A 54322-nucleotide genomic window follows, 5' to 3' on the forward strand; every position below is an offset into this window, starting at 1 on the left:
CGGCAGGCCCAGCACCGTGGCCGTTCCGAGCTGGCCCACCATGAGCGGCTTTCCCGGCCGCATGGCGATGCGCCAGAAGTCGAGCGTCATGCCGCAGGCAATGAGCGTCGATTGCACCAGGTCATGGTCACCGACCGAAGCGCCGCCGAGCGTGACGATCACGTCGACATCGGCGTCCTGCGCCCGCCTGACCTCGGCACTGATCGCGTCCCGATCGTCGTAGACGATGCCGAGATCGATGACCTCGGCGCCGTTGTCGCGCGCGATCGCCGCGACGCCGAAGCTGTTGGAGGCGATGATCTGATCGTCGCCCGGCTTGTTGCCCGGAGCCACCAGCTCGTCGCCCGTGGCGAGGATTGCGATCCGCGGGCGCTTGAAGACCGGCAGGCTCGCATGGTTCATCCCCGCAGCGAGCGTCAAGCGTCCGGCGTCGAGCACGTCGCCCGCCGAAAGTGCCGCTTCGCCGGCGATAAAATCCTGGCCGGCCGTTCGAATATGCCGCCCCTTGCCGGGCACGAATTTGGTGCGGATCCGGTTGCCCGGCAACCGCTCGGTATCCTCCTGGATGATCACCGTATCGGCGCCCAATGGCACCGGCGCACCGGTGAAGATGCGCACGGCTTCGCCCGCTTTCATCTCCCCCTTGAAGCCGTGGCCCGCAGCCGATTGGCCGATCACGGTCAGTTCGGCCCCGACGGTCTCAATGTCCCCGTGGCGCACGGCGTAGCCATCCATCGCCGAATTGTCGAAGGCCGGATGGGTGACGCGCGCCGGGATATCTTGAGACAGCACGCGGGCGAGCCCGTCATGGAGGCCGACGAGCTCTGTCAATTGCGGTGGCGTGGCGCCGTGTAGGATCCGCTCGAGCGCGTCTTCGACGGACAGCAACACCATGGCCTCAGTTCCCTTCGCGTCGATAGTCGCCGGATCGCCCGCCGGACTTGCTGACCAGCTGGATGCCGCCGATTTCCATCTCGCGATCGGCCGCCTTCGCCATGTCATAGATCGTAAGGCAGGCGACGCTCACGGCCGTCAGCGCCTCCATCTCGACGCCGGTGCGTCCCGTCAGCTTGGCAAGCGCCTCGACCCGGAGGCCAGGAAGCGCCGGGTCCGGCGTGATATCGACCGTTACCTTGGTCAGCATCAACGGGTGGCAGAGGGGAATGAGGTTGGCCGTCTGCTTGGCGGCCATGATGCCGGCAAGCCGCGCCGTACCGATGACATCGCCCTTCTTGGCGTCGCCTTCGAGAATGAGTGTCAGCGTTTCAGCCTTCATGCTCACATGGCCTTCGGCGACGGCGATGCGTACCGTCTCGGCCTTGTCGCCGACATCCACCATGTTCGCTTCGCCGCTGCCACCGATATGCGTGAGCTTCGGCTTGCTCATCACTCGGCCGCCAGCGTGGTCGTAGCGCCGGTCAGGAGCGTGCGCGTTGCCGATTCGACGTCGCTCTTGCGCATCAGGCTCTCGCCGACGAGGAAGGTGGTGATGCCGCTCTTTTCCAGCCGCTGGCAATCCGCATGCGTGAAGATGCCGCTTTCGCCGACGAGCAGACGGTCGGCAGGCACCATTCCCGCAAGCTGCTCGGAAACCGAGAGATCAACCTCGAAGGTCCTGAGGTTGCGGTTGTTGATGCCGACGAGCGGCGAGGTGAGCTTCAGTGCCCGTTGCATCTCTTCGGCGTCGTGCACCTCGATCAGCACGTCCATGCCAAGCTCGAGGGATGCGTCTTCGAGGCGGCGGGCGTCGTCGTCGCTGAGCGAAGCCATGATGAGAAGGATGCAGTCGGCGCCCCAGGCGCGCGCCTCGAACACCTGGTAGGTGTCGAACATGAAGTCCTTGCGCAGCGCCGGCAGGGCGCAGGCCGCACGCGCCGCTTCGAGAAAGGCAGGCGCACCCTGAAAGCTCGGGGCGTCCGTCAGCACCGACAGACAGGCCGCTCCACCCGCTTCATAGGCCTTGGCGAGCGCCGGCGGATCGAAATCCGGGCGGATCAGTCCCTTCGACGGGCTTGCCTTCTTGATTTCGGCGATCAGTCCGAACGTGCCGGCGGCCTTGCGTGCGGCGAGCGCCGCATGAAAGCCGCGCGGGGTGGCCTGATCAGCGATACGCGCCTTGAGTTCGTCGAGCGAAACGTTCGACTTGGCAGCGGCGATCTCGTCGCGCTTGTAGGCTTCGATCTTGCGCAGGATATCCGTCATGTGCTGATCCTTCCTCAGGCCGCGTTCGATACGCTGATCAGGCGCTGCAGCGCGGTCTTGGCGCTGCCGCTTGAAAGCGACTGGCGCCCAAGCGCCATGCCTTCGGTGAGGTCCTTTGCCCGTCCGGCTATCATCAGCGATGCGGCCGCATTGGCAAGGGAAATGTCCCGGTAGGGGTTCTCGGCACCATCGAGCACTGCCTGGAGCGCGACCGCATTGTACGCGCCGTCGCCGCCCTTGAGCGCATCGATCGTCACCGTCTGAAGGCCGAAATCGGCGGGCGTCAGGGTGAAGGTGGAAATCTTGCCGTCCTTGAGTGCTGCGACCTCGGTCGTGCCGGTCGTCGTGATCTCGTCGAGGCCATCGCCGTGAACGACCCAGACATTGTCCGAGCCGAGATCACGCAGTACTTCGGCCAGCGGCTGCACCCATTGCGGCGCGTAGACGCCGACGAGCTGGCGCTTGACGCCTGCGGGGTTGGAAAGCGGGCCGAGCAGGTTGAAGATCGTGCGCGTTCCGAGCTCCACCCGCGTCGGGCCGACATGGCGCATGGCGGAATGGTGCTGCTGGGCGAACATGAAGCCGACACCGGCCTCGCGGATGCATTTCGATATGGCGTCCGGACCGATGTCGAGCTTGACGCCGAGGCAGGAGAGCGCGTCGGCGGTGCCTGACTTCGAGCTCAGCGCGCGGTTGCCGTGCTTGGCAACAGGCACGCCCGCGCCGGCGACGATCAGCGAGGCAAGAGTCGAGATGTTGTAGGTGCCGGCGCCGTCGCCACCGGTTCCAACGATATCGACCGCATCCGCTGGCGCATCGACCGGCAGCATGCGGGCGCGCATCGCGCTCACCGCGCCGACGATTTCATCGACGGTTTCGCCGCGCACCCGCAATGCCATCAGGAAGCCGCCGATCTGCGACGGCGTTGCGGCACCCGACATGATGATTTCGAAGGCGGCACGTGCGTCTTCGCGGTTCAGCGCCTCGCGGGCGGCGACCTTGGCGACGAATGGCTTCAGATCACTCATCGATGGTTTCCTTGGGCCTATCGTTGCGCAATGGCGGTTTCAGCGAGCGTCTGGTTGATCGAAACGCCGTAGGCGGCCTGCAGCGTGGCGACCATCTGGTCCAGGATGTCCTCGCCGCTGACACGGGCGAGGGCCTCGATCTGGCGGCTGTCGTCCTGCAGCACGTCTGCCGGGCCGGCGGTGTCAACCGAGGTGACCTGCAGGAGGATCTGCCCTTCGCCGCCGATTCCGGGAGCGTTGGTGACGTGGCCGTTCGCGCCGGAGAAGGCGGCAGCGACGGCTGCCGGGCTAAGGGCAGCATCAGCGGTCGCGCGCGTCAGGCCGGCCTTGGTTTCGACGACGAGGCCGAGTTCGGTCGCGACGTCGGCAAGCTTTGCGCCCTGCTCGACGCGCTGCTTCAGTTCGCCGGCCTTCGTGGCAAGTGCTGCGCGCTGCTGCTCAGCCATCCAGTCGGCGCCGATTTCGTCGCGGGCTTCGTCCAGCGTGCGATCGCGCGCCGGGATGACTTCATCGAGGTCGAACCAGACATAGCCTTCGCGGCCGACGTTCACCGGCAGGGTTTCAGCACCGACGTCGGCCTTGAAGACTTCCTGGAGAAGGGCTGCCTGTTCCGGCAGGCCGGCGACGTCATCGCCGTTCTTGTCCTTGCCGGTCGCGTCCACCGCATCGACGGTTACGAGCTTCAGCTTGAGCTGGTCGGCGACTTCCTTGATCGGCGCGCCGGAAGCGCGCTCGTCTTCGATCTTGTCGTGCAGGCGCATGACTTCTTCGCCCGCTGTGGAAAGGGCGATGTCCTTGCGCAGTTCTTCCTTCACTTCGTCAAGGCTGCGGACGGTTTCCGGGCGGATGTTCGTCACGCGCAGGATGACCGGCCCGAAGGCACCGTCGACAACCGGCGTCACGCCGTCGGCCTGAAGTGCGAATGCTGCTTCGCCGATCTTGGCGTCGGGAACGCGATCCCTCGTGAACTCGCCGAGAAGTACGTCGGCAGAAGACTTGCCTTCGGCCTTTACGAGATCGTCGAAGCTGGTGCCGGCAGAGAGCTTTGCCGACGCAGCGTCAGCCGCTTCACGCGACGTGAAGGAGAGCTGTTCGATTGTCCGCGCAGCAGCGCTGCGGAAGCTTTCCTTGCGGCGTTCGTATTCGGCGCGGATCTCGTCGTCGGTGACAACGGTCGGGTCGGCAACGTCAGTCGGCTCGAGCTTCACATAGGTGATCTTGCGATATTCCGGCGCACGGTAGTTCGCCTTGCGGCTGTCGTACCAGGGAGAAAGCACGTCGTCGCCCGGCACCTTGACCGGATCGATATTGGCGTTCGAGAGCAGCAGGTAATCGATCGTGCGCTTCTCGTGCCGGTAGGCGCCGATCGCGTCGGTGAGAACCTTCGGAGCGACATAGCCGTCAGACAGCGCGTCGACGATCTGCGAGCGGATCGCCGTCTGGCTCTGGCTGTTGATGTAATCCTGTTCGCGCAGGCCCGCATTGCGCAGCACGCTCGAGAACGTCAGTCGGTCGAACTGGCCGTTGACGCTGTGGAATGCCGGATCGTCGGCGATCAGTTTTGCGAGCCGATCCTGCGACAGGCCGAGATTCATGTCGTTGGCGAGTTGGTCGAGAGCCGCGCCGGCGACGATCTGCGAGTAGACCCGCTGCTCGATGCCGAAGGCACGTGCCTGCTGCGGCGTCAGCCGCGTGCCGAGCTGGCGGGAAGCCTGTGCCAGCATGGTCTCGTAGGCGAGCCGGAATTCCGGTGGCTTGACCTTGACGTCACCGACGACCACCACCGCATCCGACTGGTTCGTCATCGTCAACGATGAGCCGCCCCACACCATGAACGACAGAACGAGAACGATTAGCAGGCCTTTGACGACCCAGGTCTGGGCGGCGCTTCTCAGAAATTCGAGCATGGGGGCAGAAACCTCGTTGCAATGCGGTGGCCATCGGCCAAACGAATTCGTTCCTTAAAACAAACGAAACAGGAAATGAAGGGTTGTTTGCCGCAAATTGCGCCCATGCAACGGGATCGGCCGCCCGGAGCAACCGTCTGGTTTTCAATGGCTGCCGCGACAGCTGCGCGAGCTGCCTGGATGAGGCGGGCGGCGTCCGTCGATCGGACCGGCGCGGGTGACCAACTCGATGTCGGATTCGTTAGCCGGCAACCGAAAATTATCTGTCACATTGGCTCGAACATGCCGCGGTTCTGTGGTTCTGTTGCAGGGGCGGAGCGATTCTTTGGAGCTTCCGCGGGAAAGATTCCATGCAGTCGACAATCGTGATGGTAAACCTGTTTGGAGCAGTGGCACTGCTTCTCTTCGGCCTGTCCCTCGTCAAGGACGGGGTGACCCGTGCCTTCGGGGCTCGGCTGCGCGCCGGCCTTGCCCAGGGAACCGACGGCTCTCTCCGTTCCTTCGTGACCGGACTTGTCGCGACGCTTGCGCTGCAAAGTTCCACGGCCACCGCATTGATGACCGCATCCTTCGTGGAAAAGGGGCTCATCCGCTCGCGCATGGCGCAGATCGTGCTGCTTGGCGCCAATCTCGGCACGGCGATGACGGCCTGGATCGTGGCGACCGGAATAGAATGGCTGTCGCCGCTCGTCATTCTCATCGGCGTGGTCTTGCACCGCGCAAGCCGGTCGAACGCGCGCCAGGGTCTGGGTGCTGCTTTCGTTGGCATCGGCCTCATGCTCCTGTCGTTACATCTTTTGGGCGCGGCGACGGAGCCGATGCGTGACAGTCCGGCCCTTGGGGCCTTCCTCTCGATGCTCGACAGCGCCTGGCCCGTAGCGCTTCTCATTGCCGCGGGACTTGCCTTTGCGTCGTCGTCCAGTCTGGCTGTGGTGATGCTGGTGCTGTCACTCTCGACGACGGGCATCCTCAGCGTCGGGTTGACGGTGGCACTCGTGCTTGGCGCCAATCTCGGTGGCGCCGTTCCGCCTGTCATGGCAACGCTCGGTTCCGCCCCGTCGGCGCGCCGCGTCACCATAGGCAACCTTGTCGTTCGCGCCATTGGCTGCCTGATCGCGCTTCCGCTGACAGGCATGAGCGTGGAGTTTCTGCAGAGCCTGCCGCTGCCGCGCCAGAACCTGCCGGTCGACATTCATCTGGCCTTCAACCTCGCGGTCGCCATTCTTGCCTGGCCCTTTGCCGGTTTGCTGTCGCAGCTGATGGCCCGGTTCATTCCGGATGGAGAGGCCGAGGAGACCGGCCCGCGTTATCTCGATGAGACGACGCTGAATACGCCGGTCATGGCGCTTTCGGGAGCCACCCGCGAGGTCTTGCGCGTCGGCGATCTGGTCGAGGCGATGCTGATGCGTGCCGCGAACGCCTTCAACAACAATGACCTCTCGGATATTCGCGATATCGGCAAGTTCGAAAAACAGGTCGATCAGCTGCAGCAGGAGGTCAAGATCTTCCTGTCGCGCTTGGGCCGCGATGGCCTGAGCGCCGAAGACGGCCGCCGCTCGATCGTCATCATCGACTACGCCATCAATCTCGAGCATATGGGCGACATCATCGAGAAGGGGCTGTGCGAGCAGATCACCAAGAAGGTCAGTAACGGCCTGAAGTTCTCGGAGGAGGGCTATCAGGAGCTCAAGAGCCTCTTCAACCTGACGATCGACAATCTGCGAGTCGCCCAGACCATCTTCGTCACCCGCAATGCCGATCTCGCCAAGCAGCTCATCGAGGTGAAGGTCAACGTGCGTCACATGGAGAAACGCTCGGCGGAGCGCCATATCGAGCGGCTGCGCGACGGGCTGGTCCAGAGCCTGCAGACGAGCTCCCTGCATCTCGACATGCTCCGGGATCTGAAGCGCGTCAACGCGCATATCGCTTCCGTCGCCTATCCCATCCTTGAGGAAAATGGGCTGTTGAGCGAGAGCCGCTTGCGGCCGGGCGCCTAGCGTCGCGTCGATCAGCCGCCGGTGTTGGCAGCGGGCTTCAGGCTGTTTCGGACAAAGGCGTCGTAGCAGCTTGTCAGCGTGATCCGGCTGTGAGCCGTTTCAAGGCTCGGCAGATAAAGCGACAGCAGCGTCTGGTTGACATTGGTCACCGGGCAGGTCGGCACCAGCGCGACGTCGACCGCATCGAGGGCGGCGCGAACATTTTCATCCGGCGGCGGAATGGCGCGGAAGGGATCTGCGCCGATCGCGACATGCAGCGGGGCACTGCGGTCCATCAGCCACGGAAAGGGATTGGTGAAGTCGACGTTGAAGATCGTCCGGAAGCGTACGCCGCTCGAAGCCTCGTAGGCCGTCAACGCGTCGATCGCTTCGTCGACATTCATCAGCCATCCCGTCTGAAAATCGAAGTCGCTGTAGAGCAGGAACGACGGCAACTCGCCAGTTTTGGCGAAGGCGTCGAATGCGGGACGCTCGGTCGCGTAGAGGATGCGCAGACGCTCGGCGCGCAGTGCCAGGATGGGCCGTACATTGACGGCGCCCATGGTTTTGAGGTTGCGGCTTTCCAACGGCACGTTGTTGACAGCCCCGATCCATGCGCGGGTGCTTTTTTGCACGACGGCTGTGGCCGGCGGCAGGGCTGCCGCGAGGGCGAGAACAGCGACGGCAACTGCGACAGGCCGTGTTTTGGCGGCTGCGACCTCATCGATCGCGAGCTTGAGGAGCAGCGGCAGCAGGAAGATGAACGCCTGACTGCCGGTGTTCTGGCTCTCAAAGACGATACCGGCAAGAACGAAGGCTGCAAGCCAGAAAAACGGCTGGTCGAAACTTCGGCAGAGAGCCGCCATTGACGGGCCTTTTCCAAGCTGGCGCAGCGACTGGGCGAAGGGCGCAAGCTGCGTGCCGAGGAGCACCAGGCACAGCAATCCCGCCGGGATCAGCAGACCGGCATTGAGGGAGGCGGCCTGCAGCAGCCGCGGCAGCAAGCTGCCGTCATTGACGGAAAGCAGCGCCAGGATATCGGCAAGATAGGCAGAGACGCCGCCGCGGGCGAGTTCGACGCTCGCAAGGATGGCGATGACCACGAGCCCCGCCATGATAGCCGACCGGAACGGCAGGCGCCCCGCAGCAAAGGCCATGAGGCACATGAGCGTGCCGGCAACCGCGCCGGTGATCTTGACGAAGAACAGTGCCGCCATGGCGCCGGCGACCGTCGCGACGAGCAGCCGACGATCGCGTACGTGGACAAGTGCGGCTGCGAGTACATAGAGAAGCTGGCAGACCTGGCGGTTGTAGATGCCGAAACCGTCGGACCCGGGATAGGGGTAGAAGTCGCCGGTGTTGAACGGCAGCACCGAAAACACCAGGAACGGCAGCAGGATCGCATAGGCGACTGCCGTCGAACGCTTCTGGACATCGGTGACGACCAGCGCGATCAGCGGCCCACTGACGAGAAGCAGGCACCAGCTCGCCAGGAGCAGCGGCTGGCCGTTCGGAAAGATGCCCTGCAGGGCGGCGAAGAGATAGTAGCCGAGGGCGCCGACGGGGGTGAAGAAATCGACCGACGGGATCTGGCCGTCGCGGATACGATTGGCGGCATCGAGATAGAGATAGTGGTCCCAGAACATCGGACCGATCGGCTGCGGGATCGTGAAGCTGAGCAGAACCGCGAGCACACCGAGCACAAGGGCAAGCAACAGAAGCGGAGATCGCGCGAGAGGAATGACCGCGCCGGTAGACTTTGCCGGTGTGTCGATGTCGGTGCGGCTGTGCATTGCGGCTTGATCCCCCGAAGGAGCGATGCACCCGCACGGTTTTGCTGACACAGGCTCCGCGCCTTCTTATGCCATCATCCGGTTTTAAGCCGGTTAATGCGACGTGATTGTGAGAATTATGCTTCTCGCAATATGTTGCTGCTAGCACCGCGCCGAATCGAAAGGCGATTTTGTACTTGAGCCGATTCCGATCTAAGGGATTGTGCAGTGGGCGTGAGCCTGGAAGAGACCAAGGAGAGATATATGGAACGGACGTGCCTGGCCATCGTTTTGGCTGCGGGTGAAAGCACGCGGATGAAATCGTCCATGTCGAAGGTGCTGCATCCGGTGGCGGGCCGGCCGATGATCGCCCACGTCGTCGAGGCGCTCTCAAACGCTTCCATCTCGGATATCGCTCTCGTCGTCGGCCGCGACGCCGACGCGGTCTCGGCTGCCGCCGACATCGGCGGCGTGTCGGTTTCGTCCTATCTGCAGAAGGAACGGCTCGGCACCGGCCATGCGGTGCTTGCTGCCCGCGACGCCATCGCAAAGCGGTTCGACGACATTCTCGTCGTTTTCGGCGACACGCCGCTGATCCAGCCTGAACCACTTCGGGCCGCTCGCGAGGGACTTGCGGCCGGCAACGATGTGGTGGTGATCGGCTTCGAGGCGGCAGACCCGTCGGGCTACGGCCGCCTGATCGTAAAGGACGGCGCGCTGCTCGCCATTCGCGAGCACAAGGACGCAACGGAAGAAGAGCGCCGCATCACCTATTGCAACGGCGGCCTGATGGCGATCGACGGTCGCAAGGCACTCGATCTTCTCGGCCGCATCGGTAACGCCAACGTCAAGGGCGAGTATTACCTGACCGACCTCGTGGAGATCGTCCGCGAGATCGGTGGGCAGGCGATTGCCGTCGAGGCCCCCGAAGAAGAACTGACTGGCTGCAACACGCGCGCCGAGCTCGCCTTCATCGAGCGGCTTTGGCAGCAGCGCCGCCGCCACGAGCTGATGCTGTCGGGCGTATCGATGATCGCGCCGGAAACCGTGTTTCTCGCCTGGGATACCGCGCTGGAGCAGGATGTCCTGGTCGAGCCGAATGTCGTCTTCGGCCCGGGCGTGCGCGTCGAGAGCGGCGCGATCATTCATGCCTTCTCGCATGTCGAGGGTGCGACGGTGCGCGCCGGCGCGACGGTCGGTCCGTACGCACGCCTGCGCCCGGGTGCCGATCTCGGCGAAAACTCCAAGGTCGGCAATTTCTGCGAGGTCAAGAAGGCTGAGATCGGCGCCGGCGCCAAGGTCAATCACCTGACGTATATCGGCGATGCGTTCGTCGGCGCAGGCACCAACATCGGCGCCGGCACGATCACCTGCAATTACGATGGTGTGAACAAGCACGAGACGCGGATCGGCGAAAATGCCTTTATCGGCTCGAACTCGTCTCTGGTTGCGCCGGTGACGATCGGCAACGGCGCCCTGGTCGCCTCCGGCAGCGTCATCACCGAGGATGTGCCGGCCGACGCCGTCGCCTTTGGCCGCGCACGCCAGGAGATCAAGCCTGGCCGGGCACGGCTGCTGCGCGAGCGGTACGAGGCGGTGAAGGCAGCCAAGAAGTCGGCGAAGGCTGCCGGTTAGGCCCGTGGTGCCCGCGTGTCCGCGGGTTCGCCTCGGATTTGCTGCATGTCGCTTGATTCCGCTAGGATTCGCGGGAACATGCGGCGGCGTTAAACATTGAAATCGAAAGTGAAATCGGGGCGGATTGCCTCGACCTGCAAATGCTTTACCAAGACAGCGCGCCGGGCGGCATTTCCGCCCTCGTTGAACAGGGGCGCCGATCGCGGCGCGGGGACGAATTCGGAGACGACTATGTGCGGTATTGTAGGCATCGTTGGCAACCAGCCGGTATCGGAACGACTGGTCGATGCGCTGAAGCGCTTGGAATACCGCGGTTATGATTCCGCCGGTGTCGCCACCGTCATTGGCGGCAAGCTGGAGCGGCGGCGCGCCGAGGGCAAGCTCGTCAATCTGGAGATCAGGCTGCGCGAAGAGCCGCTCGCCGGCACGATCGGCATTGCCCACACGCGCTGGGCAACCCATGGCGCGCCGACCGAACGCAACGCCCACCCGCATTTCACCGACGGGGTCGCCGTCGTCCACAACGGCATCATTGAGAACTTCGCCGAGCTGAAGGACGAACTGATCGCCAGTGGCGCAAAGTTCGAGACCGACACCGACACCGAGGTTGTGGCCCATCTGCTCTCCAAGTTCCGTCGCGAAGGCCTCGGCCGGCGCGAAGCCATGCACGCGATGCTGAAGCGCGTCACCGGTGCCTATGCGCTGGCGGTGCTCTTCCAGGACGATCCTTCGACGATCATGGCGGCGCGTAACGGCCCGCCGCTTGCGATCGGTCACGGCCGCGGCGAAATGTTCCTCGGCTCCGACGCGATCGCGCTTGCGCCCTTCACCAACGAGATCACCTATCTGATCGATGGCGACTGGGCGGTGATCGGGGCGAACGGCGTGCATATCTTCGACCTCGACGGTAACGTCGTCGACCGGCCGAAGCAGCTGTCTACGGCCGCCGCCTACATGATCGACAAGGGCAACCACCGGCACTTCATGGAGAAGGAGATCTATGAGCAGCCGGAGGTGATCGCGCACGCGCTCAGCCACTACATCGATTTTGCCGGCAACCGCATCAAGGCGCTCTCAGGCACGATCGATTTCGCCAAGATTCCGAGCCTTGCGATTTCCGCCTGCGGCACCGCCTATCTCGCAGGCCTCGTCGGCAAGTACTGGTTTGAGCGTTACGCGCGCCTGCCGGTGGAAATCGACGTCGCGTCCGAGTTCCGCTACCGCGAGATCCCGCTGCCTTCCGAGGCGGCCGCGTTGTTCATCTCTCAATCCGGCGAAACCGCTGATACGCTGGCGTCGCTGCGCTATTGCAAGGAACTTGGCCTGAAGATCGGTGCCGTGGTCAACACGCGTGAATCGACCATCGCGCGTGAATCCGATGCGGTCTTTCCGATCCTTGCCGGCCCGGAAATCGGTGTCGCCTCGACCAAGGCCTTCACCTGCCAGCTCGCAGTGCTGGCGTCGCTCGCGGTCGGTGCCGGTCGCGCCCGCGGCACGGTGAGTGCTGAGGAAGAGCAGGTCTTGGTTCGCTATCTCGCGGAAATGCCGCGCATCATGGGGCAGGTGCTGAACGCCGTTCAGCCGAAGATCGAGCTTCTTTCGCGCGAGCTGTCGAAGTGCCGCGACGTTCTCTACCTCGGCCGCGGCACCAGCTTCCCGCTGGCGATGGAGGGGGCGCTCAAGCTCAAGGAGATCTCCTATATCCATGCGGAAGGTTATGCCGCCGGCGAACTGAAGCATGGACCGATCGCGCTGATTGACGAGAACATGCCGGTTATCGTCATCGCGCCGCACGACCGCTTCTACGAGAAGACCGTTTCCAACATGCAGGAAGTCGCGGCCCGCGGCGGCCGGATCATTCTCATCACCGACGAGAAGGGCGCCGCCGCCTCGAAGCTCGAGACCATGGCGACGATCGTGCTGCCTGATGTCGATGAGGTCATCGCGCCGATGATCTTCTCGCTGCCGATCCAGCTCCTTGCCTATCACACGGCGGTGTTCATGGGCACCGACGTCGACCAGCCCCGCAACCTCGCCAAATCGGTGACCGTCGAATGATCTATGTCCGGCACGAGCGCCCCGGCGACGAAGCGGTGATACATGCCGTGACCGCGGCCGCCTTCGAAGGGCATCCGCACAGCGACCAGAGCGAACCCTTCATCATCGAGCGACTGCGTGAGTCCGCTGCGCTGAGTGTGTCGCTGGTCGCCGAGATGAACGAGGAAGTCGTCGGGCACATCGCCTTTTCGCCCGTCACTCTGACGCCGGAAGAGCCCGGCTGGTTCGGGCTTGGGCCGGTCTCGGTCAAGCCGGACGTTCAGGCCCAGGGCATCGGCCGGCAGCTGATCCTCGAGGGGCTCGAATGGCTGCGGGCGGAAGGGGCCGCCGGCTGCGTTGTCGTCGGTGATCCGGCCTTGTATCAAAAGTTCGGTTTCCGTAACGAATCGGCTCTTGTATTCCCCGGTTGTGCGCCGCAATATTTCATGGCGCTGGCTCTCTCCGGCGCGATGGCGGCCGGTACGGTCGCCTATCATCCGGCCTTCGGCGTCGAGTGAGGTTGAGACGGAAGAAGCATGACGGAACATTCGAAACGCGGCTATATCGGCACCCGGCTGCGCAACTACTTCCTGACGGGTTTGATCATCTGCGCACCGGTCGCGATCACCGTCTGGCTCGTGCGCACCTTCATCGACTGGGCCGACGGTTGGGTGAAGCCCTACCTGCCGAACTTCTATAATCCGGACACCTATTCGCCCGTGGCCATTCCCGGCTTCGGTCTGCTCGTCGCCATTTTCGTGATCACCTTCGTCGGTTTCATGACCGCAAACCTCGTCGGTCGGTCGATCGTGAATTTCGCCGAGTCGCTCCTCAATCGGACGCCTCTCGTCCGCACGATCTACAAGTCCACCAAGCAGATATTCCAGACGGTGCTGCAGGAACAGTCCTCCTCCTTCAAGAAGGCCGGGCTGATCGAGTATCCGAGCCCGGGCATCTGGTCGCTGGTGTTCATCGCAACGGATGTGAAAGGCGAGATCGCCTCGAAATTCAAGGAACGCGGCATGGACATGGTCGCGGTCTTCCTGCCGCCGACCCCGATCCCGACGGCGGGGTTCCTGCTGTTCATCCCGCGCGACAAGATCATCCCGCTTGACATGAGCGCGGAGGACGCGGCGAAGCTCCTGATCTCGGGGGGCCTCGTGACGCCCGACCAGAAGCCGCTCGCCAATGCACCTTTGAAAATCGGTCAGCAGAAGACTGAGATTCCCGTATCTTGATGCCGGGCCGCCGTGATCGTCGGTTTGGCAGGGTGGTCGGTCAGCCGGCGCGCAGGAAGCGGATCGCCTCATCGCGGCGGTAGAGATAGAGCAGCGTACGGAGCGCTTCGCCGCGCTCCGAAGTGAGGTCCGGATCGCGCTCGATCACGTAGGCGGCGTCCTTCCGCGCGATTTCGAGCAGATCGCCGTGGGCCTCCAGGCTGGCGATGCGAAAACCGGGCGTGCCTGACTGGCGCGTGCCGAGCAACTCGCCTTCGCCGCGCAGCTTCAGGTCTTCCTCGGCGATCAGGAAGCCGTCCTCGCTGTCGCGCAGGATCGAGAGCCGCGCGCGGCCGGTTTCGCCGAGCGGTCCCTTGTAGAGCAGGATGCACGTCGATGCCTCGTCGCCACGGCCGACGCGGCCGCGCAACTGGTGAAGCTGGGCAAGGCCGAAGCGTTCCGCATGCTCGATCACCATGATTGTTGCGTCGGGCACGTCGACGCCGACTTCCACGACTGTTGTCGCAACCAGCAGGCGGACCTCGCCGTTCTTGAAGGCGAGCATGACGGCGTCCTTCTCCGCCCCGTTCATACGGCCGTGTACCAGGCCGACATTGTTGCCGAAGCGCTTGGCGAGGCCTTCGTATCGTTCTTCGGCCGACATGACGTCGACGGCTTCGGACTCTTCCACGAGCGGGCAGATCCAATAGGCCTTCTTGCCTTCGCGAAGGGCAGCGTCGAGCCGATCGACGATGTCGCCAACGCGCTCCGTCGGGATCGTCACCGTCTGGATCGGCTTGCGTCCGGCGGGCTTTTCCGTGAGCTTCGAAACGTCCATGTCGCCGAAGGCGGCAAGCACCAGCGTGCGCGGGATCGGCGTTGCCGTCATGACCAGCATATGCGGCGAGATGCCCTTGGCGGTCAGGCGCAGGCGCTGGTGAACGCCGAAGCGATGCTGTTCGTCCACCACCGCCAGTGTCAGCTCCTTGTAGCTCACCGTGTCCTGGAAAAGCGCATGCGTGCCGATCACCATGCGCGTTTCTCCGGACGCGATGCGCTCGAGAATGGCGCCGCGCTCCTTGCCCTTGGTGCGGCCGGTCAAAACGTCGATGGCGATGCCGGCGGATGCGGCCATCCTTGCAAGCGTCGCATGGTGCTGGCGGGCGAGAATTTCGGTCGGCGCCATCAGCACCGCCTGACCGCCGGATTCGACGGCGGCGAGCATCGCCATCAGCGCCACCATCGTCTTGCCGGAGCCGACATCGCCTTGCAGCAGCCGGAGCATACGCTCGGTGCCGGCCATGTCCTTCAGGATGTCGGCGATCGCCGTCGACTGACTGGCTGTCAAGGAAAAGGGAAGGGCGTCGATGACCGGACGGGAAAGCACACCGGTCGCGTGAACCGGTACTCCCGCGACCTTGCGCAGGCGCTGGCGAACGAGAGCCAGGGACAATTGCCCGGCGAGAAACTCGTCATAGGCGAGGCGGCGGCGGGCAGGTGCCTGCGGATCAAGGTCGGTCGCGTCGCGGGGATCATGCAGCGCGCGGAAACTTTCGGCTGCGGTGCTGAAACCTTGTCGCGTCAGCAGCGCGTCGTCCATCCATTCGGGCATGTCCGGAACGCGGGCGACGGCGGCCTCGATCGACTTGCGCAATATCCTTGGTGAAAGTCCCGCTGTCAGCCCGTAGACCGGCTCGACCAGCGGCAGGTTTTCCGCCTCGCTTGCCCGGACCGCATAGTCAGGGTGAACCATGGAGGGGCGGCCGTTGAACCAGTCGACCTTGCCGCTGACGATGACTGTCTCATCGACCGGCAGCGATTTTTCCAACCAGTTGCCCTTGACGCGGAAGTAGGTGAGCGCCAGCTCCCCGGTCTCGTCATGCAGGAAGACGCGATAGGGCAGGTTGGGCTTTCCGCGCGGGGGCGGCTGGTGGCGATCGACCCGACCGGTGATGGTGACGATAACCCCTTGAGGCGCGTGGGCGATGCCAGGCTGTTGGCGCCGGTCGATCAACGAATGCGGCGCGTGAAAAACGAGATCGACCACGCGGCAGTCTTCGATCGTCTCGCGACCGAGCAAACGGGCATAAAGTTCGCCGATCTTCGGGCCGATGCCTGGAAGCGTGTCGAGCGGGGAGAAGAGCGGATCTAGCAGGGCGGGGCGCATGGCGATGAAATTGCGATGATAATTCGGGCTTTGGCAAGGCTGACAATCGGCTATTCAGAGTTTATAGAGCCGTTGACGACAAACCGTACCCCAAAGGCCTCGCGCGTTCGTCCGAGCGTGCAGGCGTCATCGCGGGCGGCAGGAAGGAATTTCCCATGACCGGTATCTCTCGCACCAGCGCCGATCTCGATCCGCGTCGACGGCGGATCCTGTTCCGTGCCTGGCATCGCGGCATTCGCGAGATGGATTTGATCCTCGGGCAATTTGCAGAGGCTGAGCTCTCGACGCTTTCTGAAGCACAACTCGATGAACTCGAGACGATCATGGGCGAGGAAGACAACGATCTCGTCAAGTGGATCATCGGCGAACAGCCGGTGCCGGCTTGCTATCAGACGCAGATGTTTCAGCGCATCGCTGCCTATCGTCCGGATTTCGACAAGCTTCCCGAAGGGATGAAATAGACCGATGATGCTGGCTGGCCTTGATCCGAAGAAGATTGTCGAAGCACAGCGAGAGATCACGATCGGGCCGGTGCCCTCCGGGGCCGAGGCGCTGATCCTTGCTGAGCTCGCCCGCGCCGGCCAGCCGGTCGCCTACATTCTATCGGACGGCCAGCGGATCGCCGATCTTGAGCAGGTCCTCTCATTCGTCGCGCCCGACATTCCGGTGCTGACGCTTCCCGGCTGGGACTGCCTTCCCTATGACCGCGTCTCGCCGAGCGCCGACACGTCGGCACGGCGGCTGGCGGCGCTGAGCGCCTTGATTGCGCACAAGAAGAAGCCGCATGCGGCGATCGTGCTGGTGACGGTCAACGCCGCCCTCCAGAAGATCTCGCCGCAGGACGTGATCCAAAGCCTGGCGTTTTCGGCCCGTCCGGGCAATCAGGTGCGTATGGACGACATCGCGATGCGGCTGGAGCGCAACGGCTTCGAGCGTGTCGCGACCGTGCGTGAGGTTGGCGAATACGCAGTGCGCGGCGGCATCCTCGATGTCTTCGTGCCGGGGAGCGGCGAGCCGCTGCGCCTTGATTTCTTCGGCGATACGCTCGAAACAATCCGCTCGTTCGATCCTGCAAGTCAGCGCACGACCGGTCAGGTCCGCTCCCTCGATCTCAATCCGATGAGCGAGGTGTCGCTGACGCCCGAAACGATCAGCCATTTCCGTAAGCACTACCTGTCGCTGTTCGGCGCGACGACCCGCGACGACGCGCTTTACCAGGCTGTCTCCGAAGGCCGGCGCTATGCCGGCATGGAGCATTGGCTGCCGCTGTTCTATGACGGGCTGGAGACAGTCTTCGACTATCTCGACGGCTTCCGTATCGTCACCGATCATCTGGCGCGCGAAGCTGCGGCTGAGCGCTCGAAGCTCATTCTCGACTATTACGACGCCCGTTTAGCCTCGGCGTCTCCGGGCAAGGCGCAGGCCACCCAGGGTACGCCCTACAAGCCGGTTCCGCCGGAGCTGCTCTATCTCAGCTCGCAGGGCTTCAACGCCGGCCTGAGCTCACGCGACGCCATTCGCCTGTCGCCCTTCAACGAGCACGAGGGCGAAGCCCGCCAGGTCATCTCGGTCGATGCGCGCCAGGGCATGCGTTGGGCGAAGTCGGCGGGTGAGGGCGAAGCCGAAGACGAACGCGTTAACGTCTTCGATCAGGCGGTCAAGTACATCGCCGAGCGGCGCTCGAAGGGCGCCAAGGTGGTGATTTCAGGCTGGAGCGAAGGATCGCTCGATCGCCTGCTCCAGGTTCTCGCCGAACACGGTCTCGGCAACGTCAAGCCCATCAAGGCACTCGCCGAGATCAAGTCGCTGAAGCCGGGCGAGGCGGCCTCGGCCGTGCTCAGCATCGAAGCCGGTTTCGAGACGGGCGATCTCGTTATCATCGGCGAACAGGATATTCTGGGCGACCGCATGGTCCGCCGCTCGAAGCGGCGCAAGCGCGGTGCCGACTTCATCGCCGAGGTGGCTGGTCTCGACGAGGGCAGCTATGTCGTGCACGCCGAACACGGCATCGGCCGTTTCGTCGGCCTGCGCACCATCGAGGCGGTCGGTGCCCCGCATGATTGCCTCGAGCTCGTCTATGCCGACGATGCCAAGCTGTTCCTGCCGGTCGAAAACATCGAGCTTCTGTCGCGCTACGGTTCAGAAGGCACCGATGCGATCCTCGACAAGCTCGGCGGCGTCGCCTGGCAGGCGCGCAAGGCCAAGCTCAAGAAGCGGCTGCTCGATATGGCGGGCGGCCTCATTCGCATCGCCGCCGAACGCCATACGCGCCGGGCGCCGGTGCTCGCCGCACAGGACGGCGTCTATGATGAGTTTGCCGCTCGCTTCCCCTATGACGAGACCGAAGACCAGCTGAACTCGATCGAGGCGGTGCGGGAAGATCTCGGCAGCGGCCGTCCGATGGACCGCCTCGTCTGCGGCGACGTCGGCTTCGGCAAGACGGAAGTGGCGCTTCGTGCCGCCTTCATCGCTGCCATGAACGGCGTACAGGTCGCGGTCGTCGTGCCGACGACGCTGCTTGCCCGCCAGCACTTCAAGACCTTTTCCGAACGGTTCCGTGGGCTGCCGATCCGCATCCAGCAGGCGTCGCGCCTCGTCGGTTCCAAGGAACTGGCGCTGACGAAGAAGGAAGTGGCCGATGGCAAGACCGATGTCGTCGTCGGTACCCATGCGCTCCTCGGCACGTCGGTCAACTTTGCCAATCTCGGCCTCTTGATTATCGACGAGGAACAGCACTTCGGTGTCAAGCACAAGGAGCGGCTGAAGGAGCTGAAGTCCGACGTGCACGTGTTAACGCTTTCGGCGACGCCGATCCCGCGCACGCTGCAGCTTGCCCTGACCGGGGTGCGTGAACTGTCGCTGATCACGACGCCGCCGGTCGACCGCATGGCGGTGCGCACCTTCATCTCGCCCTTCGATGCGCTGGTGATCCGGGAAACGCTGATGCGCGAGCACTATCGCGGCGGCCAGAGCTTCTATGTCTGCCCGCGCCTGAGCGACCTGTCGGAAATCCATGATTTCCTGAAGTCGGACGTTCCGGAGCTGAAGGTAGCCGTCGCCCACGGCCAGATGCCGGCAACCGAGCTCGAAGACATCATGAACGCCTTCTATGACGGCCGTTACGATGTGCTGCTGTCGACGACGATCGTCGAATCCGGTCTCGACGTACCGACGGCCAACACGCTGATCGTGCATCGTGCCGACATGTTCGGTCTTGCGCAGCTCTACCAGCTTCGCGGTCGCGTCGGTCGCTCGAAGGTGCGCGCCTTTGCGCTGTTCACTCTGCCGGTCAACAAGACGCTGACGGGCATGGCCGAACGCCGGCTGAAGGTGCTGCAGTCGCTCGACACGCTCGGTGCCGGTTTCCAGCTCGCAAGTCACGACCTCGATATCCGCGGTGCTGGCAACCTGCTCGGCGAAGAGCAGTCGGGCCATATCAAGGAGGTTGGCTTCGAGCTTTACCAGCAGATGCTCGAGGAAGCGGTCGCCGAACTCAAGGGTGAGGAAGAAATCCACGACACCGGCTGGTCGCCGCAGATTTCGGTCGGAACGCCCGTCATGATCCCGGAACACTACGTTCCGGATCTGCATCTGAGGCTCGGCCTTTATCGTCGTCTCGGCGAACTGACGGACCTGAAGGAGATCGACGGCTTCGGCGCCGAGATGATCGACCGCTTCGGTCCGCTGCCGATCGAGGTCCAGCATCTCTTGAAGATCGTCTACATCAAGTCGCTCTGCCGCACGGCGAATGTCGAGAAGCTCGATGCCGGGCCGAAGGGCGTCGTCGTGCAGTTCCGCAACAAGGAATTCCCGAACCCTGCGGCACTGGTGGGTTACATCGCCAAGCAGGGCACGCTTTCGAAGATCCGGCCCGACCAGAGCATCTTCTTCCAGCGCGAACTGGCGACGCCGGAAAAGCGCCTGTCCGGTGCAGCAATGGTGATGACGCAGCTCGCCGGCCTGGCGAAGTAAGAAAAAACCGTACTGCCGCGTGGTGCGGCAGTACGGTCGAGGTCTGTCGAGCAAGTCTGTTTCAGGTCGTGTCGAGATCAGTTCGGCTTGCCGCTCGCCTTCATCTCGGCGATTTCGCGCAGCGCATTCGTCAATACGTCGACCGATTGCGCGCCCATCACGGCATATTGTCCTTCGAGGATGAAGCAGGGAACGCCGGTCACGCCCATCTCGCGGGCCATGCCAACCTCTTCCTTGACCGCATCCTTGTCGGCATCGGAGCCAAGCAGAGCCGCAACGACGGGGCGATCGAGGCCTGCTTGCTCGGCGATATCGAGCAGGACCGCGTGATCACCGACATTGCGGCCTTCTTCGAAATTGGCCTTGAACAGCAAGCCGACGACGGCCGACTGCGCCTGCTCGCCGTTGGTCGCGGCCCAGCGGACAAGCCGATGAGCGTCAAGCGTGTTCGGGCTGATCTTCACCGCATCGAAGTCGAAGGCGATGCCGTCGGCATTGCCGAGTTCGCGCAGCGTGTCGTGGGCGCGATCGACGGCCGCCTGGCCTCCGAGCTTCTCGGCAAGATGCCGCTTGTGATCGATCCCCTCGGGCGGCAGGTCGGGATTGAGCTGGTAGGGGCGCCAGTTGACCGTGACCAGCACGTCCGGAAGATTGGCAATCGCCTGGTCGAGCCGCGCCTTGCCGAGATAACACCAGGGACAAACAACGTCCGAGACAATATCGATGCTGACGGTTTGCATGGTGTGGGCGCCTTTCCTTGTTCGGTTGAAGGCGAGATAAGCCGGTTTCATCCGGCTTTCAATGCGTTACCAAAAGGGAACCAACCCTCTATTGTGCGTTTTGATCCCACCAGGTCGGAAGCTGGTAGCCGTAGAGCGGCATGGTATCGGGCCGGCCGATATGCTTGCGTCGCGCCACCCACTGTACGTCGAGGTGATAGAGCGGCACCAGATAGGAATTGTTGACGAGCAACCGGTCATGCGCACGCACCGCCGCCGTGAAGTCTTCGCTCGTGCGGGCCTGCAGGATGTTATTGACCATCCGGTCGACGTCCTTGTCGGCGACGCCGGCGAAGTTGTCGCTGCCCTGCCGGTCGCGCGCCTGTGAGGTCCAGCGCCCGGCCTGCTCGATGCCGGGTGACAGCGTCGAGGGGAAGGATTTGATGATCACGTCGTAGTCGAAGGACTGGCTGCGCTGCTGGTACTGCGAATCGTCGACAGTGCGCACGGACGCCTGGATGCCGAGAGGTGCGAGAAATCGCTGGTAGGCGAGGGCGATTTTTTCCTGGCCGGCATTCTGGCTCATGATCTCGAACGCGAGCGGTTTGCCCTGCGGGTCGACCATCTTGCCGTCCTTGATCTGATAGCCGGCCTCGCGCATCAGAGAGACGGCAACACGCAGCACGTTGCGATCGCGCCCGGACGCGTCGGTCACCGGCAGGCGATAGGTGCCGTCGAGGATCGCCGGGTTGATTCGATCGCGGGCGTCGCCGATCAGGCCGAGTTCGCGGTCGTCGGCCGGTGCGCCGAGAAAACTCAGCGCCGAGTTCTGCCAGTAGCTCTGCGTGCGCGTATAGGCGCTGTCGAAGAGGTTCTTGTTGACCCACTCGAAGTCGAAGACCAGCGCCAGGCCCTGGCGGAGCTTCAAGTTGTCGAACATTGGCCTGCGGGTATTGAAGACGATGCCGAGCATGCCGGACGGCGTCTTCGGCGTGAAGGTTTCCTTGACGACCTCGCCGGAACGAACCGCCGGGAAATCGTAGCCGCGCGCCCACTTGGTGGCGCTGCCTTCCGGATAGATGTCGATCTCGCCCTTCTTGAAGGCTTCGAACAGCGAGTTCTCCTGGAGGAAATACTCCACGGAGATCTCGTCGTAATTGTCCTGGCCGACCTTCGAGGGCAGGTCCTTGGCCCAATAGTCCGGGTTTCGCTTGTAGACGATGCGCTCGCCCGGTTTCACCTCCGCGACGCGGTAGGGGCCGGAGCCGAGCGGCGGCTTCAGCGTGGTCTGGTCGAAGGTCGCAAGGTCGATGGCATGTTTCGGCAGCACCGGCGACAGGCCGAGCAGGAGCGGCAGCTCGCGGTCGGCATCCTCGGTGAAGGTAAAGCGCACGCTGCGCTCCCCGACCTTTTCGAGCTTCGCCACCTTGGCCATGCGGTTGCTGAAGGGGACACGCCCCTTGTCACGCAGCAGCTCGAAGCTGAAGATCACGTCCTCGGCGGTAACAGGTTGCCCGTCGGCCCAGCGGGCCTTCGGGTTGAGATTGAACTGGATGAAGGTCCGGTCGTCATCCCACTCCACTGTTTCGGCGAGCAGGCCATACATGGTGAAGGCCTCGTCGCGCGAACGCTGCATCAGCGATTCGTAGACGAGGTTGCCGTATTCCGGATCCCACATGCCGCGTGCGGTGGTGCGCATGCTCTTCAGGATGAAGGGATTGAGGCTGTCGAAGCTGCCGACGACGCCATAGGAGATCTTTCCACCCTTTTTTACGTCCGGATTGACGTAGGGAAAGTTCTTGAAATCGGCAGGCAGCGCCGGCTCTCCGTGCATGGCAATCGCATGCACGGGAGCGGCTGCCGCAGCAGTGCCGAATGAAGTGGCGGTCAGGATCAGCGCCAGACCGGAAAGAATTGCACGCAAGGTCACCTCCCGTGAGGGGTATCAACAGGCCGATTCCCCGAACGTTACCAATGCCGACGGATGAATCCAACCGATCCGCGGTCCAAATTCCGCCTAGTATGAAGTCAAAAAATGACAGGAAACACTGGATAATCGAAGCGAGCCAATGTAACAGGTGTTTCCGGAAACGGGGTCATGCATTTGCCTTATTTGGCCAACAGGACAACGGCGGCTGACGATACTCACCTGCGGAACAACTGTTCCGTTACCGGATTTCAGGAGACGGAATCACAATGATCTTCAAGTCGAATATTGCAAAACGTTCGGGCATGGCAGCGCTGGCGCTCACTGTAGCTGCTGCGGGCGTTCCGAGCGTTGCGTCTGCACAGCAGGCTGGCGGCAAGCCGCCGCAGGGCTGGTTCAAGGTTTGCACCAAGCAGGAAGACAACGATGTCTGCATCGTTCAGAACCTGCTGACCGCCAACAACGGCCAGCTCGTGACCGCTGTCGGCCTCATCACCGTCTCCGGCAAGGTCAACCGCAAGATCATGCAGGTTTCCGTACCGTCCGCGCGCCTCATTCCGACCGGCGTTCAGATGCAGATCGACGGCGGCAAGCCGGTCAAGCTCGACTACGCCATCTGCATGCCCGACAAGTGCGTTGCAGAAGCGCCGCTTTCCGACCAGCTGATCGCCAGCCTGAAGAAGGGCAATGAGGTCGTCTTCACCTCGGTCAACTTCCAGCGCGCTCCGAACCCGATCAAGATGGCCCTGACGGGCTTCACCGGTGTGTTCGACGGCGAGCCGATCGAGCAGTCGCAGCTCGAAGAGCGTCAGCGCCTGCTGCAGGAAGAAATGCAGAAGAAGGCCGAGGACGCGCGCAAGAAGCTTGAAGAAGCCCAGAAGGCTGCCAAGCAGAACTAAGCGGTCCTCCGCAAACTCATAAAGAAACGCCCGGACCTCGCGGTCCGGGCGTTTTCATTTGTTCGAGAGCGCAGTGCCTTAGTGCCGGAACGTCGCCTTGGGTCTGTAGTGGCCGACGCCATCCTTGTCGAACAGGGCATCGACTTGCGCGTGGCGCATCGGCCGGTCGCTGTCGTCGAATTCCAGGTTCTGCTCGGAGACGTAGGCGACATACTCGCTGTCGTCGTTCTCGGCGAACAGGTGATAGAAGGGCTGATCCTTGCTCGGGCGGATCTCCTGCGGAATGGCGTTCCACCACTCCTCGGTGTTGGCGTATTCCGGGTCGACGTCGAAAATGACGCCGCGGAACGGGAAAACCCGATGGCGAACCACCTGTCCGATCTCGAATTTGGCGTTTCTCTGTTTCATGACGCAACACATCCTTTCAGGAGATTATCTGGGTTGGCGAACCCAAAACATCAATAGGGAATTCCCTACACCCTCCATTGATCGATCTCGCCGCGCGTGTCCCGCGGACGCGCAAAAGTTGTTGGCAACATAATATCACACAATTCGACGGTTTCGTGCCGCTCCTTGTTCAGGGCGCTCGCAATCGTGCGCGCCAAAGAAAAGGCCGGCGGCTCCGTTTGAGAAGCCGCCGGCCCTTGAGCACGGCTTGAACCGGTTGCCGATGCCGCCGGTTCCAATGGTTTTAGACCGAGTAGTACATGTCGTACTCGACCGGATGCGGGGTCATTTCGAAGCGCATGACTTCCTGCATCTTAAGTTCGATGAAGGAATCGATCTGGTCGTCGTCGAAGACGCCGCCGGCCGTCAGGTACTTGCGGTCCTTGTCGAGGCTTTCCAGCGCTTCGCGCAGCGAGCCGCAAACGGTCGGGATCTTCTTCAGTTCCTTCGGCGGCAGGTCATAAAGGTCCTTGTCCATGGCCTTGCCGGGGTGCAGCTTGTTCTTGATGCCGTCGAGGCCGGCCATCAGCATGGCTGCGAAGGCGAGGTAGGGGTTGGCGGTCGGGTCCGGGAAGCGGACTTCGACGCGCTTGGCCTTCGGGTTGGTGCCGAACGGAATGCGGCACGAAGCCGAACGGTTGCGTGCCGAATAGGCGAGCAGAACCGGTGCTTCATAGCCCGGGACGAGACGTTTGTAGGAGTTCGTCGACGGGTTGGTGAAGGCGTTCAGCGACTTGGCATGCTTGATGATGCCGCCGATGAAGTAGAGGCAGGATTCCGACAGGCCGGCATATTCATCGCCGGCGAAGGTCGGCTTGCCGTCCTTCCAGATCGACAGGTGTACGTGCATGCCCGAGCCGTTGTCGCCGAAGATCGGCTTCGGCATGAAGGTTGCCGTCTTGCCATAGGCATTGGCGACCTGGTGCACGACGTACTTGTAGATCTGCATCTTGTCGGCGTTGCGCACCAGCGCGTCGAACTTGACGCCGAGCTCGTGCTGGGCGGCCGCCACTTCGTGGTGATGCTTTTCGACGGTGACGCCCATTTCGGACAGAACCGTCAGCATTTCAGAGCGCATGTCCTGGCAGCTGTCGATCGGCGGAACCGGGAAGTAGCCGCCCTTGACGCGCGGGCGGTGGCCGAGGTTGCCGGTCTCATAATCGGTGTCGTCGTTCGACGGCAGTTCCGAGGAGTCGAGCTTGAAGCCGGTGTTGTACGGGTCGGCCTTGTACTTGACGTCGTCGAAGACGAAGAATTCTGCTTCCGGGCCAACGAAGACGGTGTCGCCGATGCCGGATGCCTTGAGGTAGGCTTCAGCCTTCTTGGCCGTGCCGCGCGGGTCGCGGTTGTAGGATTCGCCCGAAACCGGATCGAGAATGTCGCAGATGATGACCATCGTCGACTGCGCGAAGAACGGGTCCATATGCGCTGTTTCCGGATCGGGCATCAGCACCATGTCGGACTCGTTGATGGCCTTCCAGCCGCCAATCGAGGAACCGTCGAACATGACGCCATCGGCGAACATGTCTTCGTCGACGCAGACCACATCCATCGTTACGTGCTGCAGCTTGCCCTTGGGATCGGTAAAGCGCAGGTCGACGAACTTGACGTCGTTGTCCTTGATTTGCTTCAGAATATCGCTTGCAGTCGTCATTTGCCGTTATTCCCTGTGTGAGATGACGAGGATTTGAAAAGAACCGGGCCGAACGGCCCGTGATGTCAGATGGCGTCGAGGCCGGTTTCGCCCGTGCGAATTCGGATGACTTCTTCCACATTGGAAACGAAAATCTTTCCGTCACCAATGCGGCCGGTTTGCGCGGCGTTGCGGATCGCCTCGATGACGGCCTCCGCGTTTTCATCCGCCAGCACGACTTCGACCTTTACCTTCGGCAGGAAGTCCACCACGTATTCGGCGCCGCGATACAGCTCCGTGTGACCCTTCTGCCGCCCGAAGCCCTTGGCTTCCGTGACGGTGATACCCTGCAGACCGACTTCCTGAAGGGCTTCCTTCACTTCGTCGAGCTTGAAGGGCTTAATGATCGCTTCGATCTTTTTCATGAGAAAATGTCTCTCCGCTTCTCCCTTGAAAGCAGGATCATGCCCGCTCGCCCTGAATATGCACGTTGCATGCCAGTTTTTCTGCGAAAATCTGTCAGAACGACAAAAAATCTGCTGTCGGCGCGCCGATTGCGGGATTTCCATACCTTCGGCGGGCGCGATCTGCCTATTTTTTATGATTTCCGATCTAAAGATGCCCGCTTTTTGCGGCGTCTCCGCGTCATTGCTGGCGCAAAGCTTGTTATTTGAGCAACAATTATGTGCAAATGCATGATTTTAAGGCAATCGTGAAGGAGGAGCTGAGGCCTTGCTTCACGCGCGTGGGCATGGATAAGTCTGGCGCATGCGCTCCGACCTTCAGCACCTGTTGATCACGCCCGCCGAAATGACGGCAATCGACCGGGCGGCAGCCCAATCCGGCATCGATAGTTTTACGCTGATGCGCAACGCCGGACTGGCGGTGACGGCGGCGGCCCTGCGACATTTTCCGGATGCCCGCCGCTTCGTCGTGCTCTGCGGTCCAGGCAACAATGGCGGTGACGGGTACATCGCAGCCCGCGGCCTTGCCGAAAGCGGGGCGGATGCCGCGGTGTTCGTCCTCGGCGATCCCGCCAGGCTTCAAGGCGATGCAGCGCGGGCCTGGTCCGACTGGAGTGGTCCTGCTGCGCCAATCTCTGCATTCGAACCACAGGCTGGCGATGTCGTCATCGATGCGCTCTTTGGGGCGGGCTTGTCACGCGACCTCCCTGACGACGTCGCTCACCTTATAGAACGGGTCAATGCCAGCGGCGTTCCGGTCGTTGCCATCGATCTGCCGAGCGGCATCGACGGCCGGACGGGCGAGATCCGGGGCGCCGCCTTTGCCGCTCGCCACACCGTCACGTTCATGGCGCCCAAGCCCGGTCATTGGCTTCTGCCCGGGCGATCCCTCTGCGGCACACTCGAGGTGTTCGATATCGGCATTCCCGCGCGGATTGTGCGTGCCGGTGCAGGTTCGCTGCGCCTCATCGCGCCGTTCCTCTGGGCGGGCTGGGGAGGTGACCTGGCGGCCTCGACCCACAAGTTCAAGCGCGGGCATCTGGTCGTTTTCTCAGGCGACCGCCAAGCAACGGGCGCGGCGCGACTTTCGGCGGCAGCGGGCCTTGCGGCTGGCGCTGGCCTGGTTACCGTCGCCACCGGCAAGGCCGCGCTCGGCATCAATGCGTCTCATCTGACGGCGGTGATGGTGAAGGAGATAGAAGGAAGGCGGGAGCTTACCAAATGGCTACAGGACCAGCGCCTGGGAAGCTTCGTGCTTGGGCCGGGTTTTGGCATCGGCAAGAAGGCGAGGGACTTTGCGCTTGCGCTCTGCGATCGCTCTCTGGTGCTCGACGCCGATGGCATCACCTCGTTCCAGACGAACCCCGGCGAACTGTTCGCAGCGCTGGCGAAAGGCGGCGGGCAAATGGTGATGACGCCGCATGATGGCGAGTTCGCTCGCCTCTTTCCGGAGATCGCCGGAGACCATGGGCTTTCGAAGATCGAGAAAGCGCAGGCCGCGGCGCGGGCGAGCCATGCCGTGATCGTCCACAAGGGCGCCGACACCGTCGTTGCCGCGCCGGACGGGCGGGCCGTCGTCAACAACAATGCGCCGCCGTGGCTGGCAACCGCCGGATCAGGGGACGTACTTGCCGGCATCGTCGGCGCGCATCTGGCGAAAGGAATGCCGGCCTTCGAGGCGGCGGCCGCCGCGGTCTGGCGCCATGGCGCAGCGGGCGCCAAGGCAGGGCCAGGCTTGACCGCTGAAGCGCTAATCGGCGCGATACCGCCGATCAGCTGATCGAAAACGCGCGGCCCGACAAGTCACCGCTTGGAAAGGCGACGTACGCCGCATCCGGAACGTATGGGCAGTTAGCCGCGCGTGCCCTTGGCGATCGGCTCCTGGTAGGTGAAGCCCAAGTCCCAGGGGAAATAGATCCAGGTGTCCTGGCTGACTTCGGTCACGAAGGTATCGACGAGCGGCCGGCCCTTCGGCTTTGCGTAGACGGCAGCGAAATGCGCCTTCGGCAGCATTGCCCGTACTTCGGCCGCGGTCTTGCCGGTGTCCGTCAGGTCGTCGACGATCAGCACGCCTTCACCGCCGTCCTTGGTGATTTCAGGCGTGATGCCCTTCAGCACTTTCATCTGCCCCTGCGTGTCGTAGTCATGGTAGGAGGCGACGCAGACGGTTTCGATCATCCGGATATTGAGTTCGCGCGAAATGATCGCGGCCGGAACCAGGCCGCCACGGGTGATGCAAACCATGGCACGCCATTCCTGGCCGTTGTCGGCTAGCCGCCAGGCAAGCGCCCGGGCATCGCGGTGGAACTGGTCCCAGGAAACGGGAAAGGCTTTATCGGGCAGCGACATGGGTGGGCTCCGGCTTGTCTGAACGAGGGTAAGGCGAAGCGTCCGGCAGATCGGGCAGGCGGGAACGCGTCATCCTGATTTGCCGACATGCAATAACGGCATTGAGGCCTTGAGTGCAAGGGCTTCGCGCTATCCCTTTGCCCGCGCATCGGCGATTGCCTGGATCATCGCCTGGACATCAGCCTCCGCTGCAGCAAGCGCTTCCGGATCGCGGGCCCGCACGACGATATCCGTCGAGAAGGTCTTGCCGTCAAATTTCGGGTAGGAGCCGATGCTCGTCTCCGGATGGTTCTTCTGCACTTCGGTCAGCGGGCTGCCGATATCGCCCTCGCCGAAGGGCGAGCGTACGGTGCGGGAGAGGAGGGGCGAGCCGACGTTCAGGCCGGGCAGCAGCGCGTCGAGCATGGCCTGGAAGACCTGCGGCACGCCGGCCATGACATGCACGTTGCCGATGGCGAAGCCAGGCGCTGTCGATACCGGGTTGGGGATATGGCGTGCACCGAATGGCATGCGCGCCATGCGCTTGCGCGCGTCGGTAAACTCCATGTTGCGGCGTTCGTACATGGCGCCGAGCAGCGCCATCGCCTCGGACTCGTAGATGCATTCGACGCCGAAGGCGCGAGACACGGCATCGGCCGTGATGTCGTCATGCGTCGGGCCGATGCCGCCGGATGTGAAGACGTAATCGTAGCGGCTGCGCACCGCGTTGATCGCCTCGACGATCGCCGCCTCGTCGTCGGCGACGATGCGCACTTCCTTCAGGTCGATGCCGACCATGGTCATCATGTCGGCGAGGTGACCGATGTTCTTGTCCTTGGTTCGCCCCGACAGAAGTTCGTCGCCGATGGCGACCATGGCGGCAGTGACGACTTTTATGCTGCTCATCGGGTGATCCTGTTTGTTTAGTCAGTCATTTAACAGTGAATTATTATTGTTCACATTGCGAGAACAGTCTGTTTCCCGGACGGCTCCTCGCATGCGGCTGCATTTTGATAAATCTTCCGCGCAGCAGTGATCAAGTGGGATCGCTTGTATCCAAAGGAGCAATTATGGCCAAGGTTCTCGTTCTCTACTATTCGGCATACGGACACGTCGAAACCATGGCTTACGCCGTGGCCGAAGGCGCCAAGTCTGCCGGCGCCGAAGTCGACGTCAAGCGCGTTCCGGAACTGGTGCCGGACGAGATCGCCAAGGCCTCTCATTTCAAGCTCGACCAGGCCGCGCCGATCGCCCATGTCGAGGAGCTTGCCCAATACGACGCGATCATCTTCGGCGCCGGCACGCGCTTCGGCACCGTTGCTTCGCAGATGCGCAACTTCATCGATCAGACGGGTAGCCTGTGGGCGTCTGGCAAGCTGGTCGGCAAGGTCGGCTCGGTCTTCACGTCCTCGGCCACCCAGCATGGCGGTCAGGAATCCACCATCCTCGGCTTCATTCCGACGCTGATGCATCACGGCATGGTCGTCGCTGGTCTTCCCTACGCCTTCCAGGGCCAGATGGGCCTTGACGAAATCAAGGGCGGCTCGCCCTATGGCGCCTCGACGATCACCGATGCCGACGGCTCGCGCCAGCCGTCCGAGGTCGAACTCCAGGCGGCCCGCTTCCAGGGCGCGCACGTCGCCAAGATCGCTGCGAAGCTTTCGGCCTGATCATTTCGACGCAATCGTTTCAAGAGCTTAGGCGGCACCGCAAGGGGCCGCCTTTTTGTTTTGCGGCTAGCCTTTCCGGGTGATTCGCGAATGTGGCAATTCGTACCACACTTGTGCTAATATCCGCGGCGTTCGGCATTGAGTATGCCTTTGACGAGGAGGAATGCAGGGCCGTGCGGCAACGGCCCGCCGAAGACGGAAACGTCTTTCGGATTATCGGGAGGGAAGTATGGCGCGAATTACGTACACCATCGTTCCTCATGACGGCGGATGGGCCTATAAGGCCGCCGACGCCTTTTCGGAACCCTTTCCCAACCGCGAAACGGCGCTTGCCGCCGCCAAGGCCGCCGCCGCCGAACAGCAAGTCGGCGGCGACGACGAGGAGATCAGCTTCCAAGACGAAGAGGGCCACTGGCACTTCGAACACACGGATGGCGGCGATCGGCCTGAAGCGACCGTCGAAGACGGCTGAAACGGTCAAGGCGACCGGCTCATTGCGAACACATAGCGTTTAGTATTGCGTGCACACCATCTCTCCACGGAGGATATTCGATGCACTACAGCGTTCAGATCTTCACCTGGACCCCGCGGCAGGGTGTCCACCAGGTCGGATCGGCAATCGAGGTGGACGCCCCCAATTCCAAGGCGGCAGCGGTCTCGCTTCTCGGCCTCAGGCTGGAAAACCAGGGATGCGCAACGAAACTCGCCGTCCGCGTCTGGCACGACGACGCCTACCAGGCGGAATGCGATTGTTATTACTACAACAACTGAGCGGCCAGTCTCGCCGGCGCAACGTCTCGCTCTCCTGAGAGCGTCGGATGCGCCTATCCTGTTGATCCTTGAAAACCGATTGCCTGGTGCGGGCGGCGGGGATCGAACCCGCACAGCCAAGGCCGAGAGATTTTAAGTCTCTTGCGTCTACCAGTTTCGCCACGCCCGCATACAGCCTAGATCAAACACTCAGGTCAAACAGTCAAGGGTGATCGGGGGTTTCGGGGTGGACAACGCGCTTAGGCGCGCTGTTCTCTCGTCTTCATGAAGTAGAAGACGGCCGCGGCAATCAGTGCCCCAAGGCCGTAGACGATAAACGCGTCGACAAACGGCCAGCCCGAATTGAACGAGTAGATGGCGGGTGCGGGAAACAACAGAACCGCCGAAAACAAGCGCCAACATTGGTTCCCCTCATCTAAGCCACCATGGGGACGATAAGCTGACTCGTGTATCATCGATACGAATCATCTTATAGTTTCAATCGACTTGGCGCTTGCGGACGACAGTCAAGCCTTCAGTGTCAAGCGCTCAAGGACCGTGGCCAACCCGCCGAGATCCGCAATCTCGCGAAAACGCGGATGGTCCTCCGGCTTATCGTGGTGTTCGAACGACCAGGTGAGCGCGTGCGGGACATAGACACCCCAGCTTCCGGCACCGAGTGCAGGCACGATATCCGACTTCAGCGAATTGCCGACCATCATGCTTTTCAGCGCTCCGTCGCCGTGGCGTTTGAAGATGCGCTCGTAGGTGGCGACGGTCTTGTCGCTGACGATCTCGACGGCGTTGAAGTAGTCGCCAAGGCCGGAGGCGGCGAGCTTGCGCTCCTGGTCGAAGAGATCGCCCTTGGTGATCATGACAAGTCGAAAATGGCCGTGAAGCGCCTCGAGGGTTTCCTTGACATGCGGCAGCGGCTCGACCGGGTGCACGAGCATGTCGCGCCCAACGGCGAGGATTTCTGCGATGACCGAGGAGGGGACTTTGCCACCGGTAACGTCAACGGCGGTTTCGACCATGGAGAGCACGAAGCCCTTAATGCCGAAGCCGTAGAGCCCAAGGTTGCGCTTCTCTGCGGCAAGCAGCCGGTCGGAGAGATGTTCGGTGTCGGTGTGCGGTCTCAGAAGCTCGGCGAAGCGCGCTTCCGTCAGCCGGAAGAACTGCTCGTTCTGCCAGAGTGTATCGTCGGCATCGAAGCCGACGGTCGTTACAGTATGGGGCATAATATTACGGTCCGGCAATCTTGAAGGGTTGGTCGACGCTGGCACTTTTGCCGCTGTTGACGTCATTGAAGTGGAAGCGCAGCACATAGTCGCCGGCAGGCGCGCCGGAAACGTCGATGGTCAGCGTCGAATAGATTTCCTGGTTTCTGAGGTGGCCGGTGAAGGTGAAATCGCCGAACGCCTTCTGGCCGGCGAGCACGTCGCCCTTCGGATTGAGAATATCGAAATCAACGGTGAAGTGGCTTTCGAGTTGGCCTTTCGTTGCCGAATCCTTCCAGGTGAGGCCGATCGGCTCGATATAGGAGATCAGCGACTCTCCCTCCTTGAAGACTGCGCCCTCGCGCGGATCGTACATGGCGTAGCCAGTCGGCGCCTTGGTCACGAAAACCGCCTTGCCGATCGCCAGCGGCAACGTTTGCGAAAAGTCGCTCATCGCCTGGCGGAGCAGGTCATGGGCTTTCGCCGCGTCGCCGGAAGCCGCGAGCTTTTCGGCCTGCACCGCCGCGTCGGCAAGCGGGCCTGCATGGGCCGCGAGACCAGCCGAAAGCGTCACGGCGGCGGTCAGCATCGCCAGACGACGTATATGTTTCACCATGACGTTCCCCCATCGCCGGTTTCGACCGACTTTCGGCATCTGCTGCACCGAGTCAAGACGATAGGGCCGCCAGGCGAATGGTCAATGCTTCCAGAAGACCGGCGTCAGGATTACCAGCACGGTCAGCACTTCGAGACGACCGAGCAGCATCATCAGCGACAGCAGATAGAGTTCGGGATCGCCGAGCGTCGAGAAGTTGCCGGCCGGCCCGATGATCGGACCAAGGCCCGGGCCGACATTGGAAAGGCAGGTAATGACGGCCGAGGTGGCGGTGACCAGATCGTAGCCGAGCGCGCCCATGGCGAGACTGCCGAGCACCCAGAGCAGCATATAGGTGATGAAGAACAGGAAGATGGAGCGCTGCGTGTCCGCGTCGACGGTGTTGCCGCCATAGCGCACCGCATAGATCGCATTGGGGTAGACGATCTTGTTCAAACCCGACCGGATCGCATTGAAGAGCACGATGAAGCGATAGGCCTTGATGCCACCGGCGGTCGAGCCGGAGCAACCGCCCATGAAGGTGGCGATGAAGGCTGCGATGACGACGAAGGGTCCCCAGAGGCTGTAGTCCTGGCTGGCATAGCCGCTGGTCGAGAGGATAGAGGTGATGTTGAAGAAGGAGTGTGCCAGCGCCAGATGGAATTCCACGCCATTGGCGAGCCGATGATAGACGGCAACGGCAATCGAGAAGGCCGAGAGATAGCCGAGGAACACGATGATCTGCGGGTCGCGCAGCGCATCCAGCCTGCCACGGGCGACCAGCACGATCAGGATCGAGAAGGGCAGGCTGCAGAGCGCCATAAAGAAGGTGGCGGTCCAGAGCAGCGGAATGCTGCCGAAATAGGCGAAGGATGCGTCATGGGTGGAAAAGCCACCCGTCGCCACCGTCGACATCGCGTGGTTGATCGCATCGAAGCGGTTCATGCCCGTCAGGAAATAGCCGATCGTGCAGAGAAGCGTGATGACGACATAGATCGCGAGGAAAGCGCGGCTGAAGCTCGCGAGCCGGGCAAATGGTTTGTCACCGGTGTCGGAGGATTCCATCTTGAAGAACGACATGCCGCCGACCCTGAGATAGGGGATGATGAACAGGCCGAGCACGACGATGCCGATGCCGCCGAGCCAGCACAAAAGTGACCGCCAGAGGAGGAGCCCGGGCGGCGCATCGTCCAGACCGACGATCACTGTCGCACCGGTCGTCGTGATGGCCGAGACGGATTCGAACAGTGCCTGGGCAAAATCGAGCTTCATCGATGACAGCCAGAGCGGGATCGCGCCGACAACCGAGAACACGGCCCACAGCATATTGACGAGAACAAAGCCGAACTTCTTGGAGAAGGGCGGCGGGCCCATGCGCGTCGCCATGAAGGTCGCAAGCGAAAGGCCGCCGACCATGAACGCCGAAGCGGCAAAGATCTGCCAATCCGAATGGCCGTAATAGAGATCGACCATCGCCGGCACCAACATGGCGCAGGCAAGATATATGCCGAGGATCGCCGAAATGTGCACGGCATGCCGGATCAGGGTTGCGTTCAAGCGTTTATTTCCCGGAAGAACAGTGTGGCCGTGCCGGTGGAACGGTCAGTGCGTCATTTTCAACGTCGGCCCGATTCGAGTCAAAGCCATGGCTTCGGGCGTTGCGATGTGCAATAGCGACGGCCAGCGACCAACTCAACGGAAGACCGCACGTGATGAAGCAGGATGTCGAAACCGCAACCGAAGCCTTGCGGGAGATCTTCCCGCCGACGCCGCTGCAGCTCAACGAGCATTTGAGCGCACGCTACGGTGCGAATATTTATCTGAAGCGCGAGGATCTTTCGCCGGTTCGCTCCTATAAGATCAGGGGCGCCTTCAACTTCTTCCGCAAGGCGATCGGTGCCGGCGCCTCGGGTAAGACCTTCGTCTGCGCCTCGGCCGGCAACCATGCCCAGGGCTTCGCCTTCGTCTGCCGCCATTTCGGCGTTCCGGGTGTCGTGTTCATGCCGGTGACGACGCCGCAGCAGAAGATCGACAAGACCAGGATGTTCGGCGGCGAGTTCATCACGATCAAGCTGGTCGGCGATATCTTCGACCAGTGCTACAAGGCGGCCCGCGATCACGTGGACGCAATCGGCGGTGTCATGGTGCCGCCTTTCGACCACGCCGACATCATCGAGGGACAGGCAAGCGTCGCGGCGGAAATTGCCTGGCAACTGCCGGAAGAGGTGGTTCCGGATCTCGTCGTGCTGCCGGTTGGCGGTGGCGGTCTTGCCGCCGGCGTCACCGGCTACCTCAAGGATAAGGTTGCAGCCGATCACTTCATCTTCTGCGAGCCGTCGGGTGCGCCGAGCCTGCGCGAAAGCCTGGAAACCGGCAGCGTCGTGACCCTCGATCAGGTCGACAACTTCGTCGACGGTGCCGCGGTTGGGCGCATCGGCGACCTCAATTTTGCGGCACTTCGGCGTTTCTCGCCTGACCAGGTCATGTTGCTGTCGGAGAACGCGATCTGCCAGACGATCATCGACATGCTGAATGTCGAAGGCGTCGTGCTTGAGCCGGCTGGCGCTCTTTCGATCTCGGCGCTGGAAGCGCTGGGACCGGAGACGCTTGCGGGCAAGACGGTGGTCGCGGTCGTTTCCGGCGGCAACTTTGATTTCGAGCGCCTGCCTGACGTCAAGGAGCGGGCGATGCGCCACGCCGGCCTCAAGAAGTACTTCATCCTGCGCATGGCACAGCGGCCGGGCGCGCTCCGCGACTTCCTCAACCTGCTCGGCGACGAGGACGATATCTCGCGCTTCGAATATCTGAAGAAGTCAGCGCGCAACTTCGGTTCCATCCTGATCGGCATCGAGACGAAACATGCCGAGAATTTCCCGGTGCTGAAGGCTCGCTTCGACGCCGCGGGGCTGCGCTACCAGGACATTACCGAGAACGAGATCCTTTCCAACCTCATCATCTGACGGGAGTGGGCGTCGCGGTCAATTATCGGCACTTAGGCTTTGACAGTGTCGGCCGCGGCGTCTAAGTCTTGGGCATGGCATCGTTTTTCTCGAAATTGTTCGGCCGATCCGGCAACTCCGAAGACCAGGCGCAGGCAGCACCGGGGAAATCCGAGGCCTATGCGGATTGCACCATCCGTGCGACACCGATGCGCGAGGGCTCGCAGTACCGTCTGGCGGGTAACATCGAGAAGGCCTCGGCCGAAGGCGGCGCCAAGGTTCGCAGCTTCATCCGTGCCGATCTCTTCACGTCCGAGCAGGACGCGATCGACGCGGCGCTGCGCAAGGGGCGCCAGATCATCGACCAGACTGGCCCGTCGCTGTTTTCCGACGTCGCCTCGTCGCGCCAGGTCTGAGCCGGCCTGTCTCTTCAAGATAATCTAATGTAAACATAAGCTTGCCTGTCGAAGCTCATGTCTTGCGGTAGGAATGCCGTGGACTTGTGTCGGCGGTTCAGCCGGCTGGTCGACTGCGCGCCAAGTGTGTGGGCGGCCGCAAGCGGCAGCCCACACTGATCGGTTGGGGGCTCAGAGCTTAATGCGGAAGCGCGCAAAACCTTCGGCGGCGTCGCCAGCGTCCTCGATCGTCACGCCCTTCACCTGTGCCAGGAACTGCCGTGCCTTCGGTCCACTGTCAAATGTCACGCTCGTCCCGGCGAGCGGAACGAAGGTCCAGTTGGCGTCGGCCGACGGATTGATCGTGCCCTGGTCGATGATGTAGCGCACCACCACATCGCGGTTGGTGTCGGGAGCCACGAACACCACCTTGTCGGCGGTGATGTCGGGGAAGTTGCCGCCGCCGCCGGCCCGGTAGTTGTTGGTGGCGACGACGAATTTCTGCGCCGGATCAATCGCTTGTCCATTGAACTGCAGGTTCTTGATGCGGTTCGAGGCGGCGTTGATCGTGTTGCCGTCCTTGTCGAACTTCGGCGGTACGGAAAGGTCGATTTGATAGGTGACCCCATCGATGACGTCGAAATTGTAGGACGGGAAGCCACCATTGATCAGCGGCGCGTCGGAAGCCCCCGGCTTGACCTCGTTGAAGATGCCGGCCGACATTTCCAGCCAGTTGCGCACCTGTTCGCCTGTTATGACCACGGCCTGCACCGTGTTCGGATAAAGGTAGAGATCGGCGACGTTCTTGATCGCGATGTCGCCGGCCGGGACGTCTGTGTAGTAATCGGCGCCGCCGCGGCCGCCGGCCTTGAAGGGGGCCGCGGCCGAAAGCACCGGCAGGTCGCGGTGCTCGGTGTCCTTCAGCATGTCCTTGATGTACCAGGTCTGCGCCTGGCTGACGATCTGGACCGACGGGTCGTCGGCAACCAGGGCGAAGTAGGAATAGAGCGGCGCGCTGGTCTTGCCGACGGGTGTGCGCACATAGGCAAGCGTCGCCTCGTGGTCCTTTTGTGCGGCGGCCAGAACGTCTTTTCGATCGGCGACTTCAGCCACGACTTTCTTTTCAACGCGCCGATAGATCGGCCGCGCTTCGCTTGTCGAGTTGACGACGCGCCAGGCGCCACCCTCACGCTCGATCAAGAGGTCGATCAGGCCGAGATGCGAACCCCAGAAGCCGCCCATGACGCCGGGCTTGCCGGAGATCAGGCCCTTTTTGTTGTCGACGCCGCCAACGCCGTCGAACTTCGGCCCAGGAAAATCGAGATGGCTGTGACCGGTGACGATCGCATCGATGCCTTCGATCGCGGCGAGCGGAACGGATGCGTTCTCGAGGTTCTCCGCATAGGCTTCCTGGCCAATGCCGGAGTGGGAGAGCGCCACGACGATGTCGGCGCCTTCCTCGCGCATCTGCGGCACCCAGGCTTCCGCCGCCTTGACGATGTCGCGGGCATTGGCCTTGCCCTCCAGGTGCTTGGCGTCCCAGGTCATGATCTGCGGCGGTACGAAGCCGATGAGACCGATGCGGATCTGATGCTCCTGGCCGGAACCGTCCTTCACCTTGCGGTCGAGGATGACATAGGGCTTCAGGAACAGCTCATCCTCCCGCGCACTGGCGGCAAGCGCTCCCTTCGTCAGGTTGGCGCAGACGAGCGGGAACTTCGCCCCGTTCAGCACCTTGAACATGAAGTCCAGGCCATAGTTGAATTCGTGGTTGCCGAGCGTGCCACAGTCATAGCCGAGCACGTTCATGGCCGCGACGATCGGGTGGAGATCGCCGTCCTTCATGCCACGCTGATAGGCGATGTAGTCGCCCATCGGGTTGCCCTGCAGGAAGTCGCCGTTGTCCACGAGGATGGAGTTGGTCGCTTCGGCGCGGATGGCGTCGATGATGGAGGCGGTGCGCGCAAGGCCGACTGTGTCGTTCGGCTTGTCGCCGTAATAGTCGTAGGGGAAGACGTGGACGTGCAGGTCCGTCGTTTCCATGATCCTGAGATGCGCCTGGTTGGCGGCAGCGCGAACCGAGAATGGATGCAAGATGACGAGTGCCGAGGAGGCTGCGGCCCCCGCAAGAAGCGAGCGGCGCGTGAGGTTAAGCGGGGAAGTCATCGATGTCATGCGGTCCTCCATTGATCAAGAATGCGGGTCTTCATGGAAAAGGAATACAATTGGGGGTTTTGTTCGCTGGCGGGCGAACGACGGTGGGTTGGCGCTGAATATGCCGGAAAGCTGGCGTTTCCGAAAGCGGCAGATTTTCGCACTGAAAGGTCGAGCAACAGCGGACACCCGGTAAAGTTTTCTTCAAGTTTCCTGGTTAACGGTGCTTGAGGAAACGGAACCTTCTCAAGCACATGCCAAACGCCAACCTTATTCTCTTCGTCGGCGAGGCACTGGTCTACGTCACGGCGATGATCGGGCTTTTGCACCTTCGTGCCCGGTTGGGTCTCGGGGTCTTTGTCGCGGCCCTCGGCGTCATGCACTTCATCGAGACCTATCTTGCCGCGGTCTTTTATGTGCAACTGCCGTTCGGCGTGATTTCGCCCGGATCGGCCGTGCTGTTCTCCGGCAAGCTGATGATGATCCTCCTCCTCTATGTGAAGGAGGACGCAGCAACGGTGCGCCAGCCGATCTATGGTCTGCTCGCCGGCAATTTCCTGACGGTGGCGCTCAGCCTTCTGCTGCGGCAGCACGATACGGTGTCGATCGTGGCGGAGCGCTCCGCCGACCTCGCCTTCATCGACGAGATGGGGTGGCTGATGGTCTGGGGAACGACGATCCTCTACTTCGATGCGCTGATGATCATCCTGCTCTATGAGCGCCTCGGGCGGTGGTTGCGTCACTTCGTGACCGTCCGTTTCCTCATCTGCGGTTTCGTGGTGCTCACCTTCGATCAGGCCGCCTTCTATGCGGCGCTGCGCTGGTGGAACGGCGCGCCGGCCGAGGTCTTCTGGGGCGGCTGGATGGCGAAAATGCTGGCAGCACCCTTCTATGCCATTGCCGTCGGGCTTTATCTCAACCTCTCGCGCCACCCGTCGCTTGCCATGTCGGACCGGCCGCTTGGCGACATCTTCAACACGCTGACCTTCCGTGAGCGCTACGAGGACCTCTTGTCGCGCTCCGGGCAGGACACGCTGACGGGCTCGCTCGACCGTAGCCGGTTCGAGGCCGAGGCACCGGCAATGCTGCGCGCCGCGAGCGCCGAAAACGCAGCCGTGACGCTGATGATCATCGACGTCGACCACTTCAAGGGTGTGAACGATCGATTTGGCCACCTGGAAGGGGACCGTGTGTTGCAGCGTCTGGTGGAAACGGTGAAGTCGAAATTGCGCCCGGTCGACCGGCTGTTTCGCTATGGCGGCGAGGAATTCGTGATCCTGTGTCCGGCAATGATGCATGCCGATGCGCTGCGCCGCGCCGAGGAGATCCGGATTGCGATCTCAGATCAGATTGCGACGCCGGACGGTCGCTCGGTTACGGCGAGTATCGGGCTTTCTTCGACGCCTACCGATGGGGTCTCTGTCGAGGATTTACTGGCGCAGGCCGATCTGAGGCTCTACGCCGCCAAGGGACGCGGCCGCAATTGCGTCGTCGGCCGATAGGTTTTCGGCCGCTTTCAGATGCCGACATTGGGCCGATCGATGATTTCGCGCAGCGAGAAGCTGGAATTGATCTTCACCACATGGGGCAAGGCCGAAAGCCAGTCACGGTGAATGCGTTCGTAGTCTTGCAGATCCTTGGCCGCGACCCGCAGGATGTAGTCATATTCTCCCGACATCAGGTAGCAGACAAGCACGTTCGGACAGAGCTTTACCGCTGCCTCGAATTCGGCGAGCGTCTTTGCGAACTGCCCCGAGAGCGAAATATGCACGATGACCATGATCTGGTAGTCGAGCGCCTTGTGGGCGATCCGCGCATGATAGCCGGCGATCGTTCCCGATTTTTCCAGGATGTCGACGCGCCGAGAACAGGCGGACGGAGAGAGTCCGACCTTCGCTGCGAGGTCGGCATTCGAGATCCGGCCGTTCTGCTGAAGAATGCGCAGAATCGCATGATCGATGGCATCAAGTTCGCTCATTCGTGATTTCCCTCAATCCTGCGCCCATTGTCGCAACATTCTTCGAAATCAATGCGCGCTGGCTTTCGTCTTTGCAAGGACATTCGATTGTCGGCGTGTTTTGCTGATTGCCTCATCAAAAGCGGCGCAAAGCCCAACAGGAGAGGAACGCAAGGATGCGTGTCGGTTGCCCGAAGGAAATCAAAAACCATGAATATCGTGTCGGCTTGACGCCCGGCTCGGTGCGTGAATATGTTGCCCATGGCCACGAGGTAATCGTGGAGACCAAGGCCGGGGCAGGGATCGGCGCGGACGACGATGCGTACCGTGCCGCTGGCGCGAAAATCGTCGCGACGGCGAAGGACGTGTTCGAAAAGTCGGACATGATCGTCAAGGTCAAGGAGCCGCAGCCCTCCGAATGGGCGCAACTGCGCGAAGGCCAAATTCTCTATACCTATCTGCATCTTGCGCCCGATCCGGAACAGACCAAGGGCCTGTTGAATTCCGGCGTCACGGCGATTGCCTATGAAACCGTCACCGACGATCGCGGCGGCCTTCCGCTGCTTGCGCCGATGTCGGAAGTTGCCGGGCGCTTGGCGATCCAGGCCGGTGCGACCTCGCTGCAAAAGGCCAATGGCGGCCGCGGCATCCTGCTCGGCGGCGTGCCGGGCGTGCTGCCGGCCAAGGTGACCGTCATCGGCGGCGGTGTCGTCGGCCTGCATGCCGCCCGCATGGCGGCGGGTCTTGGCGCTGACGTCAGCATCATCGATCGCTCGATCCCGCGTCTGCGCCAGCTCGACGATCTCTTTGCCGGCCGCGTGCACACGCGCTATTCGACCATTGACGCGCTGGAAGAGGAAGTGTTTTCAGCCGATCTTGTCATCGGCGCCGTGCTCATCCCGGGGGCGGCAGCACCAAAGCTTGTGACCCGCGAAATGCTGACCGGCATGAAGAAGGGGGCTGTCATCGTCGATGTCGCCATCGACCAGGGCGGCTGCTTCGAAACCTCGCATGCCACGACCCATTCCGATCCGACCTATGAAGTCGACGGCATCGTGCATTACTGCGTTGCGAACATGCCGGGTGCCGTGCCGGTGACCTCGGCGCATGCGCTCAACAACGCGACACTGCATTATGGTCTGCAACTCGCCGACAAGGGCCTGAAAGCGATTGCCGAAGACCGGCATCTGCGCGCCGGCCTCAACGTGCACCGCGGTCGCGTCACAAACGCACCCGTCGCTGAAGCACTCGGCTATGATGCCTATGCGCCGGAAGCGGTGCTGAACGTCGCCTGACGGAATTGATCCAGCGGCCCGGCAGCGATGCCGGGCCGGTTGCCACGAAGGCGTCAGGCGGTGACGATCCGGCACTGGTAGCAGCTGTACTTGGTCGAGCGCACATGGACGGCTGAAATGTCGGATTGTGCCAGCAGTTCATTCGCTCGAGTTTCAAGCTGTTCCCTGGCGATTACGTCACCGGTCCCATAGACGATCCGTTCGTCGGGGCCGTAGCCGCGCAGGAGATAGCTGTCACGCGAGCTCAGGATCGGCGGCAGGGTTTCGCCATCATGCGCCGGGCACGCCTCGGCGTGCATGAACACCGGGCCGGTTTCCGCATAAGGCTGCAATGAGGAAAACGGTCGAAGCGCGAAAACCAAATAGGGCGCGCCGGCTTCGACATAATCCAGGCAATGACGGCACGGTACGCCGTCGCCATCGGAGATCTGTCGCTCCGGCGCATTGCCATACGCGTCCAGCCCGCCCTCTCTCATCCGGCGGGCTTCCGCGTCAGACATCGGAATATAGCGCAGCGACATCGTGTATCTCCTTGATCGGCTTGAATTGTTCGATCAGGAGAGTGCACCGGCCGCAGCCACCGGGACACCCGGAACTTGCCGGATGGTGTTCGTCAGAGGTTTTTCACCAGGCTCAGAAGCTCGGCATCGGTCAAAGGCTCGACCGTGGCCTCGCGGGTCGCGACTGGCGAGAAGCCGAATTGCTGATAGAGCTGCAGCGCGCGGGGATGGTCGAGGTTGTTGGTGGTCACCTTCAGCTTGCTCGGATTCAGCGCCCAGGCGGCAAACAGCGTCTGCAGCAGGAACCATTTGCCGAGCCCGAGGCCGAGTGCGTGTTCCATCAGCCCGAAATGCACAAGTTCGACCACATCGTCGTCGCCCTGATGCAGTTCGAAGAATCCGGCCGGCGCGCCGTTGACGTAAAGAACCGTCACGCTCCTCCGCTTGTCGCCAAGCAGTGCTGCCAGATCCTCGTCGCTCATCCGCAGCCGTTCGGTCCAGTGCCAGCGACGTCCGACGCGCAGATAGAGAAACCGATAGTAGCCGAGCGGAATGTCGGAGACGCGCAGGATCGCCGTCTGGATATTGACCGGCATCGGCAGGCTCTGCTTCGGCGGAGCGGTCATTTCGAGTTCGGTGACGTGCGCCGTCAGTGAGGCGAGCTTCGGAGGGCGCATGGCGTCACTCGCGACCTGTGACGACGGCGGTGTCGGTGCGGCCACCCCATTCCGACCAGGATCCGTCATAGAGCGTGTTGTCGGTGTGGCCGAGCGACTGTAGCGCCAGGGTGATGATGGCGGCAGTTACGCCCGATCCGCAGGTCGTGACCACGGGCTTCGAAAGATCGACGCCGGCCGCTGCGAAGGTCTGGCGGAGGCTCTCAAGATCCTTGAGCTTCCCGTTTTCCGAAAAGACGCCGGAAGGAAGGCTGTGGGCGCCGGGCATGTGACCGGAACGAAGGCCGGCACGCGGCTCGGCTTCCTCGCCATAAAAACGCGGGGCGCCACGGGCATCGGCGATCTGGATCGCGCCGTCGGCGACGATCTGCTTCATTCCGGCCAAGGAGGTAACGGCGGTGGGCGTAAAGCTCGGCTTGAACGTGGCCGGCTTGGGCGAGGGGACATCCGTGCTGACGGGTCGGCCTTCCCGGTTCCAGCCGTCCATGCCGCCATCCAGCACATAGACATTCTTGGCACCCATGATGCGCAGTTCCCACCAGACGCGCGGCGCCGTCATGATGCCCGGGCCGTCATAGACGACGATCGTATCCGTCTCGCTGACGCCAAGCGTGCCGACGGCTTCAGCAAAGGCTTCCGGCGAAGGCAGCGTATGCGGCAGGCCGCTCGTATGGTCGGCAATGGCGTCCTGGTCGAAGAAGACAGCACCGGGAATGTGGCCGGCGTCGTATTCCGCCTTCGGGTTGCGCTTCTGTGCCGGCAGGTACCACGAGGCGTCCAGGATCCGGATCGAGGGATCGCCGAGGCGCTCCTGCAGCCAATCGGCGGAAACGACAAAGGCGCTCTTGTTGTTGGTCACGATCGCAACTCCTTACTCAAACTGATGCGCGGTCTTCGGCGCTGCCGAAGCGGATACGGAACCGGCGGTTCTCCTTACCCTTTTTCTCGATCTTGGCGATGTGGATGGCGCCGACTTCCTGCGTCTCCGACACATGCGTACCGCCGCAGGGCTGGCTGTCGACCGCCGAGTTCTCGCCGATGCAGACAAGGCTGACGCGCCCAAGGCCGATCGGCGGGCGAACATTCTTCGACTTGACGATGCCGGGGTTGGCGGCCAGCTCGTCATCGGTGATCCACTGGACGTAAACGGGGTGGTTTTCGTCGACGAGCTTCATCAGTGCTGTTGTGACCTCGTCCCGGTCGATCGTCTCGTTCATGTCGAAATCGACACGGCTCTCGTCCTCGCCGACCGACGCTCCGGTGATCGGGAAGGGGCAGACGACCGAAAGCAGATGGCAGGCCGTGTGCATGCGCATCAGCCGGTAGCGGCGCGGCCAGTCGATGTGCAGAACCAGCTTCTCGCCGATCTCGGGCGCCGGCTGGCCCTCGGCTGGCACATGGATGATGATATCCTTGGTCTCCCCATGGCGGGCGACCGCGATGTCGATGCGGCTGCCATCGGCGCGCTCCAGAAAGCCCGCATCGCCAGGCTGGCCGCCGGAGGTGGCATAGAAGCAGGTCTGATCAAGCTCGATCCCGCCATCTTCGAGGATTCCGGTGACGCTGGCCTCACATGTCGAGAGGTAGAAGTCGTCACGGAAGAGGGCAGTCACGGTCCTGGTCATCGCATTCCTATCCAACTGATTCGTATGGCACTGCAATGTTGGAAGCCGTCTTCAACCACGTCGGCACCGGCAGCCCCTTGGAGGCGAGGAAGTCCGGGTTGAAGAGCTTCGACTGATAGCGGTTACCATAGTCGCACAGGATCGTCACGATCGTATGTCCCGGCCCGAGGTCCTTGGCGAGCCGCACGGCCCCGGCGATGTTGATGCCCGTCGAGCCACCCACGCAAATGCCTTCCCGTTCGATCAGGTCGAAGACGTAAGGCACGGCTTCCGAATCGGGAATCTGGTACGAGAAGTCGGGTGTGAAGCCTTCCAGATTGGCGGTGATTCGGCCCTGGCCGATGCCCTCGGTGATCGAGCTTCCTTCGGATTTCAGTTCGCCATTGGCGTAGAAATTGTAGAGGGCCGCACCTTGCGGGTCCGCCAGGCCGATCTTGACCGCGGGGTTTTTGGCTCTGAGGCCCTGGGCGACGCCGGCCAGCGTGCCGCCGGAGCCGACGGCGCAGATGAAGCCGTCGACCTTGCCGTCCGTGTCGCGCCAGATCTCGGGCGCCGTGGACTCCACATGGGCGTCACGGTTGGCGACGTTGTCGAACTGGTTGGCCCAGATCGCCCCGTTTGGCTCGGTCTTGGCCAGTTGCTCGGCGAGGCGGCCGGAGATCTTCACGTAGTTGTTGGGGTTCTTGTAGGGAACGGCCGGTACTTCGACCAGCTCGGCGCCGAGCAGCCGCAGGGCGTCCTTCTTTTCCTGGCTCTGGGTTTCCGGAATGACGATGACGGTGCGGTAGCCGAGCGCCTGGCCGACCAGCGCCAGGCCGATGCCGGTATTGCCGGCCGTACCTTCGACGATGACACCGCCCGGCCGCAACTGGCCGGTGCGCTCCGCATGGCGAATGATCCAGAGCGCCGCGCGGTCCTTCACCGATTGTCCGGGGTTCAGAAACTCGGCCTTGCCGAGGATCGTGCAGCCTGTCGCGTCGGATACGGATTTCAGCCGGATCAGAGGCGTGTTTCCGATTGCTTCGAGCACGGACGGGAGAATGGCCATTTTCAGAACCTCGTGTTTGAGGACAGGCACCGCGGTAAGGCGGCACGTACCAGGTAAAAGCGAACGGCGGCCAGCGAATATCGACAACGTTCCGGGACCGCCGAAATGTTGGCGTGTTTTCGGCTCAGCCTGCACTTCAGGCAAGAAATAGCGTTTCGCCGTCGCTCTGTCCCGAACAAAAATCGTCTCCAGGGACTGCGAGAGCCGGCGGCAAGGAGCGCTGCCGCGAAGAAGGGTCGGGCAAGGGCGTACGTGTTTCCCGGCGCGTGCCGAGGAGTGAGTGATGAGTATTCAATCTACGAAATCGGAACAGAAACTGGCTTGGGTGACGGGCGCAAGCTCGGGAACCGGGCGGGCACTGGCGCTCGCGCTGGTGCGGGAAGGCTATTCCGTCGTCGTGACGGCGAGAAACCACGACAGGCTCGTGGACCTGCAGCATGAAGCAGCAAGCGAAGGGCGGATCACCGTGCTCGACGGCGATGTCACCGACCCTGCCGACATGGAGCGGGTGATGGCGGCGATCGAATATGATCACGGGCACCTTTCACTCGTGGTGCTGAACGCCGGGGTCGCGCTGCCGGTGCGCGGAGACGAGCTTCACCGCGAGGCCTTCGAGAAGAGCTTTGCCGTCAACCTCAACGGCGTCGTCAACTGTCTCTTGCCGGCGGTGGACCACATGAAGACGCAGGGGTACGGACACATCGCCATCGTCTCGTCGGTGGCCGGCTACGGCGGACTGCCGACCAGTGCCGCCTATGGCGCCACCAAGGCCGCGCTGATCAATATGGCGGAAAGCCTGAAGTTCGATCTCGACCGGCTCGGCGTCCGGCTGCAGATCATCAGCCCCGGCTTCGTCGATACGCCCGGGACCGCGCGCATTCGCTTTCTGCGACCGGCGCCGGTGAACAGTGAAGAGGCGGCAAGGCGCATCGTTGCCGGCCTGAAGTCGCGAAGGTTCGAAATTGCCTTCCCACGCCGGTTTGCCTACGCGGTGAAGCTCATGGACCTGCTGCCCTACAGCCTCTATTTCCGCCTGCTGAACTGGCTGACCCGCGGCAAGACGGAGGCCATGGAAGGACAGAAGCGCGCCGGACCCGGCGGGCGCCCGCGTCAGGCGGTGTGAAGCACCAGCACCGCGCCGAAGATGAGCGCCAGTCCGACCCAGCCGATCGGCTTCAGCTTCTGACCGAACAGGAAGCGGCCGCAGATGGCCGTCCCGAAGATCCCGGTTGCGCCAAGTACGGCATAGGCGATGGCGAGCTCCATGCCCTTGATGGCTTCCGCCAGGAAGGCAAAGGCGGCGAGCACTAGCAGAATCGAAAGGATGCCCCAGCCGCGGCGGGCGAACCCTTCCGATTTCGTCGAGGCGAGGTTGGCCGCAATATCGAGGATGCCGGCCACGACCGCGAGAACGAAGTAGATGCTAGGCGCGCTCATCGGCGGCTCCTTCACGCGCTGCCTCGTCCTCGTCATGATACTCGCCGGCATTGACGAGCAGGATGCCGACGATCGCCATCGAAAGCCCGAGCATTTCGCGTCCGGTCAGCACATGGCCGAAGACGAAAACCGAAACCAGGGTGATGATGGCGACGCCCGAACCTTCCCAGATCGCATAGGCGACGCCGACCGATATCGTCTTCACCGCCTTTGCCAGGAAGACGTAGGAGAGTGCGATCGAGACATACATGACGATGTGGCCGAGATAGGAGCCGCTTTCGGAAGCGGCCTTCATCACCGTCAGGCCCACCACTTCGGTCGCGATGGCGAGCGCGAGGAAAAACCATGCAAGACGCATGCTGTACCTTTGAACAGAAACTTGGATCGACCGCCTCTTAAGCGCTACGGGTGACGCGGTAAAGACGCGCCGTGCGCTTCACTCGAAGACGATCTGCCGGACGTCGATGTTGCGGGCACGGAACCCGGCCTCGCAGTAGTAGAAGTAGAACTCCCACAGCCGCTTGAAGCGCAGGTCGAAGCCGAGCGGCTCGATCCTGTTCCAGACCGCCCAGAACCGCTCCCGCCATTCGCCGAGTGTGCGGGCATAGTCGACGCCAAAGCCGAAGTCGTTGATCATCTGCAGGCCGACATTGCGGCCAAGCTCGACCAGATGCTCGCGCGTTGGCAGCATGCCGCCCGGGAAGACGTATTTCTGGATGAAATCCGGATTGGAACGATACTCCTCGTAGGATTCGGGCTTGATCGTGATGATCTGCAGTCCGGCCTTGCCCCCGGGTTTCAGGCACCGCTTCAGCTGCGAGAAATAGGTTGCCCAGAATTTTTCGCCGACGGCCTCGAACATCTCGATCGAGACGATGCGGTCATAGGTACCCCTTTCTTCACGATAGTCCTGGAACTTCAATTCGACCCGGTCGGCAAGGCCCGCACGCTGCATGCGTTCGCGTGCGAAGGCCAGTTGCTCGCGGCTGATCGTCAGCCCGGTGATCTTGCAGCCGATTTCCGTTGCCGCAAATTCGGCAAAGCCGCCCCAGCCGCAGCCGATCTCAAGCACATGATCGCCGGTGCGCAGGTTCGTCGCTTCCGCGAGCGCGCGGTATTTGGCTTTCTGCGCTGAGCGAAGATCATTGGCGCCCGTTGCATAAAGCGCAGACGAATAGGTCATGCTCGGATCCAGCCATTCGCTGTAGAAGGCGTTGCCGAGGTCGTAATGGGCCGAGATGTTGCGGCGCGCGCCGGAGTGGGTGTTGGCATTGCGCCAGTGCAGGAACTTGTCGAAAAGGCGCAGGAGCCCGCGCGCACGGTTCGGAAAATTCCTGCCGATTTCGGCGTTGACGAGGAACAGTTCGAGAAAGGCGCCGACATCGGGACTGTCCCAGTCGCCGTCGATGTAGCTTTCCGCAGCCCCGATGGTGCCGCCCGAGATAGCACGCTGCGGCAGGTTCCAGTTGTTGAGGTTGAGGATGGCGCTGGGGCCGGCCCTGGCGCCTTTGATCACCAGCCTGCGGCCGTCTGGCGTGGCGAGCATCAACGTTCCCACCTGAAGGTGCACCAGGGCGCCAAGCACCATGCGCGCCTTGAGCGGAAATTCCCGCACGGCCGTCGCCAGATTTTCGGAAGATAGCTCCACCGCACCGGCAAATGCAGCAAAATCGGCTTCCAGGTTACGCATACACCACCCCCTCAGCTGTTGCATCCGTAACGTGAGCCTAGCCGCAATCGGGCGAGACGCCAACTGAGGAATTCTACCGGAGGCTCTACGTCTCCTCGGAAACTCCCGGTGCGCTTGTGATCTGCCGGAAGGCTGCCAGTGCCCGATCGCGGGCAAGGGCATGGTCGACGATCGGTTTCGGGTAGGTCGTGCCGAGTTCGATGCCGGCTTCGGCAAGGGTCGTGGCGGGCGCTGCAAAGGGGCGATGGACATAGCGCGGGTGGAGGCGCTCCAGCTCTGGCACGAAGCGCTTCACATAGAGACCGTCGGGATCGAATTTCTCCCCTTGCAGGAGCGGGTTGAAGATGCGGAAGAACGGTGCGGCGTCCGCGCCCGATCCGGCGACCCATTGCCAGCTTGCGGCATTGTTGGCCGGATCCGCGTCGACCAGCGTGTCACGGAACCAGGCTTCTCCCTTGCGCCAGTCGACGAGCAGGTCCTTGATGAGAAAGGAGGCGACAATCATGCGAACGCGATTGTGCATGTAGCCGTGGCGCCATAGCTGGCGCATGCCGGCATCGACGATCGGGTATCCGGTGAGCCCTCTGGTCCATCGAGTAAAATCGTCCTCGTCGTTCAGCCAGTGGAAGCGGTCGAATCGACGGTCGAGGTTGCGGCGGCCAAGCTCAGGATAATGAAACAGCAGATGATAGGAGAATTCGCGCCAGGCGAGTTCCTTGCGGAAGGTGGCCGCCCCTTCGCCGCTATCGGCCTGGGGCCCAGCTGCCGCATGCCAGGCCTGCGCCGGCGAAATTTCGCCAAAGGCGAGATGAGGCGAGAGCAGGGATGTGCCATCCGCGTCGGGAATGTCGCGGCAGCGTTTGTAGGCGTCGAGCTTCTCATCGACGAATTCTTCGAGACGGGTGGCCGCACCGTCTTCGCCCGGCGTCCAGACCTCGCTGAATGTCGCCGCCCAGTCCGGTTTCGTCGGCAGCAGCGACCAGTCGTCAAGGCGTTCCGATCGCGGCCATGCTCCCGGGGCTGCGATATGGTGCGGCCGGTCGATCGGCGGTGCTGGCTCGTTTTTCAGTTCGAGCGCGCGCCAGAACGGCGTGAACACGCGGTAGGGGCCGCCCGTCGTCGTCAGCAGCCGCATGGGCTCATGCAGCAATTGTCCTGCAAAGCTCTCCGCGATGATTCCCCGCTCGGCCAGCGCCTTCTTGAGCGCGGTATCCGTGGCGATGCCGTTCGGGTCGTAGCGCCGGTTCCAGTAGATGCGCTCCGCACCGCTTGCGCGCGCAATCTCGACAATCACGTCAAGCGGCGCGCCTGATCGAAGAACGAGGCGAGAAGCGTGCCGCGCGAGACTTGCGCCCAAGGCCTCGAGCGAATGGTGCAGCCACCACGCCTGCGCCGCCCCGAGCGGACCGTTGCCGCTGCCGGCGGGTTCGCGAATATAGAGGGGAATGACGGCTGCCTCGCCGGCGGCAGCCGAGAGGGCGCGATTGTCGGCCAGGCGGAGATCCTTGCGGAACCAGACGATGATGGGCGGCGCCGCGGCCTTTGTCATAAAGAACCATCGGGAGGTTGGGGATTGATCACTTGGAGAACATAGGTGCAAAATGAAAAAGAGCCATTCGCATCGCTGCAAATGGCTCTTTTAGAAAGTGGCTCCCCGGGCCGGAGTTGGCTCCGTTTGTGATCGCGGCTACCAATCGAGAAATTACAGTAGGTTGGCCGCTATCTTCTCAAGTTCTGAAGTTGAGAATGTAGCCAAAATGTAGCCGAAATGTAGTCCGTTATGGATCCCATACGGGCCGCGCCGATTGCGCGACGAAAGCGCGCACCCCTCGATCTGAGAAAATATCAGTTTGCGGAGATCAGTTTACGGATGCGGTCGACCGCTGTGCCGCGCGATTTGGCGGCGAGGTATTCGCGCTCGAGGCGGTCAAGCAGCGGTTGCGCGATAGGGCCACGCCGGTCGACGAGCTCGGCGCAGATCAGCAGCATCTTCTCGATACGCTCGATCGAGATTTCCGGTGCCTGGCTCATCTTCTCCTCCAGGCATCATAGGATTTCACCAGGTCGCGCCAGCGGTTGGCGGCGGCTCGATCGGTGTTGAGGTCGGCGCGTGAGCCGATGTTGAGGATGGAGCGGACACGTGTCGCGACGCGCTCGTCGCTAAGCGGCTTCGTCAGGCCGTGCCGCTCTTCGAGGAAGACGCGGAATGCCGGCTCCTGGCATTTCATCGCGCATTCGGTGGCGTAGTTCTTCGGCTCGCCTTGGGAAGGATGCAGTCTCGCCAGTTCGCGCTCGACCGCGCGTAGGCGTTCGGCAAGCTTGCCATAGCGTTCTGTCATCCAGCGCAGGTCATCGGGCGCGCGTAGCACCAGCTCGCGATCGTCGAGGTTCGCCGATGTTGGGACGATCGCGATCACCTCGTTCCCACTTTCGCCAGCCAAAAGGTGGGTGCCTTGGTCGTCGGCGTTGATGCCCCATTCCTTCGAGGCCAAGTCGAGACGGTTTCGTATCGCGTCCAGACGTTTTTGATTGGGCGAGGCGGCTGAGTGGTTCATGCCGCTGATGGCCCAAGGAGCTCGACGAGCTTGGCAGCCTGCCACTTTTTGACCGCGTCTGGGCCCTTCTCGAAGATCTCGTCGGGAGTGATGAAATCCAAATAGGTAGGACCGCCGGCGCTCCCCGTCGTCTGACGGGCGTGGTCGGCGCGGCGGTTCCAGTTCTCGACCATGATCGCCATGCGTTCTTCATCGGAAAGCTCTGGATGGTCGCCCCGACACATGATCATGTCTGCATTGCAGAAGGTGCAATATATTGCAGCACCGTGATCGAGCCGACCGTCTTTGAGCCAACGGAACGACCGCTGGTAATCTTGCTCGGGATCACCGCCGCAAAACGGGCAAGGCAAAAGCTTATCGGTCACAGTAGGACCTCCTTCCGCACTTGGTGCATTCGTAGCTGGTGCCCGGAACAAGGGCCTGAAATTTGGTGGGGCGGTATTCGTGGCGGCAAAACCACTGTCGGATCGCGGTCAGCAATCTCATGGCTGGCCCTCCGTGGTGGCGTTGTATGGCGGGAGCTCAATCTCTGGGCACGGCTCGTCGTGGAACTCGGCCCATTCTTTCCGCTTGCGGGATCGCTTTTCTTCGATCTCAGAGCACGAGGGGCAGAAGTCGAAGCCCCATTCCCAATGGTCGAAGCCGACGCCGTCACCGCAGTACTTGCACTTGCCGCTAGCCATTGTCCGAGCCGTCCGTGGTGGGATGGTTCGGGCCAATCGCTTGGCACTGCTGCGAATCGTGGCAGATGCCGTCATGATCGCAGTCTTCCCACGCTGTGCAGCACGAAGGCGGGAAAATGGGGGCTGGCTTTTGCGGGCTTTCCGCTTTCGCGGCAACAAGGGCATGTGTTGCCGTTTCGATAGCTTCGTCGAAGTCGGCGTTCTCGTCCTCGATCATCCCGGATATCTTATCGAGCGCTTTGCGGAATGACGCATGCTCGCTCTGGATGAGGCTGATGCTCTCCCATGCCGCGAACGGGTCTTCCGGCTCGCCCATGTCGCTGGCGATCTTGATCATCTCGCAGGCGAGCGCCGATACCTGTTCCGGCGTCGTGTTGCCGGTGCCCTTGCAGACGCCGCAGATCATCGATGGGTAGCCAACGGGGCAATCCTCGTCCTGCTCGATCAGCGTGCAAGGACACGGCACATGCTGACAGGGCGCAGGGGCAGAAACGATGCCGGGCGGGAATGCATCGCGGAAGGCTTTGGCGGATTTGATCTCGCCAAAGTGCAAGGTTATGGAGTTCCCTCCGTCATGGACGGCGAACACGTCCGCCATGCGTGTTCTTTGCTGTTCCTCCGCCTGGGCTATGCCTTCCAAGTAGTCCTCGAACGCCTCGCCGAGATCGACTTCTCCGGCATCGTCAACCGGATCGTAGCCGTTTGCTTTAAGCGTCTTGAGGATGGCGCTGGCCCAATCCGGCCACGGAACGTCGCGAGCCTCCTCAAGCTCACGCTCGAGGCGTTCGATCTCGGTCTGCTGACGGTCAATGCTGGCGAGATCGGTCATTGGGCCTTCTCCCTGATGATTTTGACCTTGCGGATTGCGCCGGCCGAGACGCCACGGCGTTCCGCTGCGATGTCGCGAGCGGCCTGGGCGTCGGCGGCGTCGATGTCGATCGGCGCGACTTCGGAGTCGTGAAAGTGGATGCGGAAGGGGTGGAGGGTCATGGGCGCGCCTCGGCCCGATCAAGGCGCTCGATCTCGGCGATGATGAGTGCGCCGGCCTTTATGAGATTGCGGCGGTGATCCTTTGTGGGCTTCCACCATCCACGATCCCAAGGCCAGATGCCGATCGGTTGCGGGTCGTTGGGGAAGCTTCTCCCGCGCGCGCCCGCCTGGAAGGCATAGCAAGCCGCCGCTGTAGCGAGCTGGCCCTTGGTAGCCATATCGTCATGGCTGGCGTCAAAGTCCTCGACTTCGATCTGCCGCTTGCGTTCGGCAGCCACGTCGGCGATTGCCTTTGATTGCGGTTCATTCGCGACGCGTGCGATGCTGGCGGCGTTCAAATAGTGCCAGCCTGCATTGATAAGCTCGTCCTGGTAGCCATCGCCGCAGCGTACCAAACACTCAACGCGGATTTCGACTTCGAGAAAGCCGCTTTCCTTCATGCGGGCGACGACTGCGGCTTCGAATAGTTCGCGCGTGTCGGTCATGCTGCCCTCCGGTCGCGAGCGTCGCGATACTTGAGGTACTCGATGAAGGTCATCGAGCAATCTGCATCGAGATAGTCCTGGTATCGCTGCTGGCCCTTCGTGAGCCGCGGCGGCTTGGGACTATTGGCCACGGCAGCAATCTTCCCGGCTTCGGTCACGGTGAAGCAATCGCTTCCGCCGAATAGCTTGACGTTCGCGATCCGGGTCATGTGGCCGAGCCCAACCAGCTCCATGCAGAGCGGATGATCAATGCTGCCTTCGCCCGTTACAAACCGGTTGCGGTACATGCCACCGCGACCGAACTCATCGAGACCGAGCGAGTGCTGCAGAATGTGAAGCTGCTCTGCGTTCATGCCCCGTACCTCTTCTCAACGGTCTTGACGTCTTCGCCAGTAAACGCCGCATGGGCGCCGGTGAGCAGGCGGAATGACTCGGTGCCAAAGCCGATTTGGTAGTAGAGCTTCTCGTCCCGCTTGGAGCGATTTAGGAGATAGGCGACCGCTTCAGCCGCCTTCTGGAGTTTCTCCTCCGCAACGCGCAGGCGATCGAGGTCGGCCTTGTGGCAATTGATCGACTCCTCGAAAAGATTGTAGAGATCGCCGACGATTTCGGCCGGATCATCCGCAGGAGACCAGCCCTCGATCAGGCTCGGGGCCTTGATGAACGTGTCTATGGCGTTCATGAGCGACAGGCCGACTTTCGCAATATCGATCAGTTCTTCGGCGGTCGCGAGGCCGGTCATTTCCAGTGCGTGCTTCAGATCGCCGCTCATGCTGCCCTCCCGGCGCGCTCGTCGAGCGCTCTGACATGCATGGTGATGCGCGGAAGGGAGATGGGGCGGACGTCATAGCCGCCGAATTCGCCGCCTTGGCGAGCGAACACGACGACGCGGCGCTCGTCTTCGCGGATGCCGCGCTTTTCGGATGCGCGCCACTGGTCGCAGCGGGCGTAGACATAGTCGTGCATCACGTGATCCATCACGCCAAAGGTCTCGGCGAGGCGGACGATTGTCATGCCGGCGAGGAAGCCGGCGCGCACGGCGGGCTCCTTCAGCATGGCTGGCGAACTGGACAGGCCGGCACGCGAGCGGCGAAGGCCGACGACGGGATGAGACATCTTCATGACAGCACCCCCGCCGGCGCGAGGAGGCATGCATGCAACTGCCCCATGTAGCGGGCCGGGTCCTGGTCGGGCTGGCGCTCGAAATAGGCGTGGGCGCTCTCGGCGATCGACAGGCAGGCGATCTCCTCGATCGGCCGATCGTACACCTGGGAGATGACGCGCAACCGCTCTGCGGTAGCGGCGTCTATATGGACGGTGATATGCGACA

General features: G+C 62.4%; 58 protein-coding genes and 1 tRNA gene (2 of these 59 running past the window's edge). 19 read left to right on the forward strand and 40 right to left on the reverse strand.

From position 1 onward, the window contains the following. The 5 genes in view from glp to IB277_RS06205 are tightly spaced (at most 17 nt apart) and all read right to left on the reverse strand, a layout consistent with a single transcriptional unit that may run on beyond the window. Positions 1-894, reverse strand: the 5' portion of a protein-coding gene (glp, locus tag IB277_RS06185) for a gephyrin-like molybdotransferase Glp (protein WP_090295588.1). The gene continues 318 nt to the left of window position 1, outside the view; the window shows 894 of its 1212 coding nt (coding positions 1-894); its start codon is at positions 892-894; the stop codon falls past the left edge of the window. A gap of 4 nt (positions 895-898) precedes the next feature. Beyond that, positions 899-1387: a cyclic pyranopterin monophosphate synthase MoaC gene (gene moaC, locus IB277_RS06190; protein WP_090295584.1), complete on the reverse strand. Its 489-nt coding sequence runs from the start codon at positions 1385-1387 to the stop codon at positions 899-901. Beyond that, positions 1387-2202: an indole-3-glycerol phosphate synthase TrpC gene (trpC, locus tag IB277_RS06195; RefSeq protein ID WP_090295582.1), complete on the reverse strand. Its 816-nt coding sequence runs from the start codon at positions 2200-2202 to the stop codon at positions 1387-1389. Before trpC ends, moaC begins: the two co-directional genes overlap by 1 nt. A 14-nt stretch (positions 2203-2216) precedes the next feature. Further along, on the reverse strand, positions 2217-3230 hold the full coding sequence (gene trpD, locus IB277_RS06200; protein WP_090295580.1) for an anthranilate phosphoribosyltransferase: 1014 nt from the start codon (positions 3228-3230) through the stop codon (positions 2217-2219). A gap of 17 nt (positions 3231-3247) precedes the next feature. After that, the gene (locus tag IB277_RS06205) at positions 3248-5137 is read right to left on the reverse strand and encodes a peptidylprolyl isomerase (RefSeq protein WP_090295578.1); all 1890 of its coding nucleotides are present in this window, start codon (positions 5135-5137) and stop codon (positions 3248-3250) included. Positions 5138-5487: 350 nt separating this feature from the next. Between IB277_RS06205 and IB277_RS06210 the strand changes: the two genes are divergently transcribed. After that, positions 5488-7134: a Na/Pi cotransporter family protein gene (locus IB277_RS06210; RefSeq protein WP_034791009.1), complete on the forward strand. Its 1647-nt coding sequence runs from the start codon at positions 5488-5490 to the stop codon at positions 7132-7134. 11 nt (positions 7135-7145) lie between these two features. On the opposite strand, the gene IB277_RS06215 is transcribed toward IB277_RS06210, so the two are convergent. Further along, on the reverse strand, positions 7146-8906 hold the full coding sequence (locus tag IB277_RS06215; protein ID WP_090295576.1) for a hypothetical protein: 1761 nt from the start codon (positions 8904-8906) through the stop codon (positions 7146-7148). 243 nt (positions 8907-9149) lie between these two features. Between IB277_RS06215 and glmU the strand changes: the two genes are divergently transcribed. The 4 genes from glmU (at position 9150) to IB277_RS06235 (ending at position 13795) form a co-directional block, all read left to right on the forward strand. Next, complete coding sequence (glmU, locus tag IB277_RS06220; protein WP_090295573.1) at positions 9150-10520, forward strand: bifunctional UDP-N-acetylglucosamine diphosphorylase/glucosamine-1-phosphate N-acetyltransferase GlmU; 1371 nt, start codon at positions 9150-9152, stop codon at positions 10518-10520. Positions 10521-10751: 231 nt separating this feature from the next. After that, complete coding sequence (glmS, locus tag IB277_RS06225; protein WP_192370802.1) at positions 10752-12578, forward strand: glutamine--fructose-6-phosphate transaminase (isomerizing); 1827 nt, start codon at positions 10752-10754, stop codon at positions 12576-12578. Beyond that, positions 12578-13075, forward strand: a complete 498-nt coding sequence (locus tag IB277_RS06230) for a GNAT family N-acetyltransferase (RefSeq protein WP_371813568.1) — start codon at positions 12578-12580, stop codon at positions 13073-13075. The genes glmS and IB277_RS06230 overlap by 1 nt, the downstream gene beginning before the upstream one ends. 18 nt (positions 13076-13093) lie before the next feature. Then, the gene (locus IB277_RS06235; RefSeq protein ID WP_034791018.1) at positions 13094-13795 is read left to right on the forward strand and encodes a DUF502 domain-containing protein; all 702 of its coding nucleotides are present in this window, start codon (positions 13094-13096) and stop codon (positions 13793-13795) included. Between the two features lie 40 nt (positions 13796-13835). On the opposite strand, the gene recG is transcribed toward IB277_RS06235, so the two are convergent. Beyond that, a complete protein-coding gene (gene recG / locus IB277_RS06240; protein WP_110819792.1) occupies positions 13836-15941 on the reverse strand; it encodes an ATP-dependent DNA helicase RecG in 2106 nt (701 codons plus the stop codon). A 155-nt stretch (positions 15942-16096) separates the two neighbouring features. Here recG and IB277_RS06245 point away from each other — a divergent pair, with 155 nt between their 5' ends. Then, the gene (locus tag IB277_RS06245; protein WP_034791024.1) at positions 16097-16402 is read left to right on the forward strand and encodes a succinate dehydrogenase assembly factor 2; all 306 of its coding nucleotides are present in this window, start codon (positions 16097-16099) and stop codon (positions 16400-16402) included. Between the two features lie 7 nt (positions 16403-16409). After that, positions 16410-19913 (forward strand): transcription-repair coupling factor, encoded by a 3504-nt coding sequence (mfd, locus tag IB277_RS06250; protein WP_060517410.1) that lies wholly within the window; start codon positions 16410-16412, stop codon positions 19911-19913. Positions 19914-19990: 77 nt separating this feature from the next. Here the strand turns inward: mfd and IB277_RS06255 are convergent, their stop codons facing one another. Both IB277_RS06255 and IB277_RS06260 read right to left on the reverse strand, forming a co-directional pair. Next, positions 19991-20653 carry a DsbA family oxidoreductase gene (locus tag IB277_RS06255; protein ID WP_060517076.1) on the reverse strand — a complete coding sequence of 221 codons (663 nt, stop codon included), beginning with the start codon at positions 20651-20653 and terminating at the stop codon, positions 19991-19993. Between the two features lie 88 nt (positions 20654-20741). After that, positions 20742-22556, reverse strand: coding sequence for an extracellular solute-binding protein (locus IB277_RS06260; RefSeq protein WP_192370804.1), 1815 nt, complete (start codon positions 22554-22556; stop codon positions 20742-20744). A 272-nt stretch (positions 22557-22828) separates the two neighbouring features. Between IB277_RS06260 and IB277_RS06265 the strand changes: the two genes are divergently transcribed. Next, complete coding sequence (locus tag IB277_RS06265) at positions 22829-23458, forward strand: invasion associated locus B family protein (protein WP_034791027.1); 630 nt, start codon at positions 22829-22831, stop codon at positions 23456-23458. A 78-nt stretch (positions 23459-23536) separates the two neighbouring features. Here the strand turns inward: IB277_RS06265 and hspQ are convergent, their stop codons facing one another. The 3 genes from hspQ to IB277_RS06280 all read right to left on the reverse strand — a co-directional run bounded on the left by hspQ (position 23537) and on the right by IB277_RS06280 (position 25963). After that, entirely contained in the window at positions 23537-23866 is a 330-nt protein-coding gene (gene hspQ, locus IB277_RS06270; protein ID WP_034791060.1) for a heat shock protein HspQ, read from the reverse strand. Between the two features lie 283 nt (positions 23867-24149). Beyond that, entirely contained in the window at positions 24150-25559 is a 1410-nt protein-coding gene (glnA, locus tag IB277_RS06275; RefSeq protein ID WP_034791062.1) for a type I glutamate--ammonia ligase, read from the reverse strand. A gap of 65 nt (positions 25560-25624) precedes the next feature. Further along, complete coding sequence (locus IB277_RS06280; protein WP_003528058.1) at positions 25625-25963, reverse strand: P-II family nitrogen regulator; 339 nt, start codon at positions 25961-25963, stop codon at positions 25625-25627. A gap of 39 nt (positions 25964-26002) precedes the next feature. On the opposite strand from IB277_RS06280, the gene IB277_RS06285 reads away from it, so the two are divergent. Continuing rightward, positions 26003-26212 carry a hypothetical protein gene (locus IB277_RS06285; RefSeq protein ID WP_210339576.1) on the forward strand — a complete coding sequence of 70 codons (210 nt, stop codon included), beginning with the start codon at positions 26003-26005 and terminating at the stop codon, positions 26210-26212. 94 nt (positions 26213-26306) lie between these two features. Next, on the forward strand, positions 26307-27782 hold the full coding sequence (locus IB277_RS06290; RefSeq protein WP_110819791.1) for an NAD(P)H-hydrate epimerase: 1476 nt from the start codon (positions 26307-26309) through the stop codon (positions 27780-27782). 71 nt (positions 27783-27853) lie between these two features. On the opposite strand, the gene gpt is transcribed toward IB277_RS06290, so the two are convergent. Then, positions 27854-28351, reverse strand: coding sequence for a xanthine phosphoribosyltransferase (gpt, locus tag IB277_RS06295; protein WP_034791068.1), 498 nt, complete (start codon positions 28349-28351; stop codon positions 27854-27856). A 129-nt stretch (positions 28352-28480) separates the two neighbouring features. After that, positions 28481-29236 carry a competence/damage-inducible protein A gene (locus IB277_RS06300; protein WP_089044665.1) on the reverse strand — a complete coding sequence of 252 codons (756 nt, stop codon included), beginning with the start codon at positions 29234-29236 and terminating at the stop codon, positions 28481-28483. A gap of 164 nt (positions 29237-29400) precedes the next feature. On the opposite strand from IB277_RS06300, the gene wrbA reads away from it, so the two are divergent. From wrbA to IB277_RS06315, 3 genes are all read left to right on the forward strand, one after another. Continuing rightward, positions 29401-30000, forward strand: a complete 600-nt coding sequence (wrbA, locus tag IB277_RS06305) for an NAD(P)H:quinone oxidoreductase (protein WP_034791083.1) — start codon at positions 29401-29403, stop codon at positions 29998-30000. 229 nt (positions 30001-30229) lie between these two features. Then, the gene (locus IB277_RS06310) at positions 30230-30472 is read left to right on the forward strand and encodes a DUF2188 domain-containing protein (RefSeq protein WP_034791085.1); all 243 of its coding nucleotides are present in this window, start codon (positions 30230-30232) and stop codon (positions 30470-30472) included. 80 nt (positions 30473-30552) lie between these two features. Further along, positions 30553-30771 carry a hypothetical protein gene (locus IB277_RS06315; RefSeq protein ID WP_034791089.1) on the forward strand — a complete coding sequence of 73 codons (219 nt, stop codon included), beginning with the start codon at positions 30553-30555 and terminating at the stop codon, positions 30769-30771. 84 nt (positions 30772-30855) lie between these two features. Here IB277_RS06315 and IB277_RS06320 read toward each other — a convergent pair. The 5 genes from IB277_RS06320 to IB277_RS06335 form a co-directional block, all read right to left on the reverse strand. Continuing rightward, positions 30856-30940, reverse strand: a tRNA-Leu gene (locus IB277_RS06320). 70 nt (positions 30941-31010) lie between these two features. Continuing rightward, positions 31011-31145: a hypothetical protein gene (locus IB277_RS38585; protein ID WP_255380875.1), complete on the reverse strand. Its 135-nt coding sequence runs from the start codon at positions 31143-31145 to the stop codon at positions 31011-31013. 132 nt (positions 31146-31277) lie between these two features. Beyond that, on the reverse strand, positions 31278-31988 hold the full coding sequence (locus IB277_RS06325; protein WP_210187439.1) for an HAD family hydrolase: 711 nt from the start codon (positions 31986-31988) through the stop codon (positions 31278-31280). Positions 31989-31992: 4 nt separating this feature from the next. Further along, on the reverse strand, positions 31993-32583 hold the full coding sequence (locus IB277_RS06330) for a hypothetical protein (RefSeq protein ID WP_034791097.1): 591 nt from the start codon (positions 32581-32583) through the stop codon (positions 31993-31995). Between the two features lie 81 nt (positions 32584-32664). Further along, positions 32665-34119 (reverse strand): TrkH family potassium uptake protein, encoded by a 1455-nt coding sequence (locus tag IB277_RS06335; RefSeq protein WP_034791099.1) that lies wholly within the window; start codon positions 34117-34119, stop codon positions 32665-32667. Positions 34120-34274: 155 nt separating this feature from the next. Here IB277_RS06335 and ilvA point away from each other — a divergent pair, with 155 nt between their 5' ends. Both ilvA and IB277_RS06345 read left to right on the forward strand, forming a co-directional pair. After that, a complete protein-coding gene (gene ilvA / locus IB277_RS06340) occupies positions 34275-35522 on the forward strand; it encodes a threonine ammonia-lyase (RefSeq protein ID WP_090295555.1) in 1248 nt (415 codons plus the stop codon). Between the two features lie 74 nt (positions 35523-35596). Next, entirely contained in the window at positions 35597-35917 is a 321-nt protein-coding gene (locus tag IB277_RS06345; RefSeq protein WP_090295552.1) for an HlyU family transcriptional regulator, read from the forward strand. Between the two features lie 171 nt (positions 35918-36088). Here IB277_RS06345 and IB277_RS06350 read toward each other — a convergent pair whose 3' ends face one another. Further along, positions 36089-38062: a bifunctional 2',3'-cyclic-nucleotide 2'-phosphodiesterase/3'-nucleotidase gene (locus tag IB277_RS06350; RefSeq protein ID WP_090295792.1), complete on the reverse strand. Its 1974-nt coding sequence runs from the start codon at positions 38060-38062 to the stop codon at positions 36089-36091. Positions 38063-38104: 42 nt separating this feature from the next. On the opposite strand from IB277_RS06350, the gene IB277_RS06355 reads away from it, so the two are divergent. Together IB277_RS06355 and IB277_RS06360 are read left to right on the forward strand one after the other, a co-directional pair. After that, positions 38105-38281, forward strand: coding sequence for a hypothetical protein (locus tag IB277_RS06355; protein WP_156552957.1), 177 nt, complete (start codon positions 38105-38107; stop codon positions 38279-38281). Between the two features lie 23 nt (positions 38282-38304). Next, positions 38305-39552, forward strand: coding sequence for a diguanylate cyclase (locus IB277_RS06360; RefSeq protein WP_176960284.1), 1248 nt, complete (start codon positions 38305-38307; stop codon positions 39550-39552). Between the two features lie 14 nt (positions 39553-39566). Here IB277_RS06360 and IB277_RS06365 read toward each other — a convergent pair whose 3' ends face one another. Then, positions 39567-40028: an Lrp/AsnC family transcriptional regulator gene (locus IB277_RS06365; protein ID WP_034791115.1), complete on the reverse strand. Its 462-nt coding sequence runs from the start codon at positions 40026-40028 to the stop codon at positions 39567-39569. A 155-nt stretch (positions 40029-40183) separates the two neighbouring features. Between IB277_RS06365 and ald the strand changes: the two genes are divergently transcribed. Beyond that, positions 40184-41302, forward strand: coding sequence for an alanine dehydrogenase (ald, locus tag IB277_RS06370; RefSeq protein WP_034791117.1), 1119 nt, complete (start codon positions 40184-40186; stop codon positions 41300-41302). Positions 41303-41355: 53 nt separating this feature from the next. On the opposite strand, the gene IB277_RS06375 is transcribed toward ald, so the two are convergent. The 5 genes from IB277_RS06375 to IB277_RS06390 all read right to left on the reverse strand — a co-directional run bounded on the left by IB277_RS06375 (position 41356) and on the right by IB277_RS06390 (position 45152). Continuing rightward, the gene (locus IB277_RS06375) at positions 41356-41823 is read right to left on the reverse strand and encodes a DUF1203 domain-containing protein (protein ID WP_090295550.1); all 468 of its coding nucleotides are present in this window, start codon (positions 41821-41823) and stop codon (positions 41356-41358) included. Positions 41824-41915: 92 nt separating this feature from the next. Beyond that, positions 41916-42479 carry a GNAT family N-acetyltransferase gene (locus IB277_RS37980; RefSeq protein WP_034791121.1) on the reverse strand — a complete coding sequence of 188 codons (564 nt, stop codon included), beginning with the start codon at positions 42477-42479 and terminating at the stop codon, positions 41916-41918. Positions 42480-42483: 4 nt separating this feature from the next. Beyond that, the gene (sseA, locus tag IB277_RS37985) at positions 42484-43338 is read right to left on the reverse strand and encodes a 3-mercaptopyruvate sulfurtransferase (RefSeq protein ID WP_244546735.1); all 855 of its coding nucleotides are present in this window, start codon (positions 43336-43338) and stop codon (positions 42484-42486) included. Positions 43339-43354: 16 nt separating this feature from the next. Beyond that, positions 43355-44104: an alanyl-tRNA editing protein gene (locus IB277_RS06385; RefSeq protein WP_090295547.1), complete on the reverse strand. Its 750-nt coding sequence runs from the start codon at positions 44102-44104 to the stop codon at positions 43355-43357. Positions 44105-44111: 7 nt separating this feature from the next. Then, entirely contained in the window at positions 44112-45152 is a 1041-nt protein-coding gene (locus IB277_RS06390) for a cysteine synthase A (protein WP_060517101.1), read from the reverse strand. Between the two features lie 283 nt (positions 45153-45435). Between IB277_RS06390 and IB277_RS06395 the strand changes: the two genes are divergently transcribed. After that, positions 45436-46275, forward strand: coding sequence for an SDR family oxidoreductase (locus IB277_RS06395; RefSeq protein WP_090295543.1), 840 nt, complete (start codon positions 45436-45438; stop codon positions 46273-46275). On the opposite strand, the gene IB277_RS06400 is transcribed toward IB277_RS06395, so the two are convergent. From IB277_RS06400 to IB277_RS06465, 14 genes are all read right to left on the reverse strand, one after another. Continuing rightward, positions 46263-46589 carry an SMR family transporter gene (locus tag IB277_RS06400; protein ID WP_034791131.1) on the reverse strand — a complete coding sequence of 109 codons (327 nt, stop codon included), beginning with the start codon at positions 46587-46589 and terminating at the stop codon, positions 46263-46265. The genes IB277_RS06395 and IB277_RS06400 overlap by 13 nt on opposite strands. Further along, a complete protein-coding gene (locus tag IB277_RS06405) occupies positions 46576-46947 on the reverse strand; it encodes an SMR family transporter (protein WP_060517105.1) in 372 nt (123 codons plus the stop codon). Before IB277_RS06405 ends, IB277_RS06400 begins: the two co-directional genes overlap by 14 nt. Positions 46948-47025: 78 nt before the next feature. Continuing rightward, positions 47026-48279 (reverse strand): cyclopropane-fatty-acyl-phospholipid synthase family protein, encoded by a 1254-nt coding sequence (locus IB277_RS06410; protein ID WP_090295540.1) that lies wholly within the window; start codon positions 48277-48279, stop codon positions 47026-47028. Between the two features lie 85 nt (positions 48280-48364). Then, positions 48365-49828 (reverse strand): deoxyribodipyrimidine photo-lyase, encoded by a 1464-nt coding sequence (locus tag IB277_RS06415; protein ID WP_192370805.1) that lies wholly within the window; start codon positions 49826-49828, stop codon positions 48365-48367. A 296-nt stretch (positions 49829-50124) separates the two neighbouring features. Then, on the reverse strand, positions 50125-50310 hold the full coding sequence (locus IB277_RS06420; protein ID WP_192370806.1) for a hypothetical protein: 186 nt from the start codon (positions 50308-50310) through the stop codon (positions 50125-50127). Beyond that, positions 50307-50834 carry a hypothetical protein gene (locus IB277_RS06425; RefSeq protein WP_192370807.1) on the reverse strand — a complete coding sequence of 176 codons (528 nt, stop codon included), beginning with the start codon at positions 50832-50834 and terminating at the stop codon, positions 50307-50309. The genes IB277_RS06420 and IB277_RS06425 overlap by 4 nt, the downstream gene beginning before the upstream one ends. Next, a complete protein-coding gene (locus tag IB277_RS06430; protein ID WP_192370808.1) occupies positions 50831-51199 on the reverse strand; it encodes a Lar family restriction alleviation protein in 369 nt (122 codons plus the stop codon). The genes IB277_RS06425 and IB277_RS06430 overlap by 4 nt, the downstream gene beginning before the upstream one ends. Positions 51200-51509: 310 nt before the next feature. Continuing rightward, positions 51510-52346 carry a hypothetical protein gene (locus IB277_RS06435; protein WP_192370809.1) on the reverse strand — a complete coding sequence of 279 codons (837 nt, stop codon included), beginning with the start codon at positions 52344-52346 and terminating at the stop codon, positions 51510-51512. Further along, positions 52343-52507: a hypothetical protein gene (locus IB277_RS06440; protein ID WP_192370810.1), complete on the reverse strand. Its 165-nt coding sequence runs from the start codon at positions 52505-52507 to the stop codon at positions 52343-52345. The genes IB277_RS06435 and IB277_RS06440 overlap by 4 nt, the downstream gene beginning before the upstream one ends. Further along, positions 52504-52992: a hypothetical protein gene (locus IB277_RS06445; protein WP_210339577.1), complete on the reverse strand. Its 489-nt coding sequence runs from the start codon at positions 52990-52992 to the stop codon at positions 52504-52506. Before IB277_RS06445 ends, IB277_RS06440 begins: the two co-directional genes overlap by 4 nt. Next, positions 52989-53345, reverse strand: coding sequence for a hypothetical protein (locus IB277_RS06450; protein WP_192370811.1), 357 nt, complete (start codon positions 53343-53345; stop codon positions 52989-52991). The genes IB277_RS06445 and IB277_RS06450 overlap by 4 nt, the downstream gene beginning before the upstream one ends. Beyond that, positions 53342-53764 (reverse strand): hypothetical protein, encoded by a 423-nt coding sequence (locus IB277_RS06455; RefSeq protein ID WP_192370812.1) that lies wholly within the window; start codon positions 53762-53764, stop codon positions 53342-53344. Before IB277_RS06455 ends, IB277_RS06450 begins: the two co-directional genes overlap by 4 nt. Further along, positions 53761-54114, reverse strand: coding sequence for a hypothetical protein (locus IB277_RS06460; RefSeq protein ID WP_246812699.1), 354 nt, complete (start codon positions 54112-54114; stop codon positions 53761-53763). Before IB277_RS06460 ends, IB277_RS06455 begins: the two co-directional genes overlap by 4 nt. Beyond that, positions 54111-54322: the 3' portion of a hypothetical protein gene (locus IB277_RS06465; protein WP_192370813.1), read on the reverse strand. 1 nt of this gene lie beyond the right edge of the window; only the last 212 of its 213 coding nucleotides appear in the window; its start codon straddles the right edge of the window (only 2 of its three bases are visible, at positions 54321-54322); it ends in the stop codon at positions 54111-54113. The genes IB277_RS06460 and IB277_RS06465 overlap by 4 nt, the downstream gene beginning before the upstream one ends.

This window comes from Ensifer sp. ENS07 (genome assembly GCF_014852185.1).
GTDB lineage: Bacteria > Pseudomonadota > Alphaproteobacteria > Rhizobiales > Rhizobiaceae > Ensifer > Ensifer adhaerens.

Coding starts and splice junctions, on each gene's coding strand:
- moaC (WP_090295584.1), bottom strand. CDS start 1,387: ATGAGCAAGCCGAAGCTCACGCATATCGGTGGCAGCGGCGAAGCGAAC.
- trpC (WP_090295582.1), bottom strand. CDS start 2,202: ATGACGGATATCCTGCGCAAGATCGAAGCCTACAAGCGCGACGAGATC.
- trpD (WP_090295580.1), bottom strand. CDS start 3,230: ATGAGTGATCTGAAGCCATTCGTCGCCAAGGTCGCCGCCCGCGAGGCG.
- IB277_RS06205 (WP_090295578.1), bottom strand. CDS start 5,137: ATGCTCGAATTTCTGAGAAGCGCCGCCCAGACCTGGGTCGTCAAAGGC.
- IB277_RS06210 (WP_034791009.1), top strand. CDS start 5,488: ATGCAGTCGACAATCGTGATGGTAAACCTGTTTGGAGCAGTGGCACTG.
- IB277_RS06215 (WP_090295576.1), bottom strand. CDS start 8,906: ATGCACAGCCGCACCGACATCGACACACCGGCAAAGTCTACCGGCGCG.
- glmU (WP_090295573.1), top strand. CDS start 9,150: ATGGAACGGACGTGCCTGGCCATCGTTTTGGCTGCGGGTGAAAGCACG.
- glmS (WP_192370802.1), top strand. CDS start 10,752: ATGTGCGGTATTGTAGGCATCGTTGGCAACCAGCCGGTATCGGAACGA.
- IB277_RS06235 (WP_034791018.1), top strand. CDS start 13,094: ATGACGGAACATTCGAAACGCGGCTATATCGGCACCCGGCTGCGCAAC.
- recG (WP_110819792.1), bottom strand. CDS start 15,941: ATGCGCCCCGCCCTGCTAGATCCGCTCTTCTCCCCGCTCGACACGCTT.
- IB277_RS06245 (WP_034791024.1), top strand. CDS start 16,097: ATGACCGGTATCTCTCGCACCAGCGCCGATCTCGATCCGCGTCGACGG.
- mfd (WP_060517410.1), top strand. CDS start 16,410: ATGCTGGCTGGCCTTGATCCGAAGAAGATTGTCGAAGCACAGCGAGAG.
- IB277_RS06255 (WP_060517076.1), bottom strand. CDS start 20,653: ATGCAAACCGTCAGCATCGATATTGTCTCGGACGTTGTTTGTCCCTGG.
- IB277_RS06265 (WP_034791027.1), top strand. CDS start 22,829: ATGATCTTCAAGTCGAATATTGCAAAACGTTCGGGCATGGCAGCGCTG.
- hspQ (WP_034791060.1), bottom strand. CDS start 23,866: ATGAAACAGAGAAACGCCAAATTCGAGATCGGACAGGTGGTTCGCCAT.
- glnA (WP_034791062.1), bottom strand. CDS start 25,559: ATGACGACTGCAAGCGATATTCTGAAGCAAATCAAGGACAACGACGTC.
- IB277_RS06280 (WP_003528058.1), bottom strand. CDS start 25,963: ATGAAAAAGATCGAAGCGATCATTAAGCCCTTCAAGCTCGACGAAGTG.
- IB277_RS06285 (WP_210339576.1), top strand. CDS start 26,003: ATGCCCGCTCGCCCTGAATATGCACGTTGCATGCCAGTTTTTCTGCGA.
- IB277_RS06290 (WP_110819791.1), top strand. CDS start 26,307: ATGCGCTCCGACCTTCAGCACCTGTTGATCACGCCCGCCGAAATGACG.
- gpt (WP_034791068.1), bottom strand. CDS start 28,351: ATGTCGCTGCCCGATAAAGCCTTTCCCGTTTCCTGGGACCAGTTCCAC.
- IB277_RS06300 (WP_089044665.1), bottom strand. CDS start 29,236: ATGAGCAGCATAAAAGTCGTCACTGCCGCCATGGTCGCCATCGGCGAC.
- wrbA (WP_034791083.1), top strand. CDS start 29,401: ATGGCCAAGGTTCTCGTTCTCTACTATTCGGCATACGGACACGTCGAA.
- IB277_RS06310 (WP_034791085.1), top strand. CDS start 30,230: ATGGCGCGAATTACGTACACCATCGTTCCTCATGACGGCGGATGGGCC.
- IB277_RS06315 (WP_034791089.1), top strand. CDS start 30,553: ATGCACTACAGCGTTCAGATCTTCACCTGGACCCCGCGGCAGGGTGTC.
- IB277_RS06325 (WP_210187439.1), bottom strand. CDS start 31,988: ATGCCCCATACTGTAACGACCGTCGGCTTCGATGCCGACGATACACTC.
- IB277_RS06330 (WP_034791097.1), bottom strand. CDS start 32,583: ATGGTGAAACATATACGTCGTCTGGCGATGCTGACCGCCGCCGTGACG.
- ilvA (WP_090295555.1), top strand. CDS start 34,275: ATGAAGCAGGATGTCGAAACCGCAACCGAAGCCTTGCGGGAGATCTTC.
- IB277_RS06345 (WP_090295552.1), top strand. CDS start 35,597: ATGGCATCGTTTTTCTCGAAATTGTTCGGCCGATCCGGCAACTCCGAA.
- IB277_RS06350 (WP_090295792.1), bottom strand. CDS start 38,062: ATGACTTCCCCGCTTAACCTCACGCGCCGCTCGCTTCTTGCGGGGGCC.
- IB277_RS06355 (WP_156552957.1), top strand. CDS start 38,105: ATGGAAAAGGAATACAATTGGGGGTTTTGTTCGCTGGCGGGCGAACGA.
- IB277_RS06360 (WP_176960284.1), top strand. CDS start 38,305: ATGCCAAACGCCAACCTTATTCTCTTCGTCGGCGAGGCACTGGTCTAC.
- IB277_RS06365 (WP_034791115.1), bottom strand. CDS start 40,028: ATGAGCGAACTTGATGCCATCGATCATGCGATTCTGCGCATTCTTCAG.
- ald (WP_034791117.1), top strand. CDS start 40,184: ATGCGTGTCGGTTGCCCGAAGGAAATCAAAAACCATGAATATCGTGTC.
- IB277_RS06375 (WP_090295550.1), bottom strand. CDS start 41,823: ATGTCGCTGCGCTATATTCCGATGTCTGACGCGGAAGCCCGCCGGATG.
- IB277_RS37980 (WP_034791121.1), bottom strand. CDS start 42,479: ATGCGCCCTCCGAAGCTCGCCTCACTGACGGCGCACGTCACCGAACTC.
- IB277_RS06385 (WP_090295547.1), bottom strand. CDS start 44,104: ATGACCAGGACCGTGACTGCCCTCTTCCGTGACGACTTCTACCTCTCG.
- IB277_RS06390 (WP_060517101.1), bottom strand. CDS start 45,152: ATGGCCATTCTCCCGTCCGTGCTCGAAGCAATCGGAAACACGCCTCTG.
- IB277_RS06395 (WP_090295543.1), top strand. CDS start 45,436: ATGAGTATTCAATCTACGAAATCGGAACAGAAACTGGCTTGGGTGACG.
- IB277_RS06400 (WP_034791131.1), bottom strand. CDS start 46,589: ATGAGCGCGCCTAGCATCTACTTCGTTCTCGCGGTCGTGGCCGGCATC.
- IB277_RS06405 (WP_060517105.1), bottom strand. CDS start 46,947: ATGCGTCTTGCATGGTTTTTCCTCGCGCTCGCCATCGCGACCGAAGTG.
- IB277_RS06410 (WP_090295540.1), bottom strand. CDS start 48,279: ATGCGTAACCTGGAAGCCGATTTTGCTGCATTTGCCGGTGCGGTGGAG.
- IB277_RS06415 (WP_192370805.1), bottom strand. CDS start 49,828: ATGACAAAGGCCGCGGCGCCGCCCATCATCGTCTGGTTCCGCAAGGAT.
- IB277_RS06420 (WP_192370806.1), bottom strand. CDS start 50,310: ATGAGCCAGGCACCGGAAATCTCGATCGAGCGTATCGAGAAGATGCTG.
- IB277_RS06425 (WP_192370807.1), bottom strand. CDS start 50,834: ATGAACCACTCAGCCGCCTCGCCCAATCAAAAACGTCTGGACGCGATA.
- IB277_RS06435 (WP_192370809.1), bottom strand. CDS start 52,346: ATGACCGATCTCGCCAGCATTGACCGTCAGCAGACCGAGATCGAACGC.
- IB277_RS06440 (WP_192370810.1), bottom strand. CDS start 52,507: ATGACCCTCCACCCCTTCCGCATCCACTTTCACGACTCCGAAGTCGCG.
- IB277_RS06445 (WP_210339577.1), bottom strand. CDS start 52,992: ATGACCGACACGCGCGAACTATTCGAAGCCGCAGTCGTCGCCCGCATG.
- IB277_RS06450 (WP_192370811.1), bottom strand. CDS start 53,345: ATGAACGCAGAGCAGCTTCACATTCTGCAGCACTCGCTCGGTCTCGAT.
- IB277_RS06455 (WP_192370812.1), bottom strand. CDS start 53,764: ATGAGCGGCGATCTGAAGCACGCACTGGAAATGACCGGCCTCGCGACC.
- IB277_RS06460 (WP_246812699.1), bottom strand. CDS start 54,114: ATGAAGATGTCTCATCCCGTCGTCGGCCTTCGCCGCTCGCGTGCCGGC.